This window comes from Salinivibrio sp. MA607, assembly GCF_001996245.1.
GTDB lineage: Bacteria > Pseudomonadota > Gammaproteobacteria > Enterobacterales > Vibrionaceae > Salinivibrio > Salinivibrio costicola.
Genome location: NZ_MUFJ01000001.1, coordinates 115343 through 172718, shown reverse-complemented (window position 1 = coordinate 172718; position 57376 = coordinate 115343). Strand labels below are relative to the sequence as shown.

Annotated in this window: 62 protein-coding genes (2 of these 62 cut by a window edge); 34 read left to right on the top strand and 28 right to left on the bottom strand. The window is 49.3% G+C overall.

What is annotated here, in order from left to right; genetic code table 11:
* Window positions 1–525, bottom strand: the beginning of a protein-coding gene (locus BZG81_RS00895; protein WP_077461535.1) for a malic enzyme-like NAD(P)-binding protein. It extends 720 nt beyond the left edge of the window; the window shows 525 of its 1245 coding nt (coding positions 1–525); the start codon lies at window positions 523–525; the stop codon falls past the left edge of the window.
* A 255-nt stretch (window positions 526–780) separates the two neighbouring features.
* Entirely contained in the window at window positions 781–996 is a 216-nt protein-coding gene (rpmE, locus tag BZG81_RS00890) for a 50S ribosomal protein L31 (protein WP_077461534.1), read from the bottom strand.
* A 220-nt stretch (window positions 997–1216) separates the two neighbouring features.
* Here rpmE and priA point away from each other — a divergent pair, with 220 nt between their 5' ends.
* The 7 genes from priA to rraA all read left to right on the top strand — a co-directional run bounded on the left by priA (window position 1217) and on the right by rraA (window position 8910).
* Window positions 1217–3415: a primosomal protein N' gene (gene priA / locus BZG81_RS00885; protein ID WP_108743450.1), complete on the top strand. Its 2199-nt coding sequence runs from the start codon at window positions 1217–1219 to the stop codon at window positions 3413–3415.
* A gap of 151 nt (window positions 3416–3566) precedes the next feature.
* Window positions 3567–4595 carry a DNA-binding transcriptional regulator CytR gene (gene cytR / locus BZG81_RS00880; protein WP_274533568.1) on the top strand — a complete coding sequence of 343 codons (1029 nt, stop codon included), beginning with the start codon at window positions 3567–3569 and terminating at the stop codon, window positions 4593–4595.
* A gap of 71 nt (window positions 4596–4666) precedes the next feature.
* Window positions 4667–5224, top strand: coding sequence for an SPOR domain-containing protein (locus BZG81_RS00875; RefSeq protein ID WP_077461532.1), 558 nt, complete (start codon window positions 4667–4669; stop codon window positions 5222–5224).
* 106 nt (window positions 5225–5330) lie between these two features.
* Window positions 5331–5867 carry an ATP-dependent protease subunit HslV gene (gene hslV, locus BZG81_RS00870; RefSeq protein ID WP_077577212.1) on the top strand — a complete coding sequence of 179 codons (537 nt, stop codon included), beginning with the start codon at window positions 5331–5333 and terminating at the stop codon, window positions 5865–5867.
* 2 nt (window positions 5868–5869) lie between these two features.
* Window positions 5870–7201: an HslU--HslV peptidase ATPase subunit gene (gene hslU / locus BZG81_RS00865; protein ID WP_025744240.1), complete on the top strand. Its 1332-nt coding sequence runs from the start codon at window positions 5870–5872 to the stop codon at window positions 7199–7201.
* A 162-nt stretch (window positions 7202–7363) separates the two neighbouring features.
* Entirely contained in the window at window positions 7364–8269 is a 906-nt protein-coding gene (locus BZG81_RS00860; RefSeq protein ID WP_077461530.1) for a 1,4-dihydroxy-2-naphthoate polyprenyltransferase, read from the top strand.
* Window positions 8270–8388: 119 nt separating this feature from the next.
* Window positions 8389–8910 carry a ribonuclease E activity regulator RraA gene (rraA, locus tag BZG81_RS00855; protein WP_077676545.1) on the top strand — a complete coding sequence of 174 codons (522 nt, stop codon included), beginning with the start codon at window positions 8389–8391 and terminating at the stop codon, window positions 8908–8910.
* 50 nt (window positions 8911–8960) lie between these two features.
* Here the strand turns inward: rraA and zapB are convergent, their stop codons facing one another.
* On the bottom strand, window positions 8961–9203 hold the full coding sequence (gene zapB, locus BZG81_RS00850; protein WP_025744238.1) for a cell division protein ZapB: 243 nt from the start codon (window positions 9201–9203) through the stop codon (window positions 8961–8963).
* A gap of 288 nt (window positions 9204–9491) precedes the next feature.
* Here zapB and glpX point away from each other — a divergent pair, with 288 nt between their 5' ends.
* The 4 genes from glpX (at window position 9492) to BZG81_RS00830 (ending at window position 12592) form a co-directional block, all read left to right on the top strand.
* A complete protein-coding gene (gene glpX, locus BZG81_RS00845; protein WP_077676544.1) occupies window positions 9492–10499 on the top strand; it encodes a class II fructose-bisphosphatase in 1008 nt (335 codons plus the stop codon).
* Between the two features lie 134 nt (window positions 10500–10633).
* Window positions 10634–11254, top strand: coding sequence for a helix-turn-helix transcriptional regulator (locus BZG81_RS00840; protein WP_077461527.1), 621 nt, complete (start codon window positions 10634–10636; stop codon window positions 11252–11254).
* A gap of 9 nt (window positions 11255–11263) precedes the next feature.
* Window positions 11264–12007 (top strand): ferredoxin--NADP reductase, encoded by a 744-nt coding sequence (locus BZG81_RS00835; protein ID WP_025744235.1) that lies wholly within the window; start codon window positions 11264–11266, stop codon window positions 12005–12007.
* 237 nt (window positions 12008–12244) lie between these two features.
* Window positions 12245–12592, top strand: a complete 348-nt coding sequence (locus tag BZG81_RS00830; protein ID WP_077577210.1) for a DUF3135 domain-containing protein — start codon at window positions 12245–12247, stop codon at window positions 12590–12592.
* A gap of 14 nt (window positions 12593–12606) precedes the next feature.
* Here BZG81_RS00830 and BZG81_RS00825 read toward each other — a convergent pair whose 3' ends face one another.
* Entirely contained in the window at window positions 12607–13023 is a 417-nt protein-coding gene (locus BZG81_RS00825; RefSeq protein WP_241827339.1) for a 5-carboxymethyl-2-hydroxymuconate Delta-isomerase, read from the bottom strand.
* 208 nt (window positions 13024–13231) lie between these two features.
* Here BZG81_RS00825 and tpiA point away from each other — a divergent pair, with 208 nt between their 5' ends.
* Window positions 13232–13999 (top strand): triose-phosphate isomerase, encoded by a 768-nt coding sequence (gene tpiA, locus BZG81_RS00820; protein WP_077461526.1) that lies wholly within the window; start codon window positions 13232–13234, stop codon window positions 13997–13999.
* Between the two features lie 93 nt (window positions 14000–14092).
* On the opposite strand, the gene trmL is transcribed toward tpiA, so the two are convergent.
* The 3 genes from trmL to BZG81_RS00805 form a co-directional block, all read right to left on the bottom strand.
* Entirely contained in the window at window positions 14093–14554 is a 462-nt protein-coding gene (trmL, locus tag BZG81_RS00815) for a tRNA (uridine(34)/cytosine(34)/5-carboxymethylaminomethyluridine(34)-2'-O)-methyltransferase TrmL (RefSeq protein WP_077676543.1), read from the bottom strand.
* Window positions 14555–14616: 62 nt separating this feature from the next.
* On the bottom strand, window positions 14617–16011 hold the full coding sequence (locus BZG81_RS00810; protein ID WP_077676542.1) for an ATP-binding protein: 1395 nt from the start codon (window positions 16009–16011) through the stop codon (window positions 14617–14619).
* A complete protein-coding gene (locus tag BZG81_RS00805) occupies window positions 15999–16694 on the bottom strand; it encodes a response regulator (RefSeq protein WP_025744230.1) in 696 nt (231 codons plus the stop codon). The genes BZG81_RS00810 and BZG81_RS00805 overlap by 13 nt, the downstream gene beginning before the upstream one ends.
* Before the next feature lie 161 nt (window positions 16695–16855).
* Between BZG81_RS00805 and BZG81_RS00800 the strand changes: the two genes are divergently transcribed.
* The 3 genes from BZG81_RS00800 to pfkA all read left to right on the top strand — a co-directional run bounded on the left by BZG81_RS00800 (window position 16856) and on the right by pfkA (window position 19454).
* Window positions 16856–17320: a Spy/CpxP family protein refolding chaperone gene (locus BZG81_RS00800; RefSeq protein WP_077676541.1), complete on the top strand. Its 465-nt coding sequence runs from the start codon at window positions 16856–16858 to the stop codon at window positions 17318–17320.
* Between the two features lie 75 nt (window positions 17321–17395).
* Window positions 17396–18337: a CDF family cation-efflux transporter FieF gene (gene fieF / locus BZG81_RS00795; protein ID WP_025744228.1), complete on the top strand. Its 942-nt coding sequence runs from the start codon at window positions 17396–17398 to the stop codon at window positions 18335–18337.
* A gap of 154 nt (window positions 18338–18491) precedes the next feature.
* Window positions 18492–19454, top strand: coding sequence for a 6-phosphofructokinase (pfkA, locus tag BZG81_RS00790; protein ID WP_025744227.1), 963 nt, complete (start codon window positions 18492–18494; stop codon window positions 19452–19454).
* Window positions 19455–19544: 90 nt separating this feature from the next.
* On the opposite strand, the gene cysE is transcribed toward pfkA, so the two are convergent.
* The 4 genes from cysE to BZG81_RS00770 all read right to left on the bottom strand — a co-directional run bounded on the left by cysE (window position 19545) and on the right by BZG81_RS00770 (window position 22567).
* Window positions 19545–20378, bottom strand: coding sequence for a serine O-acetyltransferase (cysE, locus tag BZG81_RS00785; RefSeq protein ID WP_236719494.1), 834 nt, complete (start codon window positions 20376–20378; stop codon window positions 19545–19547).
* A gap of 119 nt (window positions 20379–20497) precedes the next feature.
* Window positions 20498–21517, bottom strand: a complete 1020-nt coding sequence (gene gpsA, locus BZG81_RS00780) for an NAD(P)H-dependent glycerol-3-phosphate dehydrogenase (protein WP_025744225.1) — start codon at window positions 21515–21517, stop codon at window positions 20498–20500.
* Between the two features lie 9 nt (window positions 21518–21526).
* Window positions 21527–22009, bottom strand: a complete 483-nt coding sequence (gene secB, locus BZG81_RS00775; protein ID WP_025744224.1) for a protein-export chaperone SecB — start codon at window positions 22007–22009, stop codon at window positions 21527–21529.
* A 96-nt stretch (window positions 22010–22105) separates the two neighbouring features.
* Window positions 22106–22567 carry a rhodanese-like domain-containing protein gene (locus tag BZG81_RS00770; RefSeq protein WP_025744223.1) on the bottom strand — a complete coding sequence of 154 codons (462 nt, stop codon included), beginning with the start codon at window positions 22565–22567 and terminating at the stop codon, window positions 22106–22108.
* A gap of 482 nt (window positions 22568–23049) precedes the next feature.
* On the opposite strand from BZG81_RS00770, the gene gpmM reads away from it, so the two are divergent.
* Both gpmM and BZG81_RS00760 read left to right on the top strand, forming a co-directional pair.
* The gene (gene gpmM, locus BZG81_RS00765; RefSeq protein WP_077646515.1) at window positions 23050–24588 is read left to right on the top strand and encodes a 2,3-bisphosphoglycerate-independent phosphoglycerate mutase; all 1539 of its coding nucleotides are present in this window, start codon (window positions 23050–23052) and stop codon (window positions 24586–24588) included.
* A 121-nt stretch (window positions 24589–24709) separates the two neighbouring features.
* Window positions 24710–25729, top strand: coding sequence for a murein hydrolase activator EnvC family protein (locus BZG81_RS00760; RefSeq protein WP_241827338.1), 1020 nt, complete (start codon window positions 24710–24712; stop codon window positions 25727–25729).
* Between the two features lie 93 nt (window positions 25730–25822).
* On the opposite strand, the gene tdh is transcribed toward BZG81_RS00760, so the two are convergent.
* The 3 genes from tdh to BZG81_RS00745 form a co-directional block, all read right to left on the bottom strand.
* The gene (tdh, locus tag BZG81_RS00755; RefSeq protein ID WP_025744220.1) at window positions 25823–26851 is read right to left on the bottom strand and encodes an L-threonine 3-dehydrogenase; all 1029 of its coding nucleotides are present in this window, start codon (window positions 26849–26851) and stop codon (window positions 25823–25825) included.
* 19 nt (window positions 26852–26870) lie between these two features.
* Entirely contained in the window at window positions 26871–28067 is a 1197-nt protein-coding gene (locus tag BZG81_RS00750; RefSeq protein WP_077668907.1) for a glycine C-acetyltransferase, read from the bottom strand.
* A gap of 194 nt (window positions 28068–28261) precedes the next feature.
* Window positions 28262–28930, bottom strand: a complete 669-nt coding sequence (locus BZG81_RS00745) for a TetR/AcrR family transcriptional regulator (RefSeq protein WP_077676539.1) — start codon at window positions 28928–28930, stop codon at window positions 28262–28264.
* 102 nt (window positions 28931–29032) lie between these two features.
* Here BZG81_RS00745 and rfaD point away from each other — a divergent pair, with 102 nt between their 5' ends.
* From rfaD to BZG81_RS00705, 8 genes are all read left to right on the top strand, one after another.
* Window positions 29033–29977 (top strand): ADP-glyceromanno-heptose 6-epimerase, encoded by a 945-nt coding sequence (gene rfaD, locus BZG81_RS00740; RefSeq protein ID WP_077676577.1) that lies wholly within the window; start codon window positions 29033–29035, stop codon window positions 29975–29977.
* 53 nt (window positions 29978–30030) lie between these two features.
* Window positions 30031–31011 (top strand): lauroyl-Kdo(2)-lipid IV(A) myristoyltransferase, encoded by a 981-nt coding sequence (gene lpxM, locus BZG81_RS00735; protein WP_077676538.1) that lies wholly within the window; start codon window positions 30031–30033, stop codon window positions 31009–31011.
* Window positions 31008–32033: a lipopolysaccharide heptosyltransferase II gene (gene waaF / locus BZG81_RS00730; RefSeq protein WP_077676537.1), complete on the top strand. Its 1026-nt coding sequence runs from the start codon at window positions 31008–31010 to the stop codon at window positions 32031–32033. The genes lpxM and waaF overlap by 4 nt, the downstream gene beginning before the upstream one ends.
* Window positions 32030–33358, top strand: coding sequence for an O-antigen ligase family protein (locus BZG81_RS00725; RefSeq protein WP_077676536.1), 1329 nt, complete (start codon window positions 32030–32032; stop codon window positions 33356–33358). The genes waaF and BZG81_RS00725 overlap by 4 nt, the downstream gene beginning before the upstream one ends.
* Window positions 33358–34527: a glycosyltransferase gene (locus BZG81_RS00720; protein ID WP_077676535.1), complete on the top strand. Its 1170-nt coding sequence runs from the start codon at window positions 33358–33360 to the stop codon at window positions 34525–34527. Before BZG81_RS00725 ends, BZG81_RS00720 begins: the two co-directional genes overlap by 1 nt.
* Before the next feature lie 74 nt (window positions 34528–34601).
* A complete protein-coding gene (locus BZG81_RS00715) occupies window positions 34602–34994 on the top strand; it encodes a serine O-acetyltransferase (RefSeq protein WP_077660349.1) in 393 nt (130 codons plus the stop codon).
* Between the two features lie 18 nt (window positions 34995–35012).
* Window positions 35013–35795 (top strand): glycosyltransferase family 2 protein, encoded by a 783-nt coding sequence (locus BZG81_RS00710; protein ID WP_077660350.1) that lies wholly within the window; start codon window positions 35013–35015, stop codon window positions 35793–35795.
* A 2-nt stretch (window positions 35796–35797) separates the two neighbouring features.
* Entirely contained in the window at window positions 35798–36841 is a 1044-nt protein-coding gene (locus BZG81_RS00705; RefSeq protein ID WP_077676534.1) for a glycosyltransferase family 4 protein, read from the top strand.
* Here BZG81_RS00705 and BZG81_RS00700 read toward each other — a convergent pair.
* Entirely contained in the window at window positions 36825–37745 is a 921-nt protein-coding gene (locus BZG81_RS00700; protein ID WP_131826421.1) for a glycosyltransferase family 2 protein, read from the bottom strand. The genes BZG81_RS00705 and BZG81_RS00700 overlap by 17 nt on opposite strands.
* Before the next feature lie 163 nt (window positions 37746–37908).
* Here BZG81_RS00700 and waaA point away from each other — a divergent pair, with 163 nt between their 5' ends.
* A complete protein-coding gene (waaA, locus tag BZG81_RS00695; protein ID WP_077668904.1) occupies window positions 37909–39168 on the top strand; it encodes a lipid IV(A) 3-deoxy-D-manno-octulosonic acid transferase in 1260 nt (419 codons plus the stop codon).
* A 7-nt stretch (window positions 39169–39175) separates the two neighbouring features.
* Here the strand turns inward: waaA and BZG81_RS00690 are convergent, their stop codons facing one another.
* On the bottom strand, window positions 39176–39886 hold the full coding sequence (locus BZG81_RS00690; protein WP_077676576.1) for a 3-deoxy-D-manno-octulosonic acid kinase: 711 nt from the start codon (window positions 39884–39886) through the stop codon (window positions 39176–39178).
* Between the two features lie 160 nt (window positions 39887–40046).
* On the opposite strand from BZG81_RS00690, the gene coaD reads away from it, so the two are divergent.
* Entirely contained in the window at window positions 40047–40553 is a 507-nt protein-coding gene (gene coaD, locus BZG81_RS00685) for a pantetheine-phosphate adenylyltransferase (RefSeq protein ID WP_025744211.1), read from the top strand.
* Here coaD and mutM read toward each other — a convergent pair.
* The 5 genes from mutM to radC form a co-directional block, all read right to left on the bottom strand.
* On the bottom strand, window positions 40545–41360 hold the full coding sequence (mutM, locus tag BZG81_RS00680) for a bifunctional DNA-formamidopyrimidine glycosylase/DNA-(apurinic or apyrimidinic site) lyase (RefSeq protein WP_077676532.1): 816 nt from the start codon (window positions 41358–41360) through the stop codon (window positions 40545–40547). The genes coaD and mutM overlap by 9 nt on opposite strands.
* Window positions 41361–41378: 18 nt before the next feature.
* Window positions 41379–41858: a hypothetical protein gene (locus BZG81_RS00675; protein ID WP_077461508.1), complete on the bottom strand. Its 480-nt coding sequence runs from the start codon at window positions 41856–41858 to the stop codon at window positions 41379–41381.
* 117 nt (window positions 41859–41975) lie between these two features.
* Window positions 41976–42146 (bottom strand): 50S ribosomal protein L33, encoded by a 171-nt coding sequence (gene rpmG / locus BZG81_RS00670; protein WP_025673846.1) that lies wholly within the window; start codon window positions 42144–42146, stop codon window positions 41976–41978.
* A 13-nt stretch (window positions 42147–42159) separates the two neighbouring features.
* Window positions 42160–42396: a 50S ribosomal protein L28 gene (rpmB, locus tag BZG81_RS00665; RefSeq protein ID WP_025673845.1), complete on the bottom strand. Its 237-nt coding sequence runs from the start codon at window positions 42394–42396 to the stop codon at window positions 42160–42162.
* A gap of 185 nt (window positions 42397–42581) precedes the next feature.
* Window positions 42582–43265, bottom strand: a complete 684-nt coding sequence (gene radC / locus BZG81_RS00660) for a RadC family protein (protein WP_077461507.1) — start codon at window positions 43263–43265, stop codon at window positions 42582–42584.
* A gap of 245 nt (window positions 43266–43510) precedes the next feature.
* Here radC and coaBC point away from each other — a divergent pair, with 245 nt between their 5' ends.
* Together coaBC and slmA are read left to right on the top strand one after the other, a co-directional pair.
* Window positions 43511–44749, top strand: a complete 1239-nt coding sequence (gene coaBC, locus BZG81_RS00655) for a bifunctional phosphopantothenoylcysteine decarboxylase/phosphopantothenate--cysteine ligase CoaBC (protein ID WP_077676531.1) — start codon at window positions 43511–43513, stop codon at window positions 44747–44749.
* Between the two features lie 210 nt (window positions 44750–44959).
* On the top strand, window positions 44960–45550 hold the full coding sequence (slmA, locus tag BZG81_RS00650; protein WP_025744387.1) for a nucleoid occlusion factor SlmA: 591 nt from the start codon (window positions 44960–44962) through the stop codon (window positions 45548–45550).
* Between the two features lie 91 nt (window positions 45551–45641).
* Here slmA and pyrE read toward each other — a convergent pair whose 3' ends face one another.
* Both pyrE and rph read right to left on the bottom strand, forming a co-directional pair.
* Window positions 45642–46283, bottom strand: a complete 642-nt coding sequence (pyrE, locus tag BZG81_RS00645) for an orotate phosphoribosyltransferase (RefSeq protein WP_077676530.1) — start codon at window positions 46281–46283, stop codon at window positions 45642–45644.
* 109 nt (window positions 46284–46392) lie between these two features.
* A complete protein-coding gene (gene rph, locus BZG81_RS00640; RefSeq protein ID WP_025744385.1) occupies window positions 46393–47109 on the bottom strand; it encodes a ribonuclease PH in 717 nt (238 codons plus the stop codon).
* Between the two features lie 160 nt (window positions 47110–47269).
* On the opposite strand from rph, the gene BZG81_RS00635 reads away from it, so the two are divergent.
* The 4 genes from BZG81_RS00635 to BZG81_RS00620 all read left to right on the top strand — a co-directional run bounded on the left by BZG81_RS00635 (window position 47270) and on the right by BZG81_RS00620 (window position 52225).
* On the top strand, window positions 47270–48133 hold the full coding sequence (locus BZG81_RS00635) for a YicC/YloC family endoribonuclease (protein ID WP_077676529.1): 864 nt from the start codon (window positions 47270–47272) through the stop codon (window positions 48131–48133).
* A gap of 182 nt (window positions 48134–48315) precedes the next feature.
* Window positions 48316–48891 (top strand): GIY-YIG nuclease family protein, encoded by a 576-nt coding sequence (locus BZG81_RS00630; RefSeq protein WP_077676528.1) that lies wholly within the window; start codon window positions 48316–48318, stop codon window positions 48889–48891.
* 7 nt (window positions 48892–48898) lie between these two features.
* Entirely contained in the window at window positions 48899–51106 is a 2208-nt protein-coding gene (locus BZG81_RS00625; protein ID WP_077676527.1) for a sensor histidine kinase, read from the top strand.
* Between the two features lie 9 nt (window positions 51107–51115).
* Window positions 51116–52225, top strand: coding sequence for a hypothetical protein (locus BZG81_RS00620; RefSeq protein ID WP_077676526.1), 1110 nt, complete (start codon window positions 51116–51118; stop codon window positions 52223–52225).
* 3 nt (window positions 52226–52228) lie between these two features.
* Here the strand turns inward: BZG81_RS00620 and BZG81_RS00615 are convergent, their stop codons facing one another.
* Window positions 52229–53755, bottom strand: coding sequence for a DNA cytosine methyltransferase (locus BZG81_RS00615; protein ID WP_077676525.1), 1527 nt, complete (start codon window positions 53753–53755; stop codon window positions 52229–52231).
* A 24-nt stretch (window positions 53756–53779) separates the two neighbouring features.
* Between BZG81_RS00615 and BZG81_RS15670 the strand changes: the two genes are divergently transcribed.
* Window positions 53780–53971, top strand: coding sequence for a hypothetical protein (locus tag BZG81_RS15670; protein WP_077676524.1), 192 nt, complete (start codon window positions 53780–53782; stop codon window positions 53969–53971).
* Window positions 53972–54244: 273 nt separating this feature from the next.
* On the opposite strand, the gene rhuM is transcribed toward BZG81_RS15670, so the two are convergent.
* The 4 genes from rhuM to BZG81_RS00590 all read right to left on the bottom strand — a co-directional run.
* Window positions 54245–54451, bottom strand: a complete 207-nt coding sequence (rhuM, locus tag BZG81_RS15885) for a RhuM family protein (protein ID WP_443216213.1) — start codon at window positions 54449–54451, stop codon at window positions 54245–54247.
* Window positions 54452–54646: 195 nt separating this feature from the next.
* A complete protein-coding gene (locus tag BZG81_RS00600; protein ID WP_077676523.1) occupies window positions 54647–55534 on the bottom strand; it encodes a nucleotidyl transferase AbiEii/AbiGii toxin family protein in 888 nt (295 codons plus the stop codon).
* Between the two features lie 29 nt (window positions 55535–55563).
* Entirely contained in the window at window positions 55564–56088 is a 525-nt protein-coding gene (gene abiEi / locus BZG81_RS00595) for a type IV toxin-antitoxin system AbiEi family antitoxin (protein ID WP_077676522.1), read from the bottom strand.
* Window positions 56089–56282: 194 nt separating this feature from the next.
* A protein-coding gene (locus BZG81_RS00590) for a hypothetical protein (protein WP_077676521.1) crosses the window boundary here: on the bottom strand, window positions 56283–57376 show its 3' portion. The gene runs 28 nt beyond the window's last position; 1094 of the gene's 1122 nt are visible here — the last part of the coding sequence; the start codon falls outside the window, past its right edge; it ends in the stop codon at window positions 56283–56285.

Here is a 57376-nt window from a genome sequence, read left to right as displayed (position 1 = left end):
AAGCATCCCCGCAGCAGTGACAATCGCGGTACCATGTTGATCATCATGGAAGACAGGCACTTCACAGCGTTCAATCAGCTGCTTTTCGATCTCAAAACAATCTGGGGCTTTGATATCTTCAAGGTTGATACCGCCAAAGGTGTCAGCAATATTGGCTACGGTATCAACAAACTCATCGATGGTGCGGTGTTTAACTTCAATGTCGATCGAGTCCAAGCCGGCAAAACGCTTGAACAATAACGCTTTGCCTTCCATGACAGGCTTTGACGCCATCGGCCCTAAATTCCCTAACCCCAAAATCGCGGTGCCGTTTGAGATCACCGCAACCATATTGCCTTTACCGGTATAGCGATATACGGCATCCGCATCTTGGGCTATTTCACGCACAGGTTCAGCAACGCCTGGGCTGTAGGCGAGAGCAAGATCCGCCGCTGAATCAGCAGGCTTACTGAGTTCGACAGAGATTTTTCCGGGTGTAGGGTATGCATGATAATCCAGCGCTTGCTGGCGTTTATCGTCCGACATGTCGTTTTCCTAGTTATTATCGTGAAGGGGTAACCAATACCGGCAGGGAAGGATGACCGATATTAGCCAGACACTCTACAAACCACACAGGAAAGGTTTGTATAAGGGTAAAGATGGTAACGCAGCGGGGAAACGTCCACCAGTACTAACGCCGTATTCGCGATGATGCTCGGACCTGTTGTCCGAATACTAGGACGATACAATCAAAAAAAGGGACGCTGATGCGTCCCTTCTCTATATTCGGTCAATAGCTGCTTATTTTTTGCTGCTAAGGGCACCGAAACGTTTCTTAAAGCGATCAACACGGCCACCAGCATCAAGGATACGCTGCTTACCGGTGTAGAATGGGTGACATTTGTCACACACGTCTAGGTTGATGTTTTTACCTAGGGTTGTGCTGAACGCAAATTCGTTACCGCAAGAGCATTTTGCTGTGACGGCTTTGTACTCTGGATGGATACCAGCTTTCATAGGGATAACCTCATTTTAAAGGCCGTGTCGCTCTCCCGATCCTAAGCCGGGCACCACACGTCGTTAACAAATATTTTCTAAGGCGCGCAATTCTAATCAAGCCCCCTCGGTTTCGCAACTTTTTTGTGCAATCACCACGCCGCGTCACCGTACAACAAGGCTTTGCCAACCGAAGGCGAACCGTTACACTGAGCCCCCTTCTGGTCAATAAGATGTTGTGATGGAACAGTTTGCTCAGGTGGCCCTACCGGTCCCGTTAGCGAAAACTTTTGATTACCGAATCGGTGAGAATCAACACCCCATCATCGGTGGGCGGGTAAAAGTGCCCTTTGGCCGCCAGCACAAGGTTGGCATTGTCACCGGCTTATCCGCAACCGCCAGTGTGGACGCGAGCCAACTCAAGGTGCTCGATGCCGTATTGGATACCCAACCGGTTTGGACGCCCGGCGTCTATCATTTACTCCACTGGGCAAGCCGCTTTTATCATCATCCGCTAGGGGATGCGATGGGCGCTGTGATGCCAACCCTGCTTCGAAAAGGACGCCCTGCGGCATTACAACAGCAAAAATGGTGGCAAATTACCGAGTCAGGACAAAACCAACCCCTCTCGGGCCTGAGCCGTGCCCCTAAACAAGCTCGGGTATTGCAGTTGCTCACACACGGCCCTGCCACCCATGCCGACTTGATCGAACAAGACATCGGCGCACCAGTGCTAAAAACCCTGGCCGAAAAAGGTTGGATAGCCCCCTACACACCACCGCTAAACGCTCAAGCCTGGCAACCGCATTTTGCCGTCACCGAAGACAAACCGGCACTCAACCATGAACAGGCGATGGCGGTTGCCACCATCAATGCCAATGACGGCTTTGCTTGTGCTTTACTCGAGGGGATCACCGGTTCAGGGAAGACAGAGGTCTACCTAAACGTGCTCGAACCTGTGCTTGCTCGCGGTGAACAAGCCTTAATTTTGGTACCAGAAATCGGCCTCACCCCACAAACCATTCGCCGGTTTGAGCGCCGCTTTCATGTCCCGGTAACCGTGATGCATTCAGGCTTAAATGATAACGATCGACTAAAAGCCTGGTTGGCCGCGCGCGAGAATCAAGCAGCAATCGTCATTGGTACACGGTCTGCCCTGTTCACGCCGATGGCTAATTTAGGCATTATCATTATTGACGAAGAGCATGACCCCTCGTATAAACAGCAAGATAGCTTTCGTTATCATGCCCGAGACTTAGCGGTTATGCGTGGTCATGAAGAAAAAGTGCCGGTGATACTCGGTTCTGCCACCCCCTCTTTGGAAAGCTTGCATAACGCAAAAACCGGTAAATATCAGTACCTCAAGCTGACTCAGCGTCCAGGTAATGCGGTGACCGCACGTCAGGGAATACTCGATATTAAGGGCCATTACCTCGACGCTGGATTATCCGCGCCGTTGATCGCCGAAATGCGCCAGCACCTACAACAAGGCAATCAGGTCATGTTGTTTTTAAATCGCCGTGGCTATGCGCCCGCCATGATGTGCCACGAGTGTGGCTGGCTCGCGAATTGTCAACGTTGTGATGCTTACTACACCCTTCACCAGCAACAGCAAGAATTGCGTTGTCATCATTGTGGCCACCAAAAACCCGTTCCGCACCAGTGTCACGATTGTGGCTCCACCCAGTTAATCAGTGTCGGCGTGGGCACCGAGCAGCTTGAAAGCCAGTTGGGCGAGCTCTTTCCTGAATATAAAACCGTGCGTATTGATCGCGACAATACCCGCCGTAAGGGCAGCTTGGAAACCTACCTTAATGGCATAGAAAAGGGCGAATATCAGATCCTACTGGGCACACAAATGCTCGCTAAGGGCCATCATTTTCCCAATGTCACCCTAGTGGCGTTAGTTGATGTCGACGGTGCCTTGTTTAGTAATGACTTTCGCGCGCCTGAACGGTTGGCGCAACTGATGGTGCAAGTCGCCGGCCGCGCCGGTCGCGCCAGCAAGCCAGGGACGGTGCTATTACAAACGCACCATCCCGAGCACAGCCTGATCCAATCGCTGGTACACAAAGGCTATCAAGCCTTTGCGGAGTCGGCGCTCACTGAACGCCGCCAAGCTTGGCTTCCGCCCTATACGTTCTTAAGTTTATTTCGCGCCGAAGGCCATGAAGAAAACAGTGTGCAGCAGTTTTTACAACAAGTACGTCAAACGCTCGCTGCCTCCCCCATTCAACACGATGAAAGCCATGTCATGGGCCCTATGCCCGCAGCGATGGCCAAACGCGCGGGCCGTTATCGCTGGCAATTATTAATCCAAGCCCCAAGTCGAAAAGTGATGCAGCAGTGGCTAACGGTGGCTCTTCCTGCAGTCCATCAATTACCCCTTTCGCGCAAAGTACGTTGGTCTTTAGATGTCGAGCCGCAAGACCTTTCTTAATACTCCCTTGCCGTAAGTCGACACAAGTCACACTTTCATTGCAATAAGTGTTAGCTTGTCCGTATTTAAATTGGACAAGCATAGGTAAAATAGGGCCGCAATTGGCTAAGAAAACAGGTCAGATGAGCTAATAACTGTTTGATCTCACAATATAGATAACAAGAGGACTGTCATTATGGCGACAATGAAGGACGTTGCCCACATTGCCGGTGTATCCACAGCAACGGTATCGCGCGCGCTGATGAACCCAGAGAAGGTGTCAGCCAGCACGCGTAAAAAAGTTGAACATGCTGTGGTTGAAGCTGGTTATTCCCCTAATTCACTTGCGCGTAACTTGCGTCGCAATGAATCAAAAACCATCGTCGCTATTGTACCGGACATTTGTGATCCCTACTTTAGTGAGATTATTCGCGGCATTGAAGAAGCCGCCATGGAACATGGCTACTTAGTTCTACTGGGTGACAGTGCCCAGCAACACCACCGTGAAAATTCATTCGTCAATCTGGTGTTTACTAAACAAGCGGATGGCATGCTGCTGCTTGGCTCCGACGTCCCTTTTGATGTCAGCAAGCCTGAGCAAAAAAACTTACCGCCACTGGTCATGGCCTGTGAATATGCGCCCGATCTGGAATTACCGACGGTTCATATCGATAACCTTACCGCTGCCTTTGAAGCGGTTAATTATCTCACCCAAGTCGGCCATACTCGGATTGCTAACATTACCGGCGTACCGGAGACAGCATTAACGCAGTTCCGCTCACAAGGGTATCAGCAAGCGTTACATCGAGCGGGGATCACCATCAATCCAGCGTATAGCGTCGTCGGTGACTTTAGTTTTGCCTCCGGAGCGCGTGCCATCACCAACTTGCTCTCACTGCCTGAGCCACCCACTGCGGTATTCTGTCACTGCGATGTCATGGCCGTCGGCGCGATGCAACAAGCGAAACGTTTAGGCATGCGGGTCCCGCAAGATATCTCCATTGTTGGTTTTGATGATATCCAATTCGCCGAGTATTGCGAACCACCACTCACGACCGTTTCGCAGCCTCGCTATGACATTGGCCGCCAAGCCATGTTGATGCTGCTAAACACGTTACAAGGACGAGAAGTGACCCCCGGCTCCCGCCTTTTGGACGCCAAGCTGGTGATCCGTGAGAGTGTCGCCCCTCCGTCTCGGTAGTAAGACTAGTCAGCACGGGCTCAAGCCAGTAATATGAGCCCTTTACTGGCTTCTTAATTTGATTATTTGCTGTGGCAACTCGTGATTACGTTAAACGTGGCAAAGCGCCGCGTAAAAAAAATACTCGCCGCCAACCGACCAAGACGCGGGCTGGATTCCCATTTAAATGGGCGCTGCTTGCTGTCGTCTTAGTGGGTGCGTTTGCTTATGGCCTGTATTGGTTGAGCAAAACCGATGCACCGACACCCCCTTCTCCCCCCGTGTCTCACACGCAACCGGCCACGCAAAGCCAGGTAGAAAGTCTACCGAAAAAGCCCAAAGAAAAATGGAGCTACATCGAAGAGCTGGAAGGCAAGGAAGTAGAAGTGAAAGCAAAAGCGCTGCCACAATCGACCCGTCCTTACCTCATGCAATGCGGTGCTTACCGTAGCCAAGGGCAGGCTAATGAACGTAAAGCGATCATTGCGTTTCAAGGGCTAGAAAGCCAAATCAAGGTAAGCCCTGGTGAGAAAGGCACTTGGTATCGTGTGGTGCTTGGCCCTTACCCGCGCAAGCGCCAAGCAGAGAAAGATCGCAATATGCTGCGTCGCGCCGGTGTCGAACCTTGTGCTATTTGGTATTGGGAATAGCGAACGGGGAAAGTATTGCGCTCTCCCCTTGAAAAGTCAGCGTCAAAACCCAACCATCTAGATTAATCACCCATCTGGTGCACCAGACACAAACAAAGAGGTTCCCGTGACTACAATCGTCTCCGTCCGTCGCGAAGGTAAAGTGGTTATTGCTGGCGATGGTCAAGTATCGCTCGGCAATACCGTCATGAAAGGTAATGCGCGAAAAGTTCGTCGCTTGTATAACGGCCAAGTGCTCGCTGGTTTTGCTGGCGGTACCGCAGATGCCTTTACCTTATTTGAGCGCTTTGAGCGTAAGCTTGAGCTCCACCAAGGGCACCTAACCAAAGCAGCCGTTGAGCTTGCCAAAGAATGGCGAACCGATCGCGCGCTGCGTCGCCTTGAAGCCCTACTGGCTGTCGCGGATGAAACCGCTTCCTTAATCATTACCGGTAATGGTGATGTGGTTGAGCCCGAGCGCGATCTGATTGCTATTGGCTCAGGCGGTAACTATGCGCAAGCCGCCGCCGTTGCCATGTTAGAAAACACCGAGTTAGACGCCCGCGAGATTGCAGAGAAAGCGCTAACCATCGCCGGTGATATATGTGTGTTTACAAACCAACAACACACGGTTGAAGAACTCGAGAGTAATAAACAGGATTAGTGATGTCTGAAATGACTCCACGCGAAATCGTGCACGAACTTGACCGCCATATTATTGGTCAAGACAATGCCAAACGTGCGGTGGCGATCGCACTGCGAAACCGCTGGCGCCGTATGCAACTGCCAGAAGACTTGCGTGCGGAAGTGACCCCGAAAAACATCTTGATGATTGGCCCCACCGGTGTCGGTAAAACCGAAATTGCACGTCGTCTTGCGCGATTAGCTAATGCGCCTTTTATCAAGGTAGAAGCGACCAAATTCACCGAAGTCGGCTATGTGGGTAAAGAAGTCGAGACCATTATTCGTGATCTCGCGGATGTGGCGATGAATCTGACCCAGCAGCAGGCGATGGAAAAAGTCAAATTCCGCGCCGAAGAACAAGCGGAAGATCGTATCCTCGACATCTTACTGCCTCCAGCGCGTGATGCATGGGGCCAAAACGAAGCGACCCAAGAAGATTCGTCAACACGCCAAAGCTTCCGTAAAAAATTACGCGAAGGTAAACTTGACGACAAAGAAGTGGAAGTCGATGTTGCGGCGCCGCAAATGGGCGTAGAAATCATGTCACCACCGGGCATGGAAGAAATGACCAATCAGCTGCAAGGGATGTTCCAAAACCTTGCCGGCAACAGCACTAAAAAGCGTAAGATGAAAATCAAAGACGCAATGAAGGCGCTGACCGAAGAAGAAGCGGCTAAGCTGGTCAATCAAGAAGAAATCAAAGAGCAAGCCATCCACATGGTGGAAAACAATGGCATCGTGTTCGTGGATGAAATCGATAAGATTTGTAAGTCGGGTAACACCAGTGGTGGCGATGTATCACGTGAAGGGGTACAGCGTGATCTCTTACCGTTAGTTGAAGGCAGTACGGTCTCAACCAAGCATGGCATGATCAAAACCGATCATATCCTGTTTATTGCCTCTGGTGCATTTCAGGTCTCACGTCCGTCAGATTTGATCCCGGAACTACAAGGCCGTCTCCCGATCCGCGTCGAGCTAGAAGCATTGTCAACCAATGACTTCAAACGGATTCTTACCGAGCCGAACGCCTCACTGACCCAGCAATACTCGGCACTACTCAAAACCGAGGAGATTGACTTGAGCTTTGAGCCAAGCGGTATTGATGAGCTAGCTTCCGCGGCGTGGCGAGTCAATGAGAAAACCGAAAACATCGGTGCGCGTCGTCTGCATACCTTGATGGAGCGACTGATGGAAGATGTCTCATACGAAGCCAGTGAACGCGCCGGTCAACAGGTTGTGGTTGACGCAGAATACGTCCGTAGCCACCTCGAAGAGCTGGTGGATGACGAAGACTTAAGTCGGTTTATCCTGTAGTCACGACACGTCAACTATCGAACTTAGGGCAGCAAACGCTGCCCTTTTTGCATCAAAACTTGAGCTGGCGCAATAGGAAGCCGGATTTCAGTCGCGAACTCGTTACTCCTTGTGCTGCTTGCGTAATAATAGCGACATCGTTTTTTCGTCTCGAGGATCGCTATGCTGCACCCTACGCTCGCTATTTGGCTTGATGCTGCGCGACCCAAAACGCTGCCTTTGGCCGTGACATCCATTTTATCAGGGAGTGCGGTCGCCGCAGCGCAAGGCAACCTCTCTTGGTCTATCAGTGTTATGGCGCTGATCACCGCTTTATTCTTACAAATCCTCTCGAATCTTGCTAATGACTACGGGGATGCGATAAAAGGCACGGACAACATGACCCGTTTAGGCCCGATGCGTGCCATCCAATCGGGCAAAGTGAGCCTCGCCACCATGCGCCGCGCCCTGACCTTCAATATTGCCCTCACCGTGTTAAGTGGCGGCGGACTGATCGCGATTGCCTGTCAGCAACCCACCGATATTATTAGCTTTTTATTGCTCGGCCTGATGGCCATCGTCGCTTCGATCACCTATACCGTCGGCAATAAACCTTACGGCTATCGAGGCCTCGGTGATTTATCGGTGCTGATGTTTTTTGGTTGGTTAGGCGTCGCCGGGACCTACTATTTGCAAGTTGGACAGATTGACTCGCTAGTGATCTTGCCTGCGACAGCATGCGGATTGCTGGCTGTCGGCGTGCTCAACATCAACAACTTACGAGACATTGATAATGATCGTGCTTGTGGCAAACACACCCTGGTCGTGCGCTTGGGTCCCGAGCGAGGCCGCCAGTACCATGTCATCCTACTTGCCGGTGCGATTGTTTGTTACTCATTATTTGCCGCGTTGACCTTACAAGCTTGGCTGGGATGGTTGTTCTTGGCGAGTGTGCCCTTATTGGTTCGCCACGGACGCGAAGTGTATCAAACGGCGAATGCTAACGCGCTTCGGCCAATGATGGGCAACATGGTGCGCTGCGCCTTAGTGACTAATGGGCTATTTATGACTGGGATGCTGTTAGTCTAATAAAGACACAGATTAGCCGCTTTGTCATTGCAAACCCTTATTGCCCCGTTATACTTGGACTTGCCATGTTGGCAGCGCAAGCTTGCCAGCCTTTTTCTGCCTCAACAAGAAGTTAGACTATGGAATACAATACCTCGGAACTATGCGACATGTACCTCGACCAAGTGGATGTCGTGGAGCCAATGTTTAGCTCTTATGGGGGCCGCAGCTCGTTTGGTGGCCAAATTACCACGGTAAAATGCTTCGAAGATACAGGCTTAATTCGCGAGATGGCCGAGCAAGACGGCGAGCAGCGGATTATGTTGATCGATGGCGGTGGCTCGTTACGTCGCGCATTAATTGATGGCGAGATTGCACAGCTCGCGGCAGATAACGACTGGGCTGGCATGATTGTCTATGGCTGCGTGCGCGACGTGGATACCATCGATGAAATCGACATAGGTATCCAGGCCTTGGCTTCTATTCCAGTGGGCGCTGATGAACAAAGCACCGGTGAAACCGACGTCCCCGTGAACTTTGGCGGCGTCACCTTTTTGCCGGATGACCATGTCTATGCGGACACCACTGGCGTCATCTTATCGCCGGATCCGCTCAGCATCACCGAAGTCGACGAAGAAGACGATGATCTCGACGAGGATTAGTGGCGTCAGTTGACCGATAAAAAACAGAGCCCATCGGCTCTGTTTTTGGTTTATTCAACGCTCTCGATCTTACCGAGTAAGCTGCGGATACGATTCTGCCAAGCTTCTTGCTCTTCTTTTAACTTGGCGTTTTCTTGCGCTAATTGCTCACGGCTTTCTTTTTCAGCCACTGCATCTTGCTCCAGCGACCCGTTCTTTTCTTTGAGCTCTTCGATTTCCATTTGTAGCAGCGAAATCGTATCCACCGCCATTTGTACTTTAGCTTCGAGTTGTTCTAATACTTCCAATGACATCAAGGCCACCTTATTTCTGACGATTGATCCCGTTACTGCTTATCCGGCAGTAACCCGTGCAACAGGTGTGCACCCCGACTTTATTGTACTCAGGTGGTGTCAGACTGCCACTATTCTCACTACCTATGCATAGACAAGTGCGCAAAAATGCAGCGACTTCGCCAACTATCGCACTGCGAAGATAAAAATCACCGCCGCACTCGTTACGCAAACGTTTTCTATTTCTGGTAAACTGCGCGCAAATTAGGCTAACGCCTGTCTTAATGTGGCTGACATTCCGGAGTACTCATGAAACGTGATCTCGCATTGGCTTTTTCTCGCGTCACCGAAGGCGCCGCTCTCGCGGGTTATAAGTGGTTGGGAAGAGGGGACAAAAACGCAGCCGATGGCGCAGCGGTTGAGGTAATGCGTACCTTGCTAAACCTGACCGAGATTGACGGTGAAGTCGTCATCGGTGAAGGGGAAATCGACGATGCCCCCATGCTATATATTGGCGAGCAAGTCGGCTTGGGCGGTGAAGCGGTTGATATTGCCGTTGATCCGATTGAAGGCACACGCATGACAGCAATGGGTCAGGCCAATGCCTTGGCAGTGCTGGCCGCTGGAGAAAAGGGCAGCTTTTTAAAAGCGCCAGATATGTACATGGAAAAATTAGTGGTGGGGCCTGGCGCCAAAGGTGTGATTGACCTCAATAAGCCCCTGCTTGAAAACCTCAAGAATGTCGCCATTGCGCTCGGAAAAACCCTCGACACCCTCGTCGTCGCCACCTTAGCAAAACCTCGTCATGATGCCATTATTGCCAGTATGCAAGCGCAAGGGATCCGAGTATTCGCCTTTCCAGATGGTGATGTAGCTGCTTCTATTCTAACCTGCATGCCAGAAAGTGAAGTGGATGTCATGGTTGGGATCGGCGGGGCGCCAGAGGGGGTCGTCTCTGCGGCCGTGATCCGTGCACTAGGCGGGGACATGCAAGGCCGTTTGCTCCCTCGACACGATGTGAAAGGTGACACCCCAGAAAACCGTGTTTACGGAGAGCAAGAGCTGGCCCGGTGTCAACAAATGGGGATTCAAGCCCACCAAGTCCTCACGCTGTCACAGATGGCCAGTAGCGATAATGTTGTCTTCGCCGCAACCGGCATCACCAAAGGCGACCTACTTGATGGGATCAGCCGACAGGGCGATCTGGCCACGACAGAAACCCTGGTGGTACGTGGTCAATGTCGGACCATTCGCCGTATTCGCTCGACCCACTATTTAAGCCGTAAAGATGAAGCGATCAAACCGCACATCTTATAATCTTCACATTGATGAATGCCGCCTCTGACTGGTCAAATACATTGATTTCGATTACCCTTTTATAAATACTTTACTTTATTTAATTGTGAGTATGCGTTCGCACATTTGCAATTGGGGTAATCGAGGTCCGGACGATGAAATCCACTGACCGCATTTTAGACACCATAAAGCGCGAAGGCCGTGTCAGTGCAAAAGTCTTAGCGGATAACCTGAATATGACCACCATGGGCGTGCGTCAGCATTTACAAAGCCTTGAGCGTGATGGCTTGGTGGATTTTGAAGATATCCGCGCCAAAGTTGGCCGGCCCACTCGCCACTGGTCTTTAACCGCCACCGGACACCGACGGTTTGCGGATAGTCATCATGATTTATCCGTCACCTTGATCGATTCGGTGCAAGAGGTTTTTGGCGACCAAGGGGTCGCAAAAGTGATCGCCCAACGTGAAGCTGCCACCTTCGCCCAATACCAAGATGCGCTCAAAGATTGCGATAATTTAGAGGCTAAATTGCAAACCTTGGCGTATCTTAGAGAGAGCGAGGGGTATATGGCTGAGCTCCATCGAGACGGCGCTGACTATATGTTGATTGAACATCACTGCCCTATCTGTCAAGCAGCGAAAACCTGTCCTGCGCTATGTCGCTCAGAAATCCAGTTATTTCGACACTTACTGGGCGACCGCTATCGGGTGGAACGTGAAGAACACATTGTTTCAGGACAGCATCGCTGCACTTATCGCATTGGAGATAAAACGTGAGGAGTTAATATGGCCACTTGGATCAAGGCTGATGTCGTGGAGAACCAACATTGGACGAAGGATCTCTTCAGCCTGGTGTTATCCGCCCCTGTCGCGCCCTTTACGGCAGGCCAATTCACAAAGCTAGGGATGGAGATCGATGGCAAACTGATCCAGCGCGCCTATTCGTTTGTGAATCCTCCACAAAGTAAATACTTAGAAGTGTATGCGACACGTGTGGCTGACGGCCTGATGTCACCACGCCTTCACGCGCTCGAACCGGGTGATAACGTGATGATTACCCAAGATCCAGCCGGCTACTTTACCCTAGATGAAGTACCACAAGGTCAACACCTTTGGATGTTTGCCACGGGAACAGCCATCGGCCCTTATATTTCGCTGATGGAGCAAGGCGATGTCTGGTCGCGTTTTCGCAAAATTATCTTGGTCCATGCGGTACGTTTTGCTGCCGATTTAACCTATCAAGCACGCATTAACGCACTGGCAGAAAAATACCCTGACCAACTGGTGGTTCAGCCTTTTGTTAGTCGCGAGCCTATAGCTGGCGCCTTATCAGGTCGGGTAACACACGCGCTCGAAGACGGATTGCTCGAACGCGTGGTTGGTCTACCTCTGACCTCCGAGCACAGCCAGGTGATGTTATGTGGCAACCCAGCCATGGTAAAAGAAGTGAAAACACTGCTGGAAGGAAAAGGCCTCAGTAAAAACTTACGCCGCAAGCCCGGGAATGTGACCACTGAGCATTACTGGTAATTCCTCCCCCTGCTTTGCTGATACGCATACGGTAAAGCGGGGCATTTTTATCCACAAAAATAATCCCAGAAAAACGACGTTGATTCAATTGATTACTCAACACGTCGTCCATCTCTCTATCCACGGCGCTAGCTTAGCCAGACAGCGCAAGTTTGATCCCTGGCAAACCCCGACTCATAGTTACTTTAACGCTTTGGTAACATGGCCACGCGGCCGACGACGCGTAAGGAGTATGCGATGAAGACCCTTCCTTCTTTTGATGAGTTAGCGGCGTTGGCCCAGACCGACCCTCGTGCATTAGAAACATTACGGCTTAAGATGAGCGAAGAGGTGATCGCCAATGCGTCCCACGCCACTCAGCCACAGCTCCATGCCATGTTAAGCCATATTAATCGCATGATTGATCATGGTAAAAATCCATTACACGTCAACATGATGCTCTTCCAAGCACTGACTCGTCAGTATTCGCGCTTTTCGACTGCGTTTACCAACCCAGACGCCTTGCGCAGCCACCAAGCGGACATCATGGAATTTAAAGTGGGACAAACAGCCAACGCCCCCACATCGCCAACGCAATCGAGATAAACCGATTGAGCCACTCATAGTGCATGATTGGGCCCGACCCACTTGCGATAACTGGTGGTATCCATGTCACGGACTTCCACCGTTAGGCTGGTGACATGGCCTGCATGCTCACGCAGCGGCCCGGTTAATGCGTCACTGATTTGCTGTTTTTGTTGATCACTGCGTCCAGCCAGTAAGCGAAACTCGACATGCACAAACTCACCGCGATCGGCTTGCGCGCCGACACGCCAAACGGCGCATGGAACAGCGCGAGATTTCAGCGCGTCAGGGTCAAAACAATCGGTCGCGATCGCCGCTTGGTGCAGATCATCCACCAGCTGATCAATGTTCACGCGCTCTGCTAACGCGTCGGTGTATTCCATCACCAAATGAGGCATCGTTTCACTCCGTTGAAAACACAAACCTGCATCATGCCGCAAGATAGTCGCCATCACGAGCACCTCTGTCACACTTTGGCCGCCCCATTGGCGCAATAATGATGAAATTTTACTACTTGAAGGTTCCCTTTTGCGCGCAAAACGGGTAAAAACGAGGACATTCTCGCCATTCTATGATTTTAAACAGAGAAGGCCGCGCTACAATAGACTACCTTCTTTACATCTTTTGACTTCAAATCAACTAAACCGCGGAGGAACTCCTATGCGCCGTCCATTGGTAATGGGTAACTGGAAACTCAATGGCAGCAAAGCCATGGTCACTGAACTGCTTAACGGCCTCAATGCTGAACTCAAAGACGTTGAAGGCGTTGACGTTGCCGTCGCACCACCGGTGATGTATCTGGCACAAGCCGAACAACTGCTGGCTGATAGCGCCATTAAGTTAGGTGCGCAAAACGTTGATACCAACAATAGCGGTGCATTCACCGGTGATATCTCTGCCGACATGCTGAAAGATTTTGGTGCAACCCATATTATTATCGGCCACTCAGAGCGTCGTGAATATCACCAAGAATCTGACGAGTTTGTGGCGAAAAAATTCGCTTTCTTGAAAGAAAATGGCCTCACGCCAGTACTTTGTATCGGTGAGTCTGACGCACAAAACGAAGCGGGCGAAACCCTGGCGGTGTGTTCTCGCCAGCTTGACGCTGTGATCCAATCTCAAGGCGTTGAAGCGCTAAACGGTGCGATCATTGCTTATGAGCCAATCTGGGCAATCGGCACCGGTAAAGCGGCAACCGCTCAGCAAGCGCAAGACATTCATGCTGCCATCCGTAAGCACATTGCGTCTTACAGCGAAGACGTCGCAAGCAAAGTGGTCATCCAGTACGGCGGTTCGGTCAAAGCTGGAAATGCCGCAGAGCTGTTCGCGATGCCGGATATCGACGGCGCCTTGGTTGGCGGTGCCGCGCTTGACGCTGCAGGCTTTGCTGCAATCGCGAAAGCCGCCGGTGAAGCGAAAAAAGCGTAATTCGTTGTGCGGTTAAATAGCCAATAGCAACGCGCTCGCGAATAAAAACGCCCCCTATTGGTAGGGGGCGTTTTTTGTCTGTCAGTCTGTTCGCTATGCGCCTTCAAAACCTAACTGACGCCAGGCTTCGTAGCCAATAATTGCCACTGCATTGGATAAGTTGAGGCTGCGTGCATCTGGCTGCATCGGGATACGCAAACGCTGCGTGTCCGGCAGTGCCTGAATAAGATCCTGCGGTAGCCCCCGTGTTTCAGGGCCAAACAACAGCACGTCGCCAGGCGCAAATGTTGCCTGAGTATGATATTGCGTCGCTTTGGTTGTACAAGCAAAGATCCGACGTCCCGCCATGGCATCAAAGAAGGCGGCATAATTCGCATGTCGCGTCACCCGCGCCAAGTCATGATAATCCAACCCCGCACGGCGTACCTTCTTCTCTTCCAAATCGAAGCCTAACGGCTCAATCAAGTGCAAGTTAGCGCCACAGTTAGCACATAATCGAATAATATTGCCCGTATTAGGCGCAATTTCTGGCTCATAAAGCGCAATGTCAAACATGGTCAGTTACCACAGTGAGAAATAAGCCGTTATTGTCGCAACCGCGGGAAACCAGCGCAATATTAATGCACCGGCCAGCGAAGTGTGACGACTAACCCGCCTTGCGGTCGATTGTGAGCCAGGACCTGCCCGCCATGCTGTTGTACCGCTTGCGCGGTGATCGCAAGCCCTAGCCCAGAGCCGCCAGATTGCCGCTCTCGGGCGGCAGAGACACGATAAAAAGGCCGAAAGATATCGGTCAACATGCTCTCTGGCACTCCCGGACCATCATCGGCAACCTGAATGACCAGCATGGTATCATCAATGAATGTGGTGATATCGATACCTAGGTGCGCATAACGGATCGCGTTTCTTAGTACGTTTTCCAACGCGCTACAAGCTAGGCGCGAATTAACACTCAATGTGACCGACGGCCATGGCGTTATCGTGATCGATTTGCCTTGTTGATTCGCTTCGAAACTCGCATCGTCCACCACCGACTGCCACAACACATCCGCACTAACTGACGCGCGCTCAAGCTGCCCTTGCGCTTGCAGTTTTGACAACGTAAGCAGCTCCGCAATTAAGGCTTCAAGCTGCCCCGCTTCCCGCTCAATCCTGGCCAAGCTATCACTGTGTCCTAATTCACGCTCCGCCAAGGCGCGTGCCATTTGTAAGCGCGTCAGCGGTGACCGTAACTCATGAGAAATATCCGACACCAGTTGCTGTTGCCCGGTCACCATTTGATTGAGCGCCGTAACCATATGATTAAATCCCTTCCCAGCCTCACTGAATTCTCTCGGGCCGCACTCTAACGCAGGATCCGGCACTAAATCGCCGTTGGCGACACGACGACTTGCCGCCTCAAACCGCCGCGCCGGACCCGTCAGTGTATAAGCCAACCAAAGCAACAGGGGGGTACTGACCAACATAGTGACCAGCAACAAATGCTGCGGCGTTTCCAGTATTTTCAACACGAAAGGAAGACGAGGCTGCCAACGACGGGCATGATAAAGATTGCCTTGCGCGTTATCCGTACTCACAGAAAAAGGACCGGCGAGCATGGCGCGACGCACCAAGCGTTGCATCGGCTGCTCTGTCTCATTGGTTTGAGCCATAAAGCGACGTAACTCGGTCGGTAAATCGTCAATCCGGGCCGATTTAGGGACCCAGTAAAGGGTGTTCGCTGCCCGACTGTGGCGATGACCACGACGCTGATTATGTCTGGCAACGAGCGTGGCTATCGGTATGTCGCGTGTCGTCGCGATGTTCACTAACTGATTTATTTGAGCAGCAATACGTGCTTGCTCCGCGGCCGGCACTGGGTGCAGCGATCGCGGATCGCCACGCTGGGCCCAAATGACCGCCGCTAATACCAGTAATAATGTGAGCCAAAAAATCACGAAAACCCGACCATACAAACTGGAGAAAAAAGGAACACGCGACAGGGTTTGGCGCACGCTGGCTAGTCGACCCATAAATACCCCTTTCCTCGCAGCGTTTTGATTCTTGGTTTAGCATCAGCACGCTCAGGTAACTTTTTGCGCAAATTGGAAATGTGCACATCCACGGCACGGTCAAAGGGCATCAAACGCTTACCTAACACCTGCTCACTCAAGTGGGCTTTACTTACCACTTCACCCGGGTGCGCCAGCAAGCACGCCAACATTTCTGTCTCCATGCCGGTCAGATCGACCGTCTCGCCTTGGCATACTGTTTCCAACCGATGCGGGTAAACGCACACATCGTCATGGGCTAAAACAGGCTCTTGCGCTTGGGTCGGCGGATCGGGGTCCGGTAAGCGAGTGCGTCGTAAAATCGCCCGCATTCTTGCTAGAAGCTCTCGATCACTAAACGGTTTGGCCAGGTAATCATCCGCCCCAAGCTCTAAGCCCATCACGCGGTCTACTTCTTCACCTCGTGCGGTCAACATCAAAATCGCAACATGTGACGTGGCGCGGAGTTGCCGTAACGTTTCCATACCATTTAAGACCGGCATCATGACATCGAGCAAAATAATATCTGGCGGTAACTCACTCGCCATTGCTAAGCCCATTTGTCCATTGTCCGCGCAGCGAACCGAAAACCCTTCCAATGACAGCAACTCACCAAGCAGTGCGGTCAATTCGGTGTCATCGTCAATAATTAGAACCTGCTGCATCGCCCGTGACCCTCTCCTCAATTCAGTAACGCTGAATACAATCTTTTTATCATAGCGACATCGGCACAGGCATGACTTTACCCATCTTTACATCGCATAACGTGACTTTACATCCCAAGGGTTAATCTAAACGTGTACCTACTCAATGATGGAGAGACAGGATGAAACGTTTAACCCTTGGCTTAGCCGCCGCGCTCATTGCGATTCCCACCCTTGCTGCACCGCAGTTCGGTAACGACACCAACCGCGGGATCTGGCAGGATCTTGACTTAACGGAAGCACAACAATCACAACTCGACACCCTTCGCGACACTTACCGCGATCAACGTCTCCAGGCGCGTGACGGATTCCGGCAGCAAATGAGGGCACTGCTAACTCAACCTGAATTTGATGAAGCGGCGGCCACCGAGCTATTCAATGCCATGCCACAACATGGCCGACAAATGCACGGCCAAGGGATCGAGCGCGCTCGCCACATGCATGCCATGATGCAAGTGTTGACGCCAGAGCAACAAGAAATCTTCTTAGATAAGATGCATGACCAACGCCGACACGGCGGTTGGGATAAAGAAAAAGGCAAGCGCGGCCAAGGCCACCATGATCGTCGAGGCAATTGTTCACGATAAATCTGCGTCGTGTCATACGCATCGGGTCAACAGCCTATATACTAAGGGTTGCGTTTCACTACACAGCCCTTTTTTATGAAAAAACAGTATGCTTTCTGGGTCGAGGCCGCCGCGTGGGCAGCCACCGCGGTAGCGACCACCTTACTTCTGGCCAAATTGATTGCATGGTGGCTAACAGGATCGGTCAGTGTGCTGGCCTCATTTGTCGATTCACTGCTCGATCTACTGGCCTCGTTGACCAATTTAATTGTGGTGCGGTACGCCGTTCAACCTGCTGATAGTGAACATAGTTTCGGGCACGGCAAAGCCGAATCCCTCGCCGCACTCGCGCAATCCACCTTTATCGTCGGATCAGCCTCTTTCTTGCTCCTCAGTGGCCTTGAACGTTTGTTCAAGCCAGTGCCGATTGCATCGCCAGAGCTTGGCGTTGCTGTCAGTGCAGGTGCCACCGTGATTACGCTAGGGTTAGTCTTATTCCAAAAATGGGTGATTCGCAAAACGGCCAGCCCAGCCATTGCTGCCGATGCACTTCACTATCAATCCGATTTATTAATGAATATTGCGATCATCGTCGCCTTGGCATTGAGTTGGTACGGCTGGACGCAAGCTGACGCTTGGTTTGCCATCGGCATCAGTGTTTTTATCCTATCTCAAGCTGTCAAAATGGCGTACGAGGCGGTCCAATCACTGCTTGATCGGCAGTTACCGCTTGAAGAGCAAGAGAAAATCGCGGTACTTTCCAGTTCTGTCGTCGGCGTTCATGGTATTCACCAACTGCGTACGCGCCAAGCCGGTATGACAAAATTTATCCAACTACACATAGAGCTTGATGACGAGCTACCCTTAGTGGATGCACATACCCTTGCAGATGCCGTAGAAGATAGGCTGCTGGTCGCCTTTCCCGGTGCGGATGTCATGATTCATCAAGACCCAAAATCGGTGGTGGCAAGGGAAACAGGTGGTGGCAAGGAAAACAAAAGCCTTGATGAGAGGCTGAACAAAAGCTCATCGGGCTGACATGTATCAACTTTTTTTCTACAGTAATTGTAATACTATTACAGAAGTAGGAAAATTACAGTTTAAGCAAGCGTCATTGCGGGTTCACTGGGGCAAGCAGGTTGCCATTTCCGCAATCGGCACGAAATAAGTGACGAACAGTCAGAGGGTAACCATGGTTAGAAAAATTGGTGTTTTGACCAGTGGCGGTGATGCGCCAGGTATGAACGCAGCGATTCGCGGTGTGGTTCGCAGCGCATTGAGCGAAGGATTAGAAGTTTACGGTATTTATGACGGGTTTCTTGGCTTGCATCAAAACCGTATCGAACGCCTAAACCGAACAAGCGTATCTGACGTGATTAACCGCGGCGGAACCTTTTTAGGTTCAGCTCGCTTCCCCGAGTTTGCTGACGAAAAAGTACGTGAGCAAGCCATTCAAAATCTAAAAATGCACGGCATTGATGCGCTGGTGGTTATCGGTGGTGACGGGTCGTTCATGGGCGCGAAAAAACTGACTGAGATGGGCTATCCTTGTATTGGCCTGCCAGGCACCATTGATAACGACGTCGCCGGTACCGATTATACCATTGGCTATATGACCGCGATGAACACAGTGATCGACGCTATCGACCGTTTGCGTGACACCTCCTCGTCGCATCAGCGGATCTCTATTGTCGAAGTCATGGGGCGCCACTGTGGTGACTTGACCTTAATGGCGTCGATCGCTGGCGGCTGTGAATACATCATCACACCGGAAATTGGTCTTGATAAAGACAAGCTGCTTGCCAAAGTGAAAGAAGGCATTTATAAGGGTAAAAAGCACGCGATCATCGCGATTACAGAGCTAATGACCGATGCTAATGAACTGGCGAAGTTCATCGAAACCGAAACTGGCCGCGAAACACGTGCGACCATTTTGGGCCACATTCAGCGTGGCGGTCAGCCAGGCGCATTTGACCGTATCCTTGCTTCGCGCATGGGTGCCTATGCGGTCGACCTGCTGCAAAACGGCGAAGGCGGACGCTGTGTCGGGATTCAAAATGACAAAATGGTTCACCATGACATCATTGATGCCATTGAAAACATGAAGCGCCCATTCCGTGATGATCTTTACGAAGTGGCAGAAAAACTGTTCTAAGCCGCTCGCGATATTGCGCTGATTAGCGCATGGCGATCAAAAAACGGAACCGTGCGGTTCCGTTTTTTTTGTGGATTGGCGTCAAAGCAGTTATATGCCGTCCCCAGAGATAAACGTTTTGTGTGAGCCGTTAAACTCTTGATCCATATCCAGTGAGGGCATATGTGAACTCGGGCGCCCAACGATTTTAGCCGGCACGCCCGCCACCGTGGTGTGCGGCGGTACAGGGTTGAGCACCACAGAGCATGATCCAATTTTCGCGCCCTCGCCAATATCGATATTGCCAAGGATTTTCGCACCGGCGCCGATCATCACACCGGTCCGAATTTTTGGATGGCGATCACCGCCTTCTTTTCCGGTCCCGCCGAGAGTAACATCTTGCAAGATAGAAACATTATCTTCGATCACCGCCGTCTCACCGATCACGATCCCCGTGGCGTGGTCAAACATGATCCCACGTCCGATAGTGGCCGCCGGATGAACATCCACCTGACTGGTCACTGAAATTTGGTTTTGTAGGTACGTCGCTAACTCTTTGCGACCTTGGTGCCACAGCCAATTTGCCACACGGAAGCCTTGCAAGGCATGAAATCCTTTTAGGTACAGTAAGGGCGTGGAGTACAGTTCCACCGCAGGATCCCGCTCTACCGTGGCACAAATATCGCAGGCAGCCGATTCAGCCACCGACGCATCATTGGCATACACTTCTTCAATCACTTCTCGCACCGCCATCGACGGCATCGACGGCGTCGACAATTTATTGGCCAAAATATAGCTCAGGGCACTGGCGAGATTATCGTGCTTGATAATTGTGGCATGGTAAAAGCTGGCCAACATGGGCTCGCGCTCTGAGTGTTCGCGTGCTTCTGTTTTTACCGCTTGCCACACACGGTTCTGTTGGCATTCTTTTTTAGCCTGATTCACTGCCTTCATCCTTATCAAAAATCACCGGCAACTGGGACGTTCCCCTACCGTGCCAGTGTATAAAAAAAACGCGCGGTTCTCACCCCGCGCGCCTATTTATATGCTGATACACGTTGCCGTTATTCGGATTTTTTATCGCGGGCCAGCAAGTCTCGAGCAGCGTGATGCGCCAATTTACCCTGATATAAAACTTGATAAATTTGCTCCACAATCGGCATTTCAACCCCAGCGCGCTGCGCCAGGGCCCACACCTCTTTGGTGTTGCGAAAGCCCTCAACCACTTGACCGATATTATCCTGCGCCGCTTGCACGCCTTCACCTTGGCCAAGCGCCAGCCCAAAGCGGCGATTACGCGATTGATTATCGGTGCAGGTTAAAACCAGATCACCTAAACCGGCCATGCCCATAAAGGTCTCTCGCGATGCGCCTAGCGCTTCACCTAAGCGCGTCATTTCCGCCAAGCCACGCGTAATTAGAGCCGTGCGCGCATTGGCGCCAAACCCGATACCATCAGAAATCCCAGCCCCAATCGCAATCACGTTTTTTACCGCGCCACCTAATTGCATGCCGATAAAATCATGATTGCCGTAAACGCGGAAACTCTGCTGGCAATGAATCGTCTCTTGCAAATCACGCACAAACTCAGGGTCAGGCGAGGAAACAGAAATCGCCGTCGGCATGCCAGCCGCCAGCTCTTTAGCGAAAGTGGGACCCGAGAGTACCGCCAGCGAGCGCGAATCACCCAGTTGTTCACGCGCGACTTCTTGCAACAGGCGTCCGGTTTCCGGTTCTAGCCCTTTTGTGGCCCAGCAAACGCGAGAATCCGCGCGTAAGTAGGGCCGGATTTGGCCGAGCACTTGACCAAAGACGTGGCTGGGCACCACCACCAATAAATCACGACTGGCATTCACCGCCACGGACAAATCGGCACAAAGCACCAGCGAGTCTGGAAAAGCGACGCCTGGTAAAAAAGCCTGGTTAGCACGGTCAATTTCCAACTGCGCAAGATGACGTGGATCGTGCCCCCATAACACAACGTTGGCACCATTTCTCGCCAGTGAGATCGCTAAGGCAGTGCCGTACGAACCAGCGCCCAATACAACAATCGCGGCGTCTTGAGTGGGAGCAAGATCTGTCATAATGACCCCTTAGGCTTGCGCGTCTTCTTCTTCGCCAGATTTCGCGTCCGCCTGCTGTTGCAGGTAGTTCATGAACAAGGCATCAAAGTTTACCGGTGCAAGGTTAAGCTGTGGGAACGTCCCTTTAACGACCAAGCTAGAAATCGTCTCACGCGCGTAAGGGAAAAGAATATTCGGGCAAAAAGCGCCGAGGCAATGCGCTAATTGCGGCGCATCCATGCCGGTAACCGAGAAGATGCCGCCTTGTTGTACTTCGCACAAGAACGCACTGCTCTCTTGGTTTTTCACGGTCACGGTTAGACGCAGAACAACCTCGTAAATGCCTTCACCCAGCTCGCGGCTTTGCGTGTCTAAATCTAAGTTAACGTCAGGTGCCCAGTCTTGCTGAAAAACGTCAGGTGAATTTGGCGCCTCAAAAGACACGTCTTTAAGAAAAACGCGTTGGATAGCAAAGTTTTGCTCGGCTTGTTGGTTGTTTTCTGCTTCAGCCATGGTGGTTCGTCCTTTCTAACTAGTTGCTTATGTGCCGGGCACATTAAAAAATGCGAGCCACTGCGTCATGCAGTCGCTCGAGATTTGAGTGAGGGATCACTTTTTCTTTTTGCTTTTGCCTTTACCGCTTTTGGCGCGGACCAGTGGCATTTTGGCATCGTTCCACGAGGTCAAGCCATCTTTGAGCACATACACAGACTCAAAACCCGCTTTGGCGAGTTGATTCGCACTGTCAGCCGCGGTTTGACCGGTCTTGCATACTACGATGATGGGGTCAGTTTTATGTTTTTCAAGTTCGCCAAATGAGTGCGATTTAATTTCACTGGGCAATACATTGATTGCGCCTGTGATATGGCCCGCACGAAACTCGTCATGACTGCGAATATCCACAAACACCCCATTTTCACGGTTGTTCAGGATCGCGGCATCGTTCGGAGCCACCACTTTGTAAGCGGCGGTTTTCTGTTTGATCAGCGACATCAACAAGGTGGCAGCTAAGCCAACCCAGACCAGTGTCAGAATCATGTTGTTGGAGACAAAATCGATATATTCCTGCATAACCTTTGCTCTATACTGCTTGTTTGTCCCGCGAGGCGAGAGTCCATCAAGGAATGAAAATGGTGTCGAGTATAACCTGCTCGTCAGGGTTTTACAGCCTACCAAGACGAAATCGCGCGCTTGCTCACTCACGGTGATCGAATGATAAATTTTCGTTCCCCTCAATATGTTAAAAAGAAAGAAGGTTTCATCAATCGCAGACATCGAGTGAAGCCATTCGCGTATACCGACAATCTTCGCCATAATGAGGGGAGTCAAGGGTAGAAGGCAAGCCATGCAACCCTTGCTGGTTAACTTATCAGCTGGAATAATTGATCTTAGCCTACGTATCCTTGCGTAAAATGTTGTAAAATTACGCACACTGCACCACTGAGGCCTGATGCTAGCCTCAAATCTGGCATCAAGCCTCAGTGGCTGCTCCATGACATCCAATGTCAGTGGCATCCAATGTCAGTCTTTAGCTTGAATTAAGAGGACGTAATATGTCTGCGAAAAAACCACTTGCACTGGTGATTCTCGATGGCTGGGGCTATCGTGACCCACAAAGCGATAATGCCATCACCAATGCTAACACGCCGGTTATCGACAGCCTGATGGCCGACAATAGCACCTTGATTTCAGCATCCGGTTTTGACGTTGGCCTGCCTGATGGGCAAATGGGTAACTCAGAAGTCGGTCACGTGAATATCGGTGCTGGCCGCGTGGTGTATCAAGAGCTCACCCGTATCACCAAATCCATCGCCGATGGCGACTTTAACCAGACCCCCGCACTCACTGCCGCGGTCGATAAAGCCGTGGATAAAGGCAAAGCCGTTCATATCATGGGTCTGATGTCACCAGGTGGCGTTCATAGCCATGAAGACCACATTGCTGCCATGGTTGAGTTGGCCGCTGAGCGTGGTGCGGATCAAATCTATCTGCACGCCTTCTTGGATGGTCGTGATACGCCACCACGTAGCGCAAAAGCCTCACTTGAGCGTTTTGACGCCCTTTTTGCCAAGCTAGGCAAAGGACGTACGGCCTCACTGGTGGGTCGCTACTACGCGATGGACCGCGACAACAACTGGGATCGTGTAGAGCGAGCTTACGATTTGTTGACCTTGGCGCAAGGCGAGCATAGCGCAACGAGCGCGGTTGAAGGCCTCGAAGCGGCGTATGCGCGTGAAGAAAATGACGAGTTTGTCGCCCCAACAGAAATCTTCCGTGAGGGTGACAACAAAGCGACCATCAACGACGGCGACGCAGTCATTTTCATGAACTTCCGTGCCGACCGGGCGCGCGAAATGACTCGTGCCTTTATGCCTGAGTTTGATGGGTTTGCGCGTAAGAAGTATGCCGAACTGTCCGACTTTGTCATGCTGACCGAATACGCAGCCGATATCGATACGACGGTGGCTTTCCCACCGACAAGCCTGTCAAACACCTTGGGTGAGTGGCTATCGAAAACCGGTAAAACCCAGCTACGTATTTCAGAAACTGAGAAATACGCGCACGTCACTTTCTTCTTCAACGGTGGTATGGAAACCGTATTTGAAGGCGAAGAGCGCTCTTTGGTGGCGTCACCCAAAGTGGCCACTTACGATCTACAACCCGAAATGAGCTCTGAAGAGCTAACGGATAAACTGGTTGATGCGATTAAGTCCGGCAAGTTCGATATGATCATCTGTAACTACCCGAACGGTGATATGGTCGGTCATACGGGCGTCTACGAGGCTGCTGTCCAAGCGTGTGAAGCTGTCGATGGCTGTATCGGTCGCGTGCTAGAAGCGATTAAAGAAGTGGACGGTCAAATGCTGATCACCGCCGACCACGGTAACGCTGAAATGATGGTTAACGAGGAAACGGGCGGTGCATATACCGCACACACCAACTTACCAGTCCCACTGATGTATGTCGGTAGCAAACCAGTGACCTTGAAAGAAGGCGGTAAGCTGTCTGATCTGGCACCGACCATGTTGGCATTGTCCGATATGCCGATTCCTGAAGAGATGACTGGCAAGCCTCTGTTCGATCTGAAATAATCTCCCCATGCGGGAGAAACGAACACGCCTAGGTCAAACCCTCCGCGCCAGTGCATTATGCACTGGCGTTTTTCTGTGTCTATTCACAGGGTCTGTGCACGCTAACTCACAACTTGAGGGCGTGAGCGATGAGATTGCCCGCCAACAATCACAGCTGGCCGCGCACAATAAAAAACTCAATGCACTTCAGCGCGACTTAAAAGCGCAATCTAAACGGATTGACACATTGTCCAGGCGCATCCGCCAAGCGCAAGCTAGCCTGCAAGAAACAGATACCGACATTACCCAGCTGACGCAACAACAAGCGCGATTAAAGCAGGAAATGATCGCCCAACAAGCCCAACTGGGCGAGCTTATCGATGCGCAATATCGTCAAGGCAAACACGATCAACTCAAACGACTGCTCAGCCAAGAATCGCCAGCCACCCTTGACCGGTTAACGCGCTATGCCGAAATCGTTGCAGGCACAATGCAGCAAACGATTGAGTCACTCGCCGCTACCCGTACCGATTATCAGCTCACCGCTCACCAGCTCAAACAGCAGCGGGATAAGCAAACGCAGCTCGTGGCAGAGTTAACCGATAAAAAGCGTGAGCTTGAGACTGAGCAAAACGCACAAAGCCAAACGGCGAAACAAATTCGCGCCAAGATTGCCAGTGACAGCGCATATTTAGCCGAGCTCAAAACTAATAAGCAGCGCTTGCAAGAACAAATCGCCGAGGCGGCACGACGCGCGCAGGTCAATATGGCAGGCATTAGTGACGCCAAAGGAAAACTCACTTGGCCCGCCCAAGGCAAACTCCTGCACCGCTTTGGCGAGCGCCAATCCGGCGAAGTGACTTGGAATGGCATCGTGATTGATGCCAAGCGTGGCACGGAAGTGAAAGCGACGCATGCAGGAAAAGTGGTGCTATCCAGTTGGCTACGTGGCTACGGGCTATTGATTGCCGTCGATCATGGCAAGGGGGATATGAGCTTGTACGGCTATAATCAAGCATTACTCAAAGACGTCGGCGACACAGTGACCGCCGGCGAACCGATTGCCTTAGTTGGCGACAGTGGCGGACAATCAACACCATCGCTATATTTCGAGATTCGTCGTAAAGGCAATACCACTAACCCAGTTCCTTGGTTGGATTAAAAACGCCCACCCCATGGGTGAGCGCTGTCAATATTGCCAAGCACCTGGTGAGCCTTCAATCACCCGGTCATATGGCGTTATAGGCCTCTTACATTAGCCCTGCCAGTCGAGGATCACCTTACCAGACTGCCCTGAGCACATCATCTCAAAGCCTTCTTGAAAGTCATCTACGTGGTAATGGTGGGTAATGATGGGGGTTAAATCCAACCCTGATTGAATCAAGGAGGCCATCTTGTACCAAGTCTCGAACATTTCGCGACCATAGATGCCTTTGATCACCAAGCCTTTAAAGATCACTTGGTTCCAATCAATGCCCATATCGCTCGGTGGGATCCCGAGCAAGGCAATATTGCCGCCATGGTTCATGGCCGACAACATGCTATTAAAAGCGGCAGGGACGCCCGACATTTCCATGCCAACGTCAAAGCCTTCCGTCATTCCAAGCTCAGCCATCACCGATTCTATCGAGGTCTCGGCGACGTTTACCGCCCGAGTCACTCCCATATCCCGAGCAAGTTGTAGGCGGTACTCATTCACATCAGTGATCACCACATGTCTTGCGCCCACATGACGCGCAACCGCCGCAGCCATAATACCAATCGGGCCGGCACCTGTGATTAGCACGTCTTCGCCGACCAGATCAAACGATAACGCGGTGTGCACCGCATTGCCAAATGGGTCAAAGATCGAGGCTAAATCGTCCGAAATTTCCGCTGGAATTTTGAAGGCATTAAACGCTGGGATCACTAAATATTCCGCAAATGCGCCAGGACGATTGACCCCGACCCCTTCGGTATTCCGGCAAAGGTGGGTGCGTCCGCCGCGGCAATTGCGGCAGTGACCACAAGTAATGTGGCCTTCTCCGGAGACGCGATCACCGATGGCGAAGCCTTTGACTTCTTGTCCAATCCCAACCACTTCACCCACATATTCGTGACCGACTACCATGGGAACCGGAATGGTGTTTTGCGACCACTCATCCCACTTGTAAATATGAACGTCGGTACCGCAGATGGCGGTTTTGCGGATTTTGATCAGTAGATCGTTATGCCCAAGCTCAGGCAGCGCCGCCTCCGTCATCCAAATACCGGGCTCGGCTTTTAGCTTCGCCAGGGCTTTCATGCTTGTTTGTGTCATACGATTACCCAATCAGTTGCATTTCTTTACCGACTTTGATGAAAGCATCAATCGCGCGGTCCAGTTGCTCACGCGTGTGTGCGGCTGACATTTGAGTGCGAATACGTGCTTGCCCTTTCGGCACCACCGGATAAGAGAAGCCCACTACATAGACGCCTTCTTGCATCATACGTTCGGCAAACTCACTCGCGACTTTGGCATCTCCCAGCATCACCGGAATAATGGCATGATCCGCGCCTGCTAGCGTGAAACCTGCCTCAGTCATGCGAGCTCGGAAATGTGCGCTGTTATCCCATAGCTGTGCGCGCAAATGGTCACTTTCCGCCAGCATATCGAGCACGCGAATAGAGGCCGACACAATCGCCGGTGCCAGTGAATTCGAGAACAGATAAGGGCGTGAACGTTGACGCAACCAATCGATCACTTCTTTTTTACCCGATGTATAGCCACCCGAGGCTCCCCCCATGGCTTTACCCAAGGTCCCAGTGATGATATCAACGCGGTCCATGACTTGGTGGTATTCGTGGGTACCACGGCCATGATCGCCCATAAAGCCCACAGCATGGGAGTCATCCACCATCACCAGCGCGCCATACTGCTCAGCCAGATCGCACACCGCGGGCAAGTTAGCGACCACGCCATCCATCGAGAAAACGCCGTCGGTGACAATCAAGATATTCGCCACATTGGCTGCTTTCGCGGCTTTAAGTTGCGCTTCCAGCTCGTCCATATCGTTGTTGGCGTAACGGAACCGCTTCGCTTTACACAAGCGCACCCCATCAATGATCGAAGCATGGTTCAACGCATCTGAGACAATGGCATCATCAGGCCCCAGGATAGTTTCAAATAAGCCGGTATTCGCATCAAAGCATGACGAATACAAAATCGTATCTTCCATGCCCAAAAAGTCAGATAGCTTGGCCTCAAGGGTTTTATGAGCGTCTTGCGTGCCACAGATAAAGCGCACTGACGCCATGCCAAAGCCGTGCTCATCCATCCCTGCTTTGGCAGCCTCAATCAAAGCAGGATGATTGGCTAATCCTAGATAGTTATTCGCGCAGAAATTGAGCACCTGTTGCTCATGATTAACGGCCACACTGGCCGATTGCGGGGAAGTAATAAGGCGTTCACTTTTGTACAAGCCATCAGCTTTTACTTGCTCAAGCTGATGACGCATTTGCTGATAGAAGGCAGCCGTCATCGCAATCTCCATGCTGGTGATGATTACTTTTGGAAGGCCGCCGCACAGTTTCTGTACGGCGAATGATTGGCTGCTATCATGGCACGTTCATTAGGTTTGTGCCAATAACCCGCACGAGACAGTGATTCATATCGTGTATTCCGCCTTAGGCTGGCGGAATATCGCGCAAAACACAATAAACGACGTTGGACCGGTTAGTTTAAGGTATCCAGTGCGCGTATATCTTGGCGAACCAATTGCTGCTGATAGTGGTCCATTAATGAAGCGATAGCGGTTTGCCCTTGCGAGGAAGTCAGCGGATGTAGCAACGCCAACATCTGTAAAACGCCTTTGTAGATCACACCGGCATGAATATGTGTTTGTGGCGCTTGCGCACTTTGGTAGAAAATCCAGCTTGACGCGACCTGCTTCAGGGTTTCGCCCACGGCAGCCAACCCACTCTCACTCAGATTCAACCACCCCGCATGGCTGTAATGCTGCAAAATAGTCATCAGGTTGGTTTGAAGCTGTTGTTGTGCATCGAGGTACTTATGCTGTAGCGCTTCATCGCGACGCAGAATATCGGGCAGATTGGCGTAAAAAAAGCGGTAGCGCCACATCAAACTGAACGTTGCATCGAGATAATGTTGCAACAGCACTTGGGTATCTTCTTGAGGCTGACTAGGATCAAAAGCAAGGGCGAGATCTTGCGCGTATTGATCAAAAATGCTGTGTATAATCGCCTCTTTATTACGAAAGTGGTAATAAAGGTTTCCCGGGCTTATCCCAAGATCAGCCGCAATATGATTCGTGGTAATATTTGGCTCACCGTGTTGATTGAATAAAGCCAGTGCAGCATGGATAATTCGGTCTTGGGTTTTCATGTATGGTTCAGTCCTCTGCCCGGTTGATGCGTAACCATACTATCACAGTCAACAATAATGGCGACGGCGTCTGTCGCCTGCAACGATGAATTAGGTAACGATATGATTTTTGTGACTGGTGGTGCCGGCATGATCGGTAGCAACTTAGTAAAAGCACTTAACGAGCAAGGCTATCGTGACATCGTTGTCGTCGATAACCTTAAAGACGGCACCAAATTCGTTAACCTGGTTGATTTGGATATTGCTGATTATATGGATAAGGAAGACTTTCTTACCCAAATCATGGCCGGTGAGAACTTCGGGCCTATCGAAGCGATTTTCCACCAAGGTGCTTGCTCAGCGACCACCGAGTGGGACGGCAAGTACATGATGCTCAATAACTATGAATATTCTAAAGAGCTATTGCATTACTGCATTGACCGTGACATTCCGTTTTTATACGCCTCGTCAGCGGCTACTTATGGCGGCCGCGACAGAGACTTCATTGAAGCGCCAGAGTATGAAGGCGCGCTGAATGTTTACGGCTACTCGAAGCAGCAGTTTGATAATTATGTCCGTCGCGTGCAAGACGATGCCAAGGCGCACGGTGAAACACTGCCACCGATCACCGGTTTTCGTTACTTCAACGTTTACGGCCCTCGTGAGCAGCACAAAGGCAGCATGGCGTCCGTTGCTTACCACCTGAACCAGCAAATCTTAAACGGTGAAAACCCGAAGCTGTTTGAAGGCAGTGACACATTTAAGCGTGATTTCGTCTATGTTGGCGACGTGTGTCAAATGAATATCTGGTTCTGGCAGCAACAAATCTCCGGCATTTTTAACTGTGGTACTGGCCGTGCCGAACCGTTTAGCGCCGTCGCCAACGCCGTCATCGCGTTTCACGGTCAAGGGGAAATTGAAGAGGTGCCGTTCCCCGATCACTTAAAAGGCCGCTATCAAGCTTACACGCAGGCCGATTTGACCAAGGTTCGTGAAGCCGGATATACCGCTTCCTTTAAGACTGTGGCTGAAGGTGTTGCCGCCTATCTGGCTGAAATCAATCGCTAATATAATGATGTTTACGCCAAGCCGTGACGCTTGGCGTATGAGAAAATCGAATAATGACAAAACAGCGACCCGATTACGATCCAAATGCCTATAACCCCGAATTTTCGCGTGCCTTCCTCGCACCGAAATATTGGGGCACCTGGCTGATGTTATTGGCTGCCTTGCCAATCTGTTTGTTGGTACCTGCGCGAGCAAAGTATCGCTTTGCCCAATGGGTGGCACGCAAGCTGGTGAAAAAGAAAAAAGGCACGATTTTGAATGCATGGCTCAACCTTGAAGCCTGCTTTCCAGAGCAATCAAAGCAAGCACGCGAAGCGATCTTGGTCGAGACGCTAACAGCCGCAGGAGCGTTTTTACTCAGTTTTCCACTGATTACGTTACGTGGTCGTCAGTGGTTTCAACAGCACTGTGATGTCATTGGCATGGAGCATATTACCCGCCACACCGATCATGGTGAGCCGGTGATCTTGTTTGTCCCCCATACCTGGGCGATTGATGCGGCGGCGATTTTATTTGCCTCACAGGGCTTACCTGTCGCTGCCTTCTCAAAACGACAAAAAAACGGTCTCCTCGACTGGCTGATGCACCGCCAACGAGTACAATATGGTGGTAACTGCTACGAACGAGAAGCAGGGATTAAACCTTTTATTCGTGCGGTTAAACGAGGCTTCTTGGGCTATTACCTGCCCGATGAAGATATGCGTGATGAGAGCAGTGAGTTTGTTCCTTTTTTCTCAACAACCAAGGCGACACTGCCAAGTCTCGGCAAGTTGAGCAAAGTCACGCGTTCGCATATCGTGCCTGTGCTATCTGGCTTTGATGCCAAAACCGGTCGGTTTGTCATTACCATCCATCCAGCATTTAGCGAGTTTCCAACCGGTGATAGCAAAACGGACGCCCACATGATGAACCAACACATCGAAACCATGCTCGAGGGTCAATACGATCAATACATGTGGATCCTACAGCTGCTCCGCACACGCGAAGACGGCCGCAATATCTACCAAGAGGCAAAAAGGAAACGGGCATCATGACACGAGTACTCGTCATTGGCCCGTCTTGGGTCGGCGATATGGTGATGTCGCAATCACTGTATAAAGCCATCAAACAACAACACCCTGACGCCACCATTGACGTGATGGCGCCTGGATGGTGCGCCCCTATTTTGGCGCGTATGCCAGAAGTTAATCGCAGTATCGACATGCCACTGGGCCATGGAGAATTTGCACTCGGTAAGCGCTACCAATTAGGTAAACGCTTAGCAAAACATGGCTATGACCATGCCTATGTATTGCCTAATTCCGCCAAATCGGCGCTGATCCCTTGGTTTGCTGGGATCCCAACACGTACCGGTTGGAAAGGTGAAATGCGTTATGGTTTGCTCAACGACCTGCGTCCCAATAAAAAAGCGTTTCAATATATGGTTGAGCGCTATGTTGCCCTAGCACACCCGTGCGCCACGATGCAAAGTTCGGTCTCACTCGGCGGCCTTGAAGGCCTACCAAAACCTGAATTAACCATTGATCCTGACGCACAAGCAGCTGTGATCACTAAGCTGGGCTTAAACCAAGATAGACCCATCGTGGGTCTTTGCCCGGGTGCCGAGTTCGGCCCAGCCAAAAAGTGGCCTGAGCAACACTATGCCGAGGTCGCTCGCCAGATGCATGCTAAGGGGTTTCAAGTTTGGCTGTTTGGCTCAGCCAAAGATATCGACACCTGTGAAAAAATTGCCGCCCTTGCCGACAACGCACCGAATATTCATGTGTTAGCGGGTAAAACCAATTTAATTGAGGCTGTTGATCTATTAGGCGCTTGCCAAACCGTCGTCAGTAATGACTCCGGCTTGATGCACATCGCCGCGGCGGTCAACTGCCAGGTCATTGCCATTTATGGCTCAACGTCCCCCGATTACACGCCGCCTTTAACCAGTAAGGTCGACATTGTGCATACAGATATTGAATGTCGCCCCTGCTTTCAACGCGAATGTCCACTTGGGCATTTGAAGTGTTTAAAGGATTTGGACCCTGACCAAGTATTAACTAGGATTCTCCAATGAACCAAGCCATAGTCCCATCATTTTTTAATTTTATTGATGATAAACGCTTCTATAAGTTAGTACGTTTTTTTCTTTTTGGTTATGCTCTGACTGCCATTGCGTTTCCAGATGCTGGCGAGCTATTTCGTGCATTCTTTCTCACACTGAGTGTGCCATTATTAGTGACCCACCGACACCTTCTCAAAAAAGATATCTTTTTTTGGATATTCGTTGGAATCATGGCTATACAGGGCTTGAGTTGGCTGAATAGCACCATTCATCTTCCGCAACTTGCGAATGATTATCCGCACTTTGATAGATTGGCGAAATTATTTATATTTATACCAATTGGCTTAGTGCTTCAAGGTAATAATAAAGCAGCTATTACGACACTGGTGCTTTTTGCAATCGGGGTTTTTATTGCTTGTGTTACACAAAGTGATTTCCGCCAGCAATTAGAGTTAGCCTTCCAACTTAGACGTGTTGATTTTGGCTTAAAAAACGCGCAATTCACCTCTATGTTTGCAGGAACTGTCGTCTTAGTTTGCTTTGGATTATTTTTTGCAGTCAAGCCTGCAAAAATAAGCTTTACGATGAAAAGTGTATTGAGTCTACTTTTAGTGATCGCACTTTCCTTTTCGGTTGTGCTTGCTATCGTCAGCCAATCTCGCCAAGTTTGGCTTGCCATAGGTGCGGTTATGTTTATGTTGCCGTTGATACTCATGCTGTCAGGCGTTATTAAATCAAAAAAGTCTGTGTTTTTTAGCTATTCAATTGTCGTATTGCTTTTTCTATCTATCTCGCAATCAGATTATATTCAACAGCGAGCATTGAAAGAGCAGTCGGTCCTGGCAAAGATAGTCTCCGGTAACTTGGATAATATTCCAATGACAAGTATCGGAATACGCATCAACTCATGGCTTGACGCTTCGAAAAGTATTGCTGAGTATCCTATCTTGGGTCTGGGTGAAAATGGGATCAAGCATGTCATTACTTCATCAGATAAACTGATGGCGTTAAAAAATAGCACGAGTGGTTCTTTAAAAAATCTTGCCCATTTGCATAGCAATCACATTGAGTTGTTAGTCGCATACGGCATTATTGGTTTCGCACTTGTTTTAGCGCTGTATATTCTACCTTGTATAAAGGCCTACAAAGGCTATCAAGCTGATATGACGCCTCAGTGGACGCTCATTCTGGCGCTATGCTTCTACCTTTTTTGGTTTATCATCAATGGATTCGAAACCTTTAATAGTCGTAGCTATGGCGTGTTTAGCTTTGTGGTTATCTCAGGGGTTGTATACAGTCTTACTCAAGTAAAGCGACTAAAAAGAGATAATGACTGATGCGTATTGCTGTGGTTGTTAACTGCTTAAAACTCGGCGGCATGGAGCGTGTCGCTGTGAACCTTGCAGAAGCGTTTGCTGCTCAAGGGCATGAGGCGACGCTCATTTACTTAAAAGATCGCCCCATCGATATTCAGCCTAACGAAAAGGTAGACGTTCAACTGTTTAACCTTAAAAAGGCAGCGCTGACGACAGGGATTGGCGCGCTTTACTACCTACTCTGTAAGCTTATAAATAGCGTAGTGAGTAAATCATTCCCGCTACTATTTGCTTATTTGACTGGCTATTTCTTTCAAAAAAAGCTTAAAAAGCTAGAAGCTGAGAAGGGCAAGTTCGATTTAATCATTTTCCGTGGACAAGGCACCTTCGAGCAACTTTGGCCGCTTCAAGACCCGCGCTTTGTCTACGTCTGTGAAAACATCATAAAGCCCAGACAGTACGGTGCATTTTCAAATCGGGTTTATCACGCACTCTTTGATCACAAAAGCATCGTTTGTGTCTCTGAAGGCGCTCATGATAGCTTTCAAGCACTTAAACGACAGTACGCACTCTCTCCCTCTCATTCTCAGGTGATCAGTAACCCTAATAACGCGGCTTATATCCGTCAACAAGCGGAGAGGGACGAGCCGGACATGCATCCTCGCCCGTTTATACTCGGCTTGGGGCGCCTCACTCAAGTGAAGAATTTTACCCTGTTAGTGGATGCCTATTCCCAGTTAATTGCAGAGCATCATGTCACGCATGATCTTGTCATTGTGGGCGATGGCAAAGACAGGGAAAATATTGAAGCACGAGTCAAACAACTCGGTATCGAGGATCGTGTTTTCTTTAAAGGCGCCCGCAAGAATCCCTTTTCTTGGTTCAAGCAAGCCGATTTATTTGTGCTCAGCTCACGGTTTGAAGGGCTGGGAATGGTTCTACTCGAAGCCTTAGCCTGCAATACTCGCATCGTTTGCACGGACTCCGAGGGTGGAGTGAGACAGATTATGTCTGGAGAATTAGAGCGCTACCTATGTAACCAAGACAAAAACTCCATGGCAAATAAAATGTTCCAGGCTATATCTTATCGATGGACAGATTCTGAAAATGAGTACGTCCAGGCCAAACTCTCTGAGTTTAGCCAAGAAGCCATTGTGTCTGCGTATAAGTCTTTGTATTTGAGGGTATAAAATTGATTAACCGGATCGTAAAGTGTTTTACGCGTTCATCTCCTCCAAAGAAAATCAAATATGATATAGAAGTTATGAACTACTTCCATTTCAAAGGAAAGAGAAGGCTCGCACAACACTGGCAACGTCGGATTCTCTACAAATACGGATGCGACATAGAGCCAGGAGTAAAAATTCACTCTAGCTGTATTTTCCCACATCCAGTTGGGATTACTCTGGGAAAAAACGTCGTGATCGATGAAAACGTTAAAATTCATCAAAATGTAACGATTGGCTCTTCGCCTCTTAAGTCAGGAAAAGAGTTAATGCCAAAAATCGAAAAAAATGTAACCATTTTTGCTGGTGCGGTGATAGCAGGGGATCTAACAATCAGCCACGGTGCTATCATTGGTGCCAATGCTGTTATCTCCAGAGACATCCAGGCAAAATCGACAGTTGTCACAGCTAAGCCGACTATACTTACTTAATCCGCTAAAGGTAACATCATGATCACAGGCGTCGTTATTACGCTCAACGAAGAAAAAAACATTAAAGCTTGTATCGAGTCGCTACAGCAAGTGTGTTCTGACATCGTGATTGTTGACTCACAAAGCGCCGACAAGACAACAGCAATTGCGGAAGAGCTCGGTGCCACCGTCGTTATCCAACCTTACCTTGGCGATGGTATCCAAAAAAATATGGGATTGGCGCACACTGAAAACCAGTGGATCCTGAGCATAGATGCGGATGAACGCCTGACTGATGAAGCAGTTAAACAGATCCAAGGACTCGATTTAGCTAATACATCACATGATGCATTCGCCTTCCGTCGCCGTAACCATATTGGTAGCCGGTGGATCAAACAGTGTGGTTGGTATCCTGATTACTGTATTCGCCTGTACGATAAAACCAAAACTCGCTTTGCAGAAGTAAAACAGCATGCCGCTGTGCAAGCCAGCAATTCTAAGCCGCTAGATTGTGACCTGATTCATTACTCTTTTGATAATATCGGACAGCTTTTCGCCAAGCCGGGACGCAACTTTAGCGGACGAGCCGCAAAAATCATGTACCAAAAAGGAAAACGTGCCAACGCGTTTTCTCCTTTTGTGCATGGCCTCAACGCCTTTATTCGTAAGTATATTTTTCAGCGCGGCTTTTTGGGTGGAGTCGATGGTATGACAGTCGCACTCAGCTCTGCGGTAAATAGTTATCTGAAATATGCCAAATTACTCGAGTTCCAACGCGATCCAAAAGTGTTAGAAAACGAAGACTTCAATAAGGTGTGGTGATCATGCACATTTGCCACGTTAATCTCGCTTCTGGTTTTAGCGGCGGTGAGCGACAAACGCTCACACTGATTAAACAACAGCTCGCAATGGGTTATCGACTCACCGTAGTGGTGAACCCCAAAAGCCCGCTCGCTGATAAAATTCGCGCGTTAGAACAATGCCAATTAGTGCTTTGTCCGCACTATACTCGACGACATGAGCGCTCAATCACCGCAACATGTGATCTGGTCCATGTCCACGAAGGCCGAGCGATTTATTGGGCATTGCTCCAGCGCTTATTACATAATGTGCCTTATATCGTGACACGCCGCATTGATAATCCTTTAAAGAAAAAGTGGTTATCTCAACTTGCATACCGCAAAGCGAGTGCCCTGGTCGGTTTGAGTTCGGAGATTATCCATCAACTAGAAAAACGTTACCCTGATGCCAAGTTAGTCAAAATTCCTAGCTCTCCTGTCATCTACCCTGTATCGCAAGATAAGGTTGAGAAAATCAAAGCGCAATTTCATGGGAAGTTCTTAGTGATTCATGCCGCCAATATGTATGCGCATAAAGGCTTTGATGTCACGATAGAAGCGGCACGCTTACTTGCTAACACATCGCCCAACATCCAGTTTTGTTTACTTGGTGATGGTAAAGAACGTGAAGCGTTAGCGCTTCAAGCGAAAGGACTCAGCAACGTTCACTTTGCTGGCAAACAAACGAATATGGGCGATTGGTTCGCAGCGGCCGATTTACTCGTCCATCCTTCCTACTCTGAGGGCTTAGGCTCGGTCATTTTAGAAGCAATGGCAGCCGGGCTCCCTGTTGTTGCAACGCGTGCTGGCGGGATCCCTGATATCATTGAGCATGGTGTCACTGGGCATCTGATTGAACCAGGCAATGCCAACCAGTTGGCGCAACGTATCGAGGACATTACACAGCAAGACGCGCTTCAGGCGCACCTTATTGCTGGTAGCCAACAACAAGCAGTGACATGTGATATTTCCCAAACCGCGCTGACTTATCAAACGCTCTATCAAAAAATCATCACTGAGCTTCGTTAGCTAATAATGCCTGTTTGACCTTGGGGTAATGTTCAAGCAGCATCTTGAGCTGTCTATCGTTACCGCCTTGGCGAATGTTGGTCTGCGCTAATCCAATGGCACGATACCGTTTTAAAGCCAGCGATGGATCGCTATATGGCACTTTCATGCACAGGCTGCCTTGGCGGATTGCCATAACTTTTAGCCACAAGTCGTCTGCGCTCGGGGCGAGCTGCATGAATAGTGACTGATCAAGCACATCAGGATGAAGCGATTGCGGCGGATATAATATCCCCTCGCAGCCAGTGAGCATCAAATGGTGGCTCGGCGCTGACAGGCTAGCGCAGTATCGCCAGCGCTTATAGGGGCGGAGCTCTCCAGCACTGGTGGTTATCTTGTGCCCGCGATGACCATAAATATAACCAGGGTGACGGTGGCAAGCGCGAATTAACCCCTCAATCATGCTGTGCGGATACATAACATCGTCATCGACGGTTAAGATATAGGCCTCTGGTGCTAGTTTCAGTGTGGGAATGATCTTTTTATACGACTTGATATTGTCGCAATACCTCACCTCCAGCCCACGCTCACATTGTCTTTTTAGAGAATGAGGTAGATTAACATCACTGTATTCCTTTTCGTCGAGCCAAAGAATAATTCGGTTTGGTGGGCACGTCTGCTGCGCCAAGGACTCGACGACAAGGTAGACCTCATGCACCTTTTCAGCAAACGAGGTCAAGCTAACAACTAACGGCGTATCAAAATACGAGTGATCGGAAACCAAGGAGCTTGTATCAGTAAGCATCTGCTGGTGAAGTTGTTCTTGGCGAAGACGCGTCGCGAAAATACTTTCCATGTCCCTTTGGTTGCGATGGCGCTGCTTACGCTCTCTGATGCTTTTCTCTATTTTTTTTAGTATTCCCATGTTATTGCTGTAATTCGCTGCTAAATGGCGCTAACTCTAGCATAACTTAGTAATTGATTATCAGATCCAAGTGTCAAGGCGTGAGCTATTACCGACAATCAAATATCAACAAATTCCAATCAAGTCGTTATTATGGAAACTATCTATCAATAGGAGTTTCCCTGTGCGCTGGTTATACACATTATTACTCACACTTGCTGCCCCTTTTTTGCTTGTCGGGCTTTATCGTAAACGGCCCGGTAAGCCGGCGGTGGGGGAGCGCTGGCAAGAGCACTTTGGTCGCACACCCAACATTGAGGGGGCGCCGATTTGGTTGCATGCGGTTTCCGTAGGGGAAGTCCTCGCCGCCAAACCGGTGATCAGTGCACTGCAACAAGCTTATCCCGATGTTCCTATCCTCATCACCACCACTACAGCCACTGGGGCCGAGCAGGCAATGCGCATCAAAGGTGTGAACCATCGCTATATGCCTGTCGATTTTCCGTTTGCGATTCGTGGTTTTTTACGTGCAGTCTCTCCAAGGCTATGCGTGATCATGGAGACCGAGCTTTGGCCCAATACTTTGCATCATGTCAGTCGTGCCGGTGTTCCCATTACGATCATTAATGCGAGACTTTCTGAAAAGGCATGCCACCATTATCAAAAAATTGCGCCGCTCTTTCGTGCCATGAGTCAGCATATCGATCTCATACTGTGTCAGCATACCACTGATAAAGCACGTTTTGCCGCACTGGGGGTCCCCGCAGAAAAACTAAGCGCAGTTGGGTCGGTGAAGTTTGATATCAAGGCGGTAAATCCTGATTTAGGCGCTGCGCTTCGTGACGCTCGCGGTGAACGCCCTTGCTGGATAGCGGCCAGCACCCATGCAGGCGAAGATGCCATCATGTTAGCCGCCCACAGTATTTTGCTACGTGATTATCCGGATGCTTTATTGATTATGGTCCCTCGCCACCCTGAGCGCTTTGATGATGTCTCGCAACAAGTCGCGGCTCAGGGCCTCAGTATACAAAGACATACTCAGGGCGAGACGCTTACCACGAGCACGCAAGTGTACCTTGGCGATACCATGGGTGAGATGATGATGTATCTCGCCAGTGCAGATGTGGTTGTCATGGCAGGGAGTTTTTTAGGCGCCAAAGTTGGCGGTCATAATCTGTTAGAGCCCGCTGCGCTCAGCAAACCCTTATTAACCGGACCCAGTTACTATAACTTCCAAGTCATTGGTGATGCTTTAATAGACGCAGGCGCACTGCAAGTATGTAACGATAGCCAAGATCTCGCGGCAAAGATTGGCGCTTTCTTTAATGCACCGCCACTGGCAGCGCAAGCAGGAAAAGCCGGTTTGGCGGTGGTCGAAGAAAACCGTGGCGCCGTTGAGCGAACCTTACAAGCACTCACCCCTTGGCTTCGACACTCGCACTGAGTGGCGACTACTTTCGAATATGATTGTAACCTTTTAAGACCGCAGCCCAATCCTCGGGCTGCCAGCGGATTTGGCGCTTCTCTTTTTCTTTTTTAAAAGAGCGATGCAAGCGTGCTAAGTTGTCTTCTTTCCATTGCTCACCTTCACGCTGTTGGCACTTATCAAAATCAATCAGCCACAGTTTGCCTTTTCTATCACGAAGAATATTATGGATATTCAGATCAGAATGGCACACGCCGGCATCATGTAAACGACGCACCAAGCGGCCAATGGCGTGATAATCGTGAGCTAGCAAGCTGTTTTCGCTTAATATCGCCACCAAGTCACGGGCTCCTGGGACTTTTTCTACCAAGATATCGGCACGATAGGTACGGCCTGTCTTTACCGCACGAGCAGCGACGGGGCGCGGTACAGGGATCTTTTTCTCGCGCAAATAAGCCAATAAGCGCAACTCCGCACCGCAGCGCGTTTCCTCCCAGCCCGTAAACCAGTATTGGTCTTTCACCAATTTGCCGAACAGGCCGCCGCGATAATAATGCCGCAGTGCCATCTCCATTTTCGGGCCACGGACAAAAAAGGTTATCCCTCGCCCTTTGGCCGAGCCGGTGACGGCAGCCTGTTGGTGCCAAAAATGAATATCAAAATACTGGCGCGGCTCCCCGACCACCAAGGTAGGATCGTACCAGATGCACTCGTTTTCGCGTTGCTCGACTTCTATACTCACGGTTTTTCCTGTTTACGCACTGACGCTGGCGCACATCAGTGTACCTTGCTCGCGGTTAGAATCACAGGCAAGGGCACGCAAGAGAGTCAGAACAATGCGCGCAGAACAAGGATTTGATAACCTCTTCCCAATACACGTTTTTAAGGATAAGCCAGTGACACAAAAACAACATACCCGCGTGATTTACCCGGGCACATTTGATCCGATCACCAACGGTCACTTGGATCTGATTGAGCGCGCGGCACGAATGTTTGACGATGTGATTGTGGGCATTGCCGCCAGTCCAAGCAAACAACCGCTTTTTGATCTGAATGAACGCGTCGCCCTGACGCAAACGGTCACCGCGCACTTATCCAATGTCTCCGTGGTTGGGTTCTCAGGATTACTGGTCAACTTTGCCAAACAGTACCAAGCCAACATTTTGGTCCGTGGTTTGCGTGCCGTATCAGACTTTGAGTATGAGTTTCAGTTGGCCAACATGAACCGGCGTTTAATGCCCGAGCTAGAGAGTGTCTTTTTAACCCCGTCGGAGGAACACTCTTTTATCTCTTCCACACTCGTCAAAGAAGTGGCTTTGCACGGGGGAGACACGCGAGAATTTGTGCACCACGAGGTACTCAACGCTCTGAAAGACAAGCTGCAGGCAACGCCTTCATCCTAAAGGCTGGCATTGCGGGCAAAATACCGTTGCCCGCTGTCCAATGACGATACGCTCAAGCACAACGTCACAAGCCGGACAAGGCTGACCGGATTTACCATAAACACGCAGCGCTTGGGCGAAATAACCGGCTTTACCATCCACTTGCGTAAAATCTTTAAGCGTGGTTCCTCCTTGAGTGATGGCGGCTGCGAGAACGGTTTTAATTTCGTTCACCAAGCACGCCGCCTCAGTCGCCGTGAGACTGCCCGCGGGTCGCTTAGGATGAATCCCCGCACAAAATAACGATTCGTTGGCGTAAATATTCCCCACCCCAACCACTACCGCGTTATCCATAATAAAGCTCTTCATCGCCATTTTTTTCCCTGTTGCTTTGGCTAACAGGTAGTCAGGGTCGAAGGCATCGGTTAATGGCTCGGGGCCCAATTTACCCAAAACGGTATGGGGCGTCTCACCGTCTTGCCACAGCCAGGCGCCAAAGCGGCGTGGATCATGATAACGCAGTAAGCGCCCATTACTGAGTGTCACATCGACATGATCGTGCTTCTCGGGCGCCAGTGACGTCGGTAGCACCCGCAAACTGCCTGACATCCCCAAATGGATAATCGCCGCCCCGACATCGGTTTCTAACAACAGATACTTGGCCCGACGGGTAACCCGGCGGATCACCTGCCCTTTAAGTTGTTGTAGCGCATCGGGAATCGGCCAACGTAACTTTGGCTGACGAATGGTAATATCGGTCACCGTTTGCCCTTCGACATACGGTATGATTCCTAAACGGCTTACTTCTACTTCCGGTAATTCTGGCATAGAGATGGCTCTGGATTATCACGATTTAGTTAGCGGGAAAAGATACCGACGATCAACAGACACCGCCAGCCATTGCCCCTGCTCATTTTGCATCAACCAAAATTGGGGCTGCTGATAATAAGTAATACGGATCGGCTCTTTGTCTGGACTCCGGGTCAACTCGAGCGTACGGGGAGCGGTAAGTTGTGGGCGCAGTGACTGTAAGGTTGCTTCATCAACTTGGGTGCCTGCCAACCCTAGCCACCGCTGAGCCAGCTCGGTTGGGCTGATCACTAACGGCTTATCCGTTTGCCAGCCATCCAAGGTACGGGTGAGCGTTAAATGCGCAAAGCGCAGTGATAACACCTCACTGCGTGAGTCCACCAGCGCAATGACGCCTTCAGGCATGGCATTTGATTGGCGCTGATGACGTAAATAATCGGGCAATAGCATTAAGCCAAAAAAAATCACGACTGAAAAAATCAGGATGTTGTTCCACGTCTGCCGTTTTAGCTTCATGTTTTCTCACCCAAGGCCGCTGTACGTATTTATCGCAGTATATACCCAAACACTGACGGATTTTAGTTATAAAAAAACCCAGCCGAAGCTGGGTCTTTTATCAAAGCATCGATCAAATTACTTGATTTTGGCTTCTTTATACATAACGTGCTTGCGAACTACAGGATCAAATTTCTTGATCTCGAATTTGCTAGGCATGTTACGTTTGTTCTTGTCTGTGGTGTAGAAGTGACCAGTACCCGCTGAGGATACTAGACGAATCTTCTCACGAACGCCGCTTTTAGCCATTCTCTAATTCCTCTTATACTTTCTCACCGCGGGCACGCATATCTGTCAATACAGACTCGATGCCTTTTTTGTCGATGATGCGCATACCTTTAGTGGATAGGCGCAGTTTAACGAAGCGTTTTTCGCCTTCTACCCAGAAACGATGAGTTTGCAGGTTCGGCAGAAAACGACGCTTGGTGGCGTTCTTAGCGTGAGAGCGGTTGTTACCAACTACAGGACGCTTGCCAGTTACTTGGCATACTCGTGACATGAAAGTCTCTCCAAAATCGTTTCGGCTCGATATCAACCTTGTCCGCCAGTCCTGCAACGTTAAGGTCAGGTCGAAGGTCAAGGCTATCAAAGGTGGCGCATTATACTAACTGAATTCACATTGCTCAAGTCCCGAGCAGATCCTTTTATGCGCTTTTTGATCGTTTTTTTCGCCAAAGGCGATCCTTAGGAGGATAACAACCAACCTCGTTCAGCGAACGATACCACATCTCCGTCCCCGACCACCAGATGATCTAACACGCGTACATCCACTAATGACAAGGCATTGGCGATTTTATCGGTGATATGTCGGTCCGCTTGGCTCGGTTCAGCGACCCCAGAAGGATGATTATGTGCCAAAATTAACGCAGCGGCATGAAGCTCTAATGCACGGCGAACAATTTCTCGCGGATAAACACTGGCGGCATTGTGGGTCCCTTCAAATAATTGCTCATCGGCAATCACTCGGTGTTGGTTATCGAGAAATAACACATAGAAGGCTTCACGTGGCCGATCGCGCAGTAACGTCGAGAGGTAACGCCGAGTATGATCGGGGCTGGTCAGGGCATCCGTTTTACTTAACGTCTCTTTTAAATAACGACGGCTGAGCTCCAGTACCGCTTGCAGTTGCGCGTATTTCGCACTGCCTAACCCCTTACGCTGACAAAACGCCGTTTGATCGGCTCCCATCAGCGCACGCAACGAACCAAAGTCCGTTAATAGATGATCAGCCAGCGCAACCGCACTCATTCCTGTGACACCGGTGCGTAAAAATATCGCCAGTAACTCAGCATCCGATAAACTGTCCGCCCCACGTGCTAATAGACGCTCCCTTGGACGACAATCCAAGGGCAAAGTTTTTAAGCTCATTATTATCCCTCTTTGATTTTGTCGCCAGTTAAGACACGCGAGGGATCTCGCACAATCCTTTTCGAGCGGAACTGCGGCTCGCTCGCGATTTTCCCTTGATAAGCACTCAAGGGTTTCAACCGCTCAGTGCTTAGATCGCATTCTACTTGGCTCACATCCCACGCGCTTTCCTTTGCGCTAACACACTTTTTGCACGGCGGATTATGGTATGGTTTCGCCATTCAAGCACAAACACACAGAGCATTATGGCCAATTCTTCAACACAGCCAGCCCAAACGCTGGCAGGTAAACGTATTCTGCTTGGCATGGGCGGTGGAATTGCCGCCTATAAGTGTGCCGATTTGACCCGTCGCCTGATCGAGCGAGGTGCCACTGTCAAAGTGGTAATGACACGCGCCGCTAAAGAATTTATCACACCGTTAACCCTGCAAGCGGTCTCAGGCCATCCGGTATCTGATAGCTTGCTCGATCCAGCTGCTGAGGCCTCAATGGGGCATATCGAGTTAGCGAAATGGGCTGATTTAGTATTGATTGCCCCCGCTACCGCCGATTTAATTGCCCGTATTCACTCTGGGATGGGGAATGATTTGCTCACCACGGTGTGCTTGGCCACCGATGCACCGATTGCGATTGCCCCGGCGATGAACCAGCAAATGTATCGCGCTCACGCTACCCAAGCGAATATACAGGCCCTATGCACGCGCGGTTGCCTTATTTGGGGGCCGGATAGCGGTGCCCAAGCCTGTGGCGATGTGGGGCCAGGCCGTATGCTTGAGCCACTGGCCTTAGTGGCAGAGTGTGAACACTGGGCCGGCCCAAAACCGCTTACCAATAAACGGGTAATGATTACCGCCGGGCCAACCCGAGAAGCCCTGGATCCGGTTCGCTATTTGTCGAATCACAGCTCTGGAAAAATGGGCTATGCCTTGGCCGAGGCCGCCGCCAGTTTGGGGGCCGAAGTGACCTTGATTTCCGGTCCGGTTGCATTAAGCACGCCCACCGGTGTCGCGCGCGTGGATGTCACCACGGCCCAACAAATGCATGATGCTGTGCATGCCTCTATCACCGAGCACGATGTCTTTATCGGCTGTGCCGCGGTCGCTGACTACCGTCCACAAACGATGGCCGAGCAGAAGATGAAAAAGCAGGCAGATAAAGACACGATGACCGTTACCATGGTGAAAAACCCCGATATTATTGCCTCGGTCGCCAACTTAACCCAGCATCGCCCATTTACGGTCGGTTTTGCCGCCGAAACCCAGGATGTTGCAGCCTACGCACGTGATAAACTCACCCGCAAAAAGCTCGATATGATTTGCGCAAATGATGTGTCTCACGCCGATCAAGGCTTTAACAGTGATCATAATGCCCTGCACCTATTCTGGTCTGACGGTGACAAAGCGCTCCCCCTTGCGGATAAACCGACGTTAGCGCGTAGCGTAATAGCACACATTCACACGCGCTATTTGCAACGATCGATATAAGAATAAGGGAGAAGCCCAGCACCCCGGTGGCCTTAGCTCCGGGGTGAAAAACAAGTTCAAAAGCGTGCGCCATGGCCACGCTTTTTGCTTTTAATACAGAGACCTCGTCGCTAAGATAAGAGGAAAGCATCACACTCGGCGGCACCTCTCCATGATGCCTCCTTTAAACGTCGCCAGTGTGATAGATAAAAAGACAAAGGAATCGCATCCATGGCAGCCCCGAAAAAAAGTAATCGCCGCGAAGAGATCCTCCAAGCGCTCGCGCAGATGCTGGAGTCAACCCAAGGCAGCCAGCGCATCACCACCGCCAAGCTCGCCGAGCAAGTCGGGGTGTCAGAGGCCGCGCTTTATCGTCATTTTCCCAGTAAAGCACGCATGTTTGAGGGCTTGATTGAATTTATCGAAGATTCGCTCTTATCCCGCATCAACCTCATCATTGAAGAAGAAAAAGACACCTTGGTTCGTCTCAAGTTGATTCTGCAATTATTGCTGGTGTTTGGTGAACGTAACCCAGGGCTGACACGCATCATGACAGGCCATGCGCTGATGTTTGAGCAAGACAGGCTACAAGCGCGCATCAACCAGCTTTTCGAGCGCGTTGAAGCACAGCTCAAGCAAGTATTACGTGAGCGTCGCTTGCGCGAAGGAAAGGGCTTTCCTTTAGATGAAGCCGTGCTTGCCAGTCAGCTTATTAGCCAAGTGGAAGGCGGCTTTTGTCGTTACGTACGCTCATCGTTTAAGCAGCTGCCAACCGCGAATTTTGAACAATACTGGCAACTGCTGACCAATCAATTGCAATGAGCGGTGTTGGCTGCAACGCAAATGGGCGCAATGCAATTGGCGCAATGCAACTGGCTACATCTATAACGCTAGCCAGCTGCATGCACGTTGCTTAAATGCCGTAGCTCGCTTGGTACCCTTTCACCGCGGCCAGCTGCGCCGGATCCGCTTGGCTTTGTTCTAGGTAGGTGACTAAATCAGACAAACTAATGATAGAGACGACTTGGCAACCAAAGTCACGCTCCACTTCTTGGATCGCCGATAACTCACCTTGGCCGCGCTCTTGGCGATCAATTGCCACCAAAACACCCGCCAGTTGTGCACCTTGCGCCTGAATCAGTGTCATGGACTCGCGAATCGCAGTGCCGGCGGTAATCACATCGTCCACTAACATTACTCGACCTGCGAGTGCACTGCCTACCAAGTTGCCACCTTCGCCGTGGTCTTTAGCCTCTTTGCGGTTAAAACAATATGGCGTATCCACATCATGATGCGCCGCGAGCGCCACCGCTGTAGTGGTCGCAATGGGGATCCCTTTATACGCCGGGCCAAACAGCACATCATAATCTATGCCTGCATCCATCAACGCCGCGGCATAAAATTCACCCAGTTTTGCCAAATCGCGCCCGGTATTAAACAACCCCGCATTAAAAAAGTACGGGCTCTTACGCCCCGACTTCAAGGTAAACTCGCCAAACTTCAAAACCTGCCGCTCAAGGGCAAACTCAATAAACTGGCGCTGGTAGGCTTTCATGCAGTCCTCTCTTGCTGTCTGTGATTATTATCGGGCGTTCGCGACGCGCGCCCATCTTAGGTTAATAGATAAAAAAATAGCCCCCGAGATGGGAGCCATTGTAATAGGATTATTCGGCCAGCGCCGATTTTTGCGCGACGACAATGTCATCAATGCCCTTACTGGCCAGTGCCAACATGGCATTGAGCTCATCGGGCGTAAACGGCTCAGCTTCTGCCGTGCCTTGCACCTCAATCATGCGGCCATCTTCGAGCATCACCACATTCATGTCGGTATCTGCCGCTGAGTCTTCCACATACTCGAGATCGCAAATCGGCGTTTGTTGATAAATGCCCACCGACACTGCAGCCACGTGGCCACGCATCGGATTCGCAGCAAGCTTGCCGTTACGCACTAACGCATTAAGCGCGTCCGCCAGTGCCACACTCGCCCCCGAAATGGACGCCGTGCGTGTGCCGCCGTCGGCTTGAATCACATCACAGTCAACCGTAATGGTGCGCTCACCCAATGCTTTTAAATCGACCGCGGCGCGCAAACTGCGGCCAATCAAACGTTGGATTTCTACCGTGCGGCCACCCTGCTTACCGTTTGACGCTTCACGACGGTTACGGGTGTGGGTCGCACGTGGCAACATGCCATACTCGGCGGTCACCCAACCTTGGCCCTTGCCTTTCAAAAAGCGTGGCACGCCCTCTTCGATCGTGGCATTACAAATCACCTTGGTATCACCAAAGCACACCAACACAGAGCCTTCTGCGTGGGCCGTAAAACCGCGGGTAAAGCTAACGGGACGAATTTGGTCGAGTGCTCTTCCACTTGGGCGCATGCAAGTTACCTTCATTGACTGAAAAATGTGATGACGATTATACGTGTTTATCCGCTCGCTTGCGATCCCTGTCCGCCTTGCCGTTCAAGACAGCTGACGCAAGAAGAGCAGATGCGTATACTCTTCATTATTCACTCTTAGCACACAAAAGCAGGTACACATGATCCACAGTATGACCGCCTACGCGCGACAAGAACTCAAGGGCGATTGGGGCAACGCGGTTTGGGAAATCCGCTCCGTCAACCAGCGCTACCTTGAAACCTATATCCGCATGCCTGAGCAGTTACGTAGCCTCGAGCCTGTGGTGCGCGAGCGTTTCCGTAAGCGCCTCGCCCGCGGCAAAGTGGAATGTAACCTGCGTTTTGATTCATCCCAAGCCAGCCAAGACAAACTCACCATCAATGAAGATCTTGCCAAACAAGTGATTGATGCGGCGAAATGGGTTAAAGACACTGCGGGCGAAGGCAATATTAACCCGTTTCAAGTCTTAAACTGGCCAGGGGTGATGGAAGCGCCGGAGCAAGACACCGATACCCTCAACCGTGCCCTACTGGACGGGCTTAATGAAGCGCTCGATGCTTTTGTGGCGGCCCGGGCCAGCGAAGGCGACAACATGAAAGTGCTGATTGAGCAGCGATTGGATGCGATTAGCGCTGAAGTGATCAAAGTACGCGAAAAAATGCCCACCGTGATTGAGTGGCAGCGTGAGCGTTTAACCACGCGTTTGGAAGAAGCCAAAGTGGAGCTCGACCCAGCTCGCGTTGAGCAAGAAATGGTGATGCTGGCACAAAAAGTCGATGTGGCCGAAGAGTTAGACCGCCTCGACTCACACGTTTCAGAAGCGCGCAAAATCCTCAAAAAAGGCGGCGCCTGCGGCCGACGCTTGGACTTTATGATGCAAGAGTTCAACCGCGAAGCTAACACCCTGGCCTCCAAATCGATCAGCACCGAGATCACCGCCTCCGGCGTCGAGCTCAAAGTGCTTATCGAACAAATGCGCGAGCAGATCCAGAATATTGAGTAGCCTATCCTTTATCAGTCTTCTAGTTTTAGCCCCCATATAGCGGGGCTTTTTTGTATCTAAACACTATTGATAATTTTGAGTGGAGCCACATTTGTCTCTGTCACTAGTGTGGTAGATTACTGGATAATATAAGTTAAAAACCTATATCCTTAGCTTTAAGTAGCCATCACAACTGGTCAGTTATGTTAAACACTTTCTACGTATATTCACTCAAAGACCCAAGACATAGGCCCGCAAGAACTTTTTATGTAGGCAAAGGTACAGGTAGCCGCTTGACTGACCACTTGAAGAAACCTGATCACACTGCGAAAGGTTTACTTATTCAAGAAATCCTCAGCTTTGGGCATTCTCCAATAGTTACAAAAATAGTAGATGGTTTAACGGAAGAACAAGCTCTAAGAATAGAACTCGAGCTAATTTCGACTTTTGGAACAGTCGAGACGGGTGGAACTCTATATAATACTGTTATACCAAAACCTATAAAACGTAAAACCAATGATAATATAACCGTTCCCACGGGGGCATTAGAGAAGGCTCATTTAGGATTGRAACTCATCAAGGATGCGATAACGTCTTTATCTGAGGAAAATCCAGAGGGCATAACTAATTCAGACTGCGCTCATTACCTCGGATTACAATCAGATCACAATGGAAATCAACAAGATTTTCTCACATACAGCGTTTTGGGGTTACTCCTGAAAGACGGTGTCTTAAGGAGCATAAAGCTCGGAAACCGGAAAAAATATATAAAGCAATGAGGTCAGAATGGCAAAGCTAAAACCAAGAGCTAGGTTAATACGCACAATAGGCGACAAGTTAATAAGTGGCCCAGAAGCAGCGATTATTGAGTTAGTGAAGAATTCCTATGATGCGGACTCACCGTGTGTTGAAATTGAAATCATTCCTCCCAAAGGCTCTTACCATGGAAAAATAACCATAAAAGACACTGGCCATGGGATGACATATGACAATATCGTAAATGATTGGCTTGAACCTGCCACAGATACTAAGACTAAGAAAAGTGTTTCAAAATCGGGAGAGAGGACTTTATTAGGAGCCAAAGGCGTTGGTCGTTTTGCTTCAGCTAGCTTGGGGAGAGAAATAACACTAACTTCTATAGCTAAGTGCAACGACCACTATCAGAAAAGCTCGCTTAAACTAGATTGGAGCATATTTGAGACTAATACATACTTAGATGATATTGATATTAACATTAGCTGTACAGATCTTGAAAGCTCAGATAGCACAGGTGTAACTATTGAGATCACGGGACTTTCTACCATTTGGGACGAGAAAAAAGTTAGAAAGTTAGTTAGAGAGCTACGTCGCCTTGCTACTCCGCAGAGTGAAAAGAGCGCACATTTTGACATTCATCTAGATTTAAAACATTTTAAGGAGACTAACTCTAAGCCATACAATTTCAACGGCTCCCAGCTACTTCTTGAGACTAATCTAATTGCTGAAATACTTGAAGACGTAACTAAAACCACAAATACAAGTAAAACTTTAATAACACCTTACAGGATTAGCAAAGAATCTGACTATCGGCTAAAAGGTTCATTTGATACCAAAGGAAATTTTAATGGTATTTTTACGATCATTCGTGGTGATAACATACCTATGCCGATTAATCTTGATGCTCCTCCACTTGAAGTTGGCGAGCTTTCCTGTGGTGCGATTGATATAGATTTACGGCTTTATGATTTAGAAAAAGAGTCGGTTGAGAAGCTCTTTGAGCGCATGGGACTTAACTTTTCTGACTTCGGATTGCGAAATGCTAGAGCAATGATTTCTGAAAATACCGGTATTGGTATATATAGAACAGGGTTTAGAATTCGTCCTTATGGTGAACCAGATAATGACTGGTTAAAGCTCGAAAACCGGAGAGTTCAACAGCCATCTAAGAGAATTGGTCACGGCCAAATATCGGGAACTATTAATGTTGGCTCTGAGAGCACTTCAAGCCTTATAGAGCGAAGTAGCCGTGAAGGTCTTGAAGCAAATAGCGCCTTTGAGCGCCTAGTGACTCTAATTACAGGTGTCTTGTTAAAAGTAGAGCAAAAAAGGTTTGACTTCAGAGCGAAAGCGGGAATCAGTAGAAAACCAGAAAAGAAAATTGATAAAGCACGCGAGCTATCCTCATTAGAGTCAATAACAAAAGCTGTTAGCAACCTAGCTGAAAAAGATCAAAAACCCCTTTTACTAAAAATCGAAAAAGAGTCTAAAGCTCTCACTAAAGCGTTAGATGATATAGAGGCATACCAGAGACTGCTAGAGTCTCGTGCAGCTTTGGGTATGGTTGTCGCCCAAGTGGTACATGATGGCCGAACTTATTTAGACCCAATAAGTTCCTATGCGAAGTCGATAGTTAAAAACGCTCATTTGGTACTCGAAGACAGCCCTAAAGGTGAAGTTATAAGAAAGTATTACCCTGAGTATGGTCAAGGAATACTTGATGGGGCAAAGGGATTGGACTCACTATTCAAGTCATTAGACCCAATATCAGGAAGACGTCGGGGGCGTCCAGTTGATTTTCTCGCCGTAGAAAAAATAAGGAATACAATTAACTTGCTTGATGAACTACTAATAGAGTCTGAAATAAAAATTGATTTGGACATTGAAAACAACCTAAAACTTTATGGTTTTAGCGGAGACTTACAGTCAGCGATGCTAAACATCATACATAACGCAGTTCATTGGCTAAACACCACTAACAATATAGAAAAAACCATTAAAATTTCTTCCAAAATCGAAAACTCAATAGCTAAAATATCCATATCTAATAATGGCCCACTAATAGACGAACCGGACCAAGAACCCATTTTCGAGGCTGGGTTCTCTCTTAAATCAGAAGGGCATGGTTTAGGTTTATCAATCGCAAAAGAAGCGTGTAAAAACAGTAACGGTGACWTAGTGCTAGATACTAATTCTTGCGACACTTGTTTTACTATTTTATATCCAGTATCTCAGTAGGATCACACAATGAAATTAAATTTACTAATCGTAGAGGATGTGGAACAGCTGGTTGGTAGCTGGAAAGAAAAGCTCGACTTTTATTCTGTTGAAGGACACCCCACTTATTCAATAACACCTTATTTTGTAACTAATTTAAGTGAGGCAGAAAAGGCCCTAGAAAACTCGAAATTTGATGCTGCTGTTATAGATATACGTTTAGACGAAAAAGGACAACAAACCTACAACGGCAACGAGGTTCTCGCGAAATTGTCACATAACTCACTGACGGTCTGTGCCGTTTACACTGGAGAGCCGGGAAGTGAAGTTATAGAAGATCACCTAAAAGATTTTATACGTGTATTCGACAAAGGAGATGGAGAAGGAATAGAGCGCATTCTGAAATGGCTAGACGAAAAAGCAGACATGATCTCTGCAATCCAAACAATGCAGAGTTCCTTCAATAGAACTATGGCGCACGCATTCACAAGGTCTATTTGGCCTCGTTGGAGTTATTGGCTTGAGAATGACGGGCCTATAGAGACAGAAAAAGCTTTAACACGTCATATGGCTACTCACCTTCATGCTTCATACCTTTCTAATGAAGGACTTGGCGCACACCCGGAAGAGTACTTCTTTATTCCTCCCTTACAAGAACACCTAGATACTGGTGATATTATTTATCAAGGGGGAAAGTTTGAAATAATTATCACTCCGCGTTGCGATATATTGAGAAGAAAATCAGAAACGTCCACTTATCAGCTTATAACTCTTTTAGACAGGAGTGAAGAGTGGAATGCTTTAAAAGAAAAACTAGCTAACAAGAGAGAAAATGGGACGCCAAATCAAATAAAAAAAGCATCAAATGAACTAAAAAAGTTCACGAATCATAATGGCGAAACAGGAGGCCACTTCATCCAGAGCTTTAGAGTAAATATTAATGGAGAAGAAAAGAACTTCGGCCCTTTCTATGCTCAATTTAATATGTTGCACTCAATAGAACGAAGTGATGAAAACAAACAAGAATTACTAGAGACAAGAATAGCTAGTTTATCAAATGAATTTGTTCCCTCCTTAGTAGAGCGCCTAGGAGCTTATTTTAGTCGAATAGGAACTCCTGATTATTCTCACCCAGAATAATTGTCACTTAATTAATTTCATAACAACCCGGCCTATCTGCTGTGCCAAATATGGTGGCACAGCATTTCCTACCTGTACATACTGCTGCGTTCGATTCCCTTCAAACTTGTAGTTATCTGGGAACGTCTGTAAACGCGCAGCTTCACGTACGGTTAAGCTGCGGCATTGTTTAGGATCATAGTGAATAAAGTAGTGACCATCTTTTGACATGTGGCTCGTTATCGTTGTAGAGCACTTATTAGCTGCTTGAGTACGGAACCTATCGTCGTGCGCGCCAGTTTTCCAGTTACCATGAGCAGGGGCTAACTGATCTGGAAAGCTCTTAGATTTTGGTGAAGAGCCACCACTGAGGTAGGTATATGCAGAGCTATATGCGTAGCGCAACAAGTCACTCTCCATATGGGCGCGGGTCTCATGATTTAGAACACATTTGGGTTTATTATCTATATACCAATCCCTTAGATGCCTGGAGACCTTTGGGTCCACACCAGCAATATCCTTACTACTTCGAGATAAACCTTTTCTCGGCTTTAAATCTAGCTCCTCTGTATTCGAGAATGATTTACTAAGGAGCCGTTTTACTGTTTTGGCATGCCTTTCAACGATCCTCTCCCACGCCTTGTTGTCATCTTTTTGCTTGGATAGCCCACTTCTTAATTTTGGCAAGTCAGAAATTGCCTGCTCAACAGTAACGTGTTCACTACTAGGCAACAAAGTGTCAGGATATCTATCAATGTCTTCTCGCACGCCCAGTAAAATTACTCGATGTCTCGCCTGAGGCACACCATAGTCCTCCGCTTTAATAAGAAAATCGCTCGTCTTATCATAGTCTGGGTTGGCAGGATCATTAGCAGGCTTAACTAGAGAGTAAACGTTATATTTCGCTCCATGTATGCCCGTCACTTGCTCAGGGTTACGTAAGTCTTCAAGCATCTGGGGGAATATTGGCTTATCTTTAACCTTGGCAGAAAGGATCCCCCTAACATTTTCCATGACGAACACATCCGGCTGGGCTATCGATAGCACTTTCAAGTACTCTTTGTACAAAAAGTTTCTCTTATCGGTCTCAGCGTTATAGTCTTTTATTCCCGCATTTCTTGAGCGACCGACCAACGAGTATGCTTGACAAGGCGGCCCCCCAATAACGATTTTGGGCCTATTACCATGAGCATTGACTAACTTTTTAATTCTTTCGTGAATAAACTCGTTATCGTCACCCAGTGCTCTTGGTTTGTATAGTGTCTCAGTTCTAGCGGCTTCTGCTTCTTCAGGATGCTGTTCAAACAGCGCCTCGCGCGTTATTTGACCACATAGGTAATCATGATAACTCTGTAAACCCTGTTTATTTTCTTTAAGTTTCCGATATAGTGCGCGCGTTGTTAGCGTCAAATGAGCCGACGACTCTTTTTCCACCGAGAGACCTATTTTAAAAGGACGATATCCATTTTCGTCTGTAACAGACGAGATCCCCTCACCAAGCCCTCCAGGGCCAGCAAACAGGTCAATTACAAGAATTTCATCGGCTCTCATGATGTAACACTACTATCAGTAAAAATGCCCGAGAATAATACTAGGCCACTCGATATAAACAACCGCTTTATACTCCCTTTTCTGCCACGCTTCATCTCAAATACTCTCCCCGTGTTCGATGTGGTAGCCAAGATCGATGTGGCTCGGCCAGGTGTCGGCGCCGCGGACTCGGGCGATAAGCTCGGTGGCGACGACGCGATCGGCAATGTCTTATAATTTGGCACTTTTATCTTAATCACAATCTGGGATCTTTCGTTGATGTAGTCTTGTTTGACTCCATCATACCCACTCTTTACACCGTTTTGTTGTTACAGATAACGAAAAGCCTCACCCGTCACGACACGCGCTTTTCGTTGTCGTACTTACTGGCGCTTAAGGCTGTTAAACTCAAGGTAAGGTGATACGGAGCGGCGCATCATCTTTTAGCGCGTGCATAGGCGTGGACACTGAAAGTGACCAATGGATGGATTTTTAGGTGCTCGTCATCCATTACAAACCCTTTAATGAGGTATGCTTGGAGAGTTTGCGTTCCCATTGACGAAACTCAGCACCACGACTCGAGCGAACTCGATAACTAACGGCTATCACCAAGGACAGACCAAGGTGTTGAATATTATCAGACTTACCGCCTGACGCAGTTGTTCGGTAAAACCGAACAACTGCGTTTTCGTCTAATTTACCTTCTGCATCATTGATAGAACTCCCTTACTCACACCACTGCCCCTTTGTAGACTTTTTCGACCTCAGTAAACCTAGTCACACTCTCTAGGCGAGTGAGGATTGTAAGTTTCATCGAATCTTTCATTAGGCGATGTGGCACGTAGGTCACTAGTGTTTACAGCGAAAGCGGTTTGCCTACCGGCCTAGTTAGTGCCGTTCGAAGATGTAAAGCTAGCCCATATCAAAAGGATTTTTGGGTGTGCCTTCATCAAGTAATTCAGACACAATGGCTTTTACCTCACCCTGAACGTATGGCCAATACTCTGGGTTATCGATGGTTCTTTCTTTAATTTGCTGAGGGATAAAACGGCTCATTTCCATATTGAAGTCATTGTGCACTTCCTCTTCCGACATTAGCTTGGTTAACGCAGTAGACAGCGCCTGTCGAAAGTCATCTTTTTGCTTGTGCCGGGCGTTGAGTTTCTTTTCAACCAATATCTTGGATAAATCAATTCCGCGCTGCTTAATCCAAACAATATCCCAAATATCACGAGGCTTGATACGCCTTGCTCGATACGCTAATGCGATAAGCTTATCGGCCAATATTTCTTGTAGTGATTGAACAGGAACCAAGATACCTTCTGTCGGCACAACAATATCGTAATGATTAATTAAAGGACGCTTTTCGATATCGAATGAGGGTATTGCACAGACGTCAATATGCATTTTTTGTCTTGGTAAATCAGGACGATTAGGCGCTTTCACGATACTAATCTTCCACGAAACGGTATCCCCTTGCTGCTCACCAGAGGGCTTGTTTACCCAAACTTCAGTTTCATACTTATTTTGAATATAAGTCTGTATCTCAGACTCCAGCCCATCAAACTCGGACGGTTTAAAGTCATGGCCACCGTTGAAATCAAGATCTTCTGACAATCGACTGCTGTTGTAACACATACGTAGTGAGGTGCCGCCAATAAAAGTTAATCGCTGCATAACGCCTTGCTTGATCAGCACGTCCATAATGTCATGATGTAAGACCTCTTTTTCTATAACGGGCGTGACTGCTGCATATTCAGGGGTTGACTGTACGATTTGGCGAATTTGTTGCTTCAGCATACGTTATCTCCTACACGCTCCCCCCATACTTAACTCTCCAGCATGTGTAGATTGCGGCGACAGTGCTTTAGATCTGCAATCGCTTGTTCTTTGAATGCGCGATACATTTTGACGTCGGGATCATAATACAAATTAGGGGCGATTTTTTCGACTGGCCTTTTAGTATGGGTAAATTCGATCACGCCATAAGGCGTATCAAAACAACCACTTCGACCTTTAGTCACTACCGTGGTCCTGCCCATCACAATTTGCGAAATATCGCCGGTATGACTGAGCTGGCTTTCTAAGCTGATGTAATTCAATACCCCACTACGTAACTTTTTGATGATTTTATAAATAGCTGTCTCAGGCTCAGGGGGGGTAATCATACTTTCATAGAAACCTTTCACCACTCGTCTTAGCAAGCCTTTCTTTACGCTATCTGCGAGGATTTTTCTAAAAGCAGGGTCACAGGGCACACCCAACATAAAAGCAAGCTCAGTTGCACTGTGAACGCCTCCGCCAGCGCGAACCGCTTTTGCGAATACGTTTAGTAGCTCATCAGACTTTGCCATAGGTCTACACTAAATCACCAAATAACTCACTTAGTGTAGACCTACCACAAAGCTTGTACAAGATAATAGTCTACACAACATTACTTCACAGGTAACAATGTGTAGACCTAAAGGCGGGCATAAAGGCTTTCAACCAATCAAAACTCAACGATATTTTTTGCTAACAACACTGGGTCTGCCTGGGGTGGACCCAATCATTTAAGCAAACCACTCAAGCGATTTAATAATGCTTTACGACGGCTATTAGCTGCTATAAAGCGCTTAAACCGCTGATCAAAGGACGCAGAATTATCGTGAAGCTGATAGGCCTCAAAGAGCTGATGTAAATAGCGTGATGCCGCATCATAGCCAGTGGGGCAAGTGCGATCCGCTTGCTCGTGCGCTTGCTGCCAGTAGTGATCACGCTGGTTGTAGAGATCTATTAAGGCTTGTTCTTTTTCTGCTTTTTCAATGGCTAGTTTTTTTGCAAGTGCCTCGGCTTGTTGTTGCTCAAACTGTCGTTGTGCGGTTGCAATATAGGGAGCCACGAGGTCGGGGTTTAACCAATACTGATAAGTTTCGTCTTTGTTGGCTGGTTCTTTTCGCGTCAGCGCTACGGCTTGGTGACGAGTTAATTGGCCTTGCTCAAACAACGTGCGTAATAGTGTGTTTTTCTCCGCTTCCGTGAGCGTTTTGAGCCAATCTTCAAACTGCAACTGGGTGTGTTTGGCTGGGTGACTGGGCTGTTCATTCAGCACCATCATAAGCGCTTTAACCCAAGGTAAGGGAATCGCATACAGCGCAGCAAAAGCCTGTAATCCTTCGCTAAGGCGCTCAAAATCGAATTGGATTAACGGTATCGCGTCAAGCTCATCATCGTCATCTACCGCTTTGAGCCACGCTAAGTACATAAGCCGCCAGTCACCTTGGATTAACTGATTGCGTAAACCGGGTAAATGCTGGAAAAAATCGTCAGCATCTTCATCATCAAAATACGCACCATACTCTTCGATAGAGAAAGTGAGCAATTGCCACTCATCGGTTTGACGAACCTTAAAACCATCGTTCGATAACCCAAGCATGGCATCGGGTATGGTCCCGGCAGGTAGTTTGATGTAGGCATCAACCGAGCCCCAGTTGGCATAGTAAAAACCGATATCGAAGTGCTTTAGCATGATCTCATATGCCTTAGCCTTTAGATCGCTAAAGTTGTAAACCACCTGGAAAGACGTTGCCGTGATATCGGCTCGGCGTGAAATGGCTCTGAGTGCTTGGCGCGCGGTGCTGTCTAAATACCCATCTAAGCGCT

Coding starts and splice junctions, on each gene's coding strand:
- rpmE (WP_077461534.1), bottom strand. CDS start 996: ATGAAAGCTGGTATCCATCCAGAGTACAAAGCCGTCACAGCAAAATGC.
- priA (WP_108743450.1), top strand. CDS start 1,217: ATGGAACAGTTTGCTCAGGTGGCCCTACCGGTCCCGTTAGCGAAAACT.
- hslU (WP_025744240.1), top strand. CDS start 5,870: ATGTCTGAAATGACTCCACGCGAAATCGTGCACGAACTTGACCGCCAT.
- BZG81_RS00860 (WP_077461530.1), top strand. CDS start 7,364: ATGCTGCACCCTACGCTCGCTATTTGGCTTGATGCTGCGCGACCCAAA.
- rraA (WP_077676545.1), top strand. CDS start 8,389: ATGGAATACAATACCTCGGAACTATGCGACATGTACCTCGACCAAGTG.
- zapB (WP_025744238.1), bottom strand. CDS start 9,203: ATGTCATTGGAAGTATTAGAACAACTCGAAGCTAAAGTACAAATGGCG.
- glpX (WP_077676544.1), top strand. CDS start 9,492: ATGAAACGTGATCTCGCATTGGCTTTTTCTCGCGTCACCGAAGGCGCC.
- BZG81_RS00840 (WP_077461527.1), top strand. CDS start 10,634: ATGAAATCCACTGACCGCATTTTAGACACCATAAAGCGCGAAGGCCGT.
- BZG81_RS00835 (WP_025744235.1), top strand. CDS start 11,264: ATGGCCACTTGGATCAAGGCTGATGTCGTGGAGAACCAACATTGGACG.
- BZG81_RS00830 (WP_077577210.1), top strand. CDS start 12,245: ATGAAGACCCTTCCTTCTTTTGATGAGTTAGCGGCGTTGGCCCAGACC.
- BZG81_RS00825 (WP_241827339.1), bottom strand. CDS start 13,023: ATGGCGACTATCTTGCGGCATGATGCAGGTTTGTGTTTTCAACGGAGT.
- tpiA (WP_077461526.1), top strand. CDS start 13,232: ATGCGCCGTCCATTGGTAATGGGTAACTGGAAACTCAATGGCAGCAAA.
- trmL (WP_077676543.1), bottom strand. CDS start 14,554: ATGTTTGACATTGCGCTTTATGAGCCAGAAATTGCGCCTAATACGGGC.
- BZG81_RS00810 (WP_077676542.1), bottom strand. CDS start 16,011: ATGGGTCGACTAGCCAGCGTGCGCCAAACCCTGTCGCGTGTTCCTTTT.
- BZG81_RS00805 (WP_025744230.1), bottom strand. CDS start 16,694: ATGCAGCAGGTTCTAATTATTGACGATGACACCGAATTGACCGCACTG.
- BZG81_RS00800 (WP_077676541.1), top strand. CDS start 16,856: ATGAAACGTTTAACCCTTGGCTTAGCCGCCGCGCTCATTGCGATTCCC.
- fieF (WP_025744228.1), top strand. CDS start 17,396: ATGAAAAAACAGTATGCTTTCTGGGTCGAGGCCGCCGCGTGGGCAGCC.
- pfkA (WP_025744227.1), top strand. CDS start 18,492: ATGGTTAGAAAAATTGGTGTTTTGACCAGTGGCGGTGATGCGCCAGGT.
- gpsA (WP_025744225.1), bottom strand. CDS start 21,517: ATGACAGATCTTGCTCCCACTCAAGACGCCGCGATTGTTGTATTGGGC.
- secB (WP_025744224.1), bottom strand. CDS start 22,009: ATGGCTGAAGCAGAAAACAACCAACAAGCCGAGCAAAACTTTGCTATC.
- BZG81_RS00770 (WP_025744223.1), bottom strand. CDS start 22,567: ATGCAGGAATATATCGATTTTGTCTCCAACAACATGATTCTGACACTG.
- gpmM (WP_077646515.1), top strand. CDS start 23,050: ATGTCTGCGAAAAAACCACTTGCACTGGTGATTCTCGATGGCTGGGGC.
- tdh (WP_025744220.1), bottom strand. CDS start 26,851: ATGAAAGCCCTGGCGAAGCTAAAAGCCGAGCCCGGTATTTGGATGACG.
- BZG81_RS00750 (WP_077668907.1), bottom strand. CDS start 28,067: ATGACGGCTGCCTTCTATCAGCAAATGCGTCATCAGCTTGAGCAAGTA.
- BZG81_RS00745 (WP_077676539.1), bottom strand. CDS start 28,930: ATGAAAACCCAAGACCGAATTATCCATGCTGCACTGGCTTTATTCAAT.
- rfaD (WP_077676577.1), top strand. CDS start 29,033: ATGATTTTTGTGACTGGTGGTGCCGGCATGATCGGTAGCAACTTAGTA.
- lpxM (WP_077676538.1), top strand. CDS start 30,031: ATGACAAAACAGCGACCCGATTACGATCCAAATGCCTATAACCCCGAA.
- waaF (WP_077676537.1), top strand. CDS start 31,008: ATGACACGAGTACTCGTCATTGGCCCGTCTTGGGTCGGCGATATGGTG.
- BZG81_RS00725 (WP_077676536.1), top strand. CDS start 32,030: ATGAACCAAGCCATAGTCCCATCATTTTTTAATTTTATTGATGATAAA.
- BZG81_RS00720 (WP_077676535.1), top strand. CDS start 33,358: ATGCGTATTGCTGTGGTTGTTAACTGCTTAAAACTCGGCGGCATGGAG.
- BZG81_RS00715 (WP_077660349.1), top strand. CDS start 34,602: ATGAACTACTTCCATTTCAAAGGAAAGAGAAGGCTCGCACAACACTGG.
- BZG81_RS00710 (WP_077660350.1), top strand. CDS start 35,013: ATGATCACAGGCGTCGTTATTACGCTCAACGAAGAAAAAAACATTAAA.
- BZG81_RS00705 (WP_077676534.1), top strand. CDS start 35,798: ATGCACATTTGCCACGTTAATCTCGCTTCTGGTTTTAGCGGCGGTGAG.
- BZG81_RS00700 (WP_131826421.1), bottom strand. CDS start 37,745: ATGGGAATACTAAAAAAAATAGAGAAAAGCATCAGAGAGCGTAAGCAG.
- mutM (WP_077676532.1), bottom strand. CDS start 41,360: ATGCCAGAATTACCGGAAGTAGAAGTAAGCCGTTTAGGAATCATACCG.
- BZG81_RS00675 (WP_077461508.1), bottom strand. CDS start 41,858: ATGAAGCTAAAACGGCAGACGTGGAACAACATCCTGATTTTTTCAGTC.
- rpmG (WP_025673846.1), bottom strand. CDS start 42,146: ATGGCTAAAAGCGGCGTTCGTGAGAAGATTCGTCTAGTATCCTCAGCG.
- rpmB (WP_025673845.1), bottom strand. CDS start 42,396: ATGTCACGAGTATGCCAAGTAACTGGCAAGCGTCCTGTAGTTGGTAAC.
- radC (WP_077461507.1), bottom strand. CDS start 43,265: ATGAGCTTAAAAACTTTGCCCTTGGATTGTCGTCCAAGGGAGCGTCTA.
- coaBC (WP_077676531.1), top strand. CDS start 43,511: ATGGCCAATTCTTCAACACAGCCAGCCCAAACGCTGGCAGGTAAACGT.
- slmA (WP_025744387.1), top strand. CDS start 44,960: ATGGCAGCCCCGAAAAAAAGTAATCGCCGCGAAGAGATCCTCCAAGCG.
- pyrE (WP_077676530.1), bottom strand. CDS start 46,283: ATGAAAGCCTACCAGCGCCAGTTTATTGAGTTTGCCCTTGAGCGGCAG.
- rph (WP_025744385.1), bottom strand. CDS start 47,109: ATGCGCCCAAGTGGAAGAGCACTCGACCAAATTCGTCCCGTTAGCTTT.
- BZG81_RS00635 (WP_077676529.1), top strand. CDS start 47,270: ATGATCCACAGTATGACCGCCTACGCGCGACAAGAACTCAAGGGCGAT.
- BZG81_RS00620 (WP_077676526.1), top strand. CDS start 51,116: ATGAAATTAAATTTACTAATCGTAGAGGATGTGGAACAGCTGGTTGGT.
- BZG81_RS00615 (WP_077676525.1), bottom strand. CDS start 53,755: ATGAGAGCCGATGAAATTCTTGTAATTGACCTGTTTGCTGGCCCTGGA.
- BZG81_RS15670 (WP_077676524.1), top strand. CDS start 53,780: ATGCCCGAGAATAATACTAGGCCACTCGATATAAACAACCGCTTTATA.
- BZG81_RS00600 (WP_077676523.1), bottom strand. CDS start 55,534: ATGCTGAAGCAACAAATTCGCCAAATCGTACAGTCAACCCCTGAATAT.
- abiEi (WP_077676522.1), bottom strand. CDS start 56,088: ATGGCAAAGTCTGATGAGCTACTAAACGTATTCGCAAAAGCGGTTCGC.